55 protein-coding genes and 5 pseudogenes (1 of these 60 only partly in view) are annotated in these 57,671 nt (G+C 34.1%); 23 read left to right on the forward strand and 37 right to left on the reverse strand.

Annotated features, from left to right (window positions below):
- Positions 1-169 precede the first annotated feature (169 nt).
- Positions 170-823: a hypothetical protein gene (locus AMD00_RS05360; protein WP_053416025.1), complete on the reverse strand. Its 654-nt coding sequence runs from the start codon at positions 821-823 to the stop codon at positions 170-172.
- 305 nt (positions 824-1,128) lie between these two features.
- Between AMD00_RS05360 and AMD00_RS05365 the strand changes: the two genes are divergently transcribed.
- A complete protein-coding gene (locus tag AMD00_RS05365; RefSeq protein WP_053416026.1) occupies positions 1,129-1,749 on the forward strand; it encodes an RraA family protein in 621 nt (206 codons plus the stop codon).
- A gap of 169 nt (positions 1,750-1,918) precedes the next feature.
- Here the strand turns inward: AMD00_RS05365 and AMD00_RS05370 are convergent, their stop codons facing one another.
- The 9 genes from AMD00_RS05370 to AMD00_RS05410 all read right to left on the reverse strand — a co-directional run bounded on the left by AMD00_RS05370 (position 1,919) and on the right by AMD00_RS05410 (position 11,084).
- Positions 1,919-2,542, reverse strand: coding sequence for a hypothetical protein (locus AMD00_RS05370; RefSeq protein ID WP_053416027.1), 624 nt, complete (start codon positions 2,540-2,542; stop codon positions 1,919-1,921).
- Between the two features lie 193 nt (positions 2,543-2,735).
- Complete coding sequence (locus AMD00_RS05375; protein WP_053416028.1) at positions 2,736-3,485, reverse strand: aminoglycoside phosphotransferase family protein; 750 nt, start codon at positions 3,483-3,485, stop codon at positions 2,736-2,738.
- A 123-nt stretch (positions 3,486-3,608) separates the two neighbouring features.
- Positions 3,609-4,073, reverse strand: a complete 465-nt coding sequence (locus tag AMD00_RS05380) for a hypothetical protein (RefSeq protein WP_053416029.1) — start codon at positions 4,071-4,073, stop codon at positions 3,609-3,611.
- 82 nt (positions 4,074-4,155) lie between these two features.
- Entirely contained in the window at positions 4,156-5,013 is an 858-nt protein-coding gene (locus AMD00_RS05385) for a hypothetical protein (RefSeq protein ID WP_053416030.1), read from the reverse strand.
- A 47-nt stretch (positions 5,014-5,060) separates the two neighbouring features.
- Complete coding sequence (locus AMD00_RS05390; RefSeq protein ID WP_053416031.1) at positions 5,061-5,537, reverse strand: DinB family protein; 477 nt, start codon at positions 5,535-5,537, stop codon at positions 5,061-5,063.
- Positions 5,538-5,611: 74 nt separating this feature from the next.
- Positions 5,612-7,804, reverse strand: coding sequence for a peptidoglycan D,D-transpeptidase FtsI family protein (locus AMD00_RS05395; RefSeq protein ID WP_053416032.1), 2,193 nt, complete (start codon positions 7,802-7,804; stop codon positions 5,612-5,614).
- Positions 7,805-7,967: 163 nt separating this feature from the next.
- A complete protein-coding gene (locus AMD00_RS05400; RefSeq protein WP_053416033.1) occupies positions 7,968-9,434 on the reverse strand; it encodes an amidase family protein in 1,467 nt (488 codons plus the stop codon).
- 258 nt (positions 9,435-9,692) lie between these two features.
- Positions 9,693-10,598 (reverse strand): NAD(P)/FAD-dependent oxidoreductase, encoded by a 906-nt coding sequence (locus AMD00_RS05405; protein WP_053416034.1) that lies wholly within the window; start codon positions 10,596-10,598, stop codon positions 9,693-9,695.
- Between the two features lie 84 nt (positions 10,599-10,682).
- Entirely contained in the window at positions 10,683-11,084 is a 402-nt protein-coding gene (locus AMD00_RS05410) for an Rrf2 family transcriptional regulator (protein ID WP_053416035.1), read from the reverse strand.
- 241 nt (positions 11,085-11,325) lie between these two features.
- On the opposite strand from AMD00_RS05410, the gene AMD00_RS05415 reads away from it, so the two are divergent.
- Entirely contained in the window at positions 11,326-11,535 is a 210-nt protein-coding gene (locus AMD00_RS05415) for a DUF6366 family protein (RefSeq protein ID WP_053416036.1), read from the forward strand.
- Positions 11,536-11,610: 75 nt separating this feature from the next.
- Here the strand turns inward: AMD00_RS05415 and AMD00_RS05420 are convergent, their stop codons facing one another.
- The 5 genes from AMD00_RS05420 to AMD00_RS05440 form a co-directional block, all read right to left on the reverse strand.
- Entirely contained in the window at positions 11,611-12,897 is a 1,287-nt protein-coding gene (locus tag AMD00_RS05420; RefSeq protein WP_053416037.1) for a histidine--tRNA ligase, read from the reverse strand.
- Positions 12,898-13,194: 297 nt separating this feature from the next.
- A complete protein-coding gene (locus AMD00_RS05425) occupies positions 13,195-13,767 on the reverse strand; it encodes a GNAT family N-acetyltransferase (RefSeq protein ID WP_053416038.1) in 573 nt (190 codons plus the stop codon).
- Between the two features lie 88 nt (positions 13,768-13,855).
- Positions 13,856-14,392 carry a peroxiredoxin family protein gene (locus AMD00_RS05430; protein ID WP_053416039.1) on the reverse strand — a complete coding sequence of 179 codons (537 nt, stop codon included), beginning with the start codon at positions 14,390-14,392 and terminating at the stop codon, positions 13,856-13,858.
- A 370-nt stretch (positions 14,393-14,762) separates the two neighbouring features.
- Positions 14,763-15,293, reverse strand: a complete 531-nt coding sequence (locus AMD00_RS05435) for a GrpB family protein (RefSeq protein WP_053416040.1) — start codon at positions 15,291-15,293, stop codon at positions 14,763-14,765.
- 178 nt (positions 15,294-15,471) lie between these two features.
- Positions 15,472-16,614 carry a phosphotransferase gene (locus AMD00_RS05440; protein ID WP_053416041.1) on the reverse strand — a complete coding sequence of 381 codons (1,143 nt, stop codon included), beginning with the start codon at positions 16,612-16,614 and terminating at the stop codon, positions 15,472-15,474.
- Positions 16,615-16,813: 199 nt separating this feature from the next.
- Between AMD00_RS05440 and AMD00_RS23470 the strand changes: the two genes are divergently transcribed.
- The 3 genes from AMD00_RS23470 to AMD00_RS05450 all read left to right on the forward strand — a co-directional run bounded on the left by AMD00_RS23470 (position 16,814) and on the right by AMD00_RS05450 (position 18,794).
- Positions 16,814-16,990, forward strand: coding sequence for a hypothetical protein (locus AMD00_RS23470; protein ID WP_169786319.1), 177 nt, complete (start codon positions 16,814-16,816; stop codon positions 16,988-16,990).
- A 426-nt stretch (positions 16,991-17,416) separates the two neighbouring features.
- Positions 17,417-17,905, forward strand: coding sequence for an RNA polymerase sigma factor (locus AMD00_RS05445; RefSeq protein WP_053416042.1), 489 nt, complete (start codon positions 17,417-17,419; stop codon positions 17,903-17,905).
- A gap of 19 nt (positions 17,906-17,924) precedes the next feature.
- Positions 17,925-18,794: a DUF3298 and DUF4163 domain-containing protein gene (locus tag AMD00_RS05450; protein ID WP_053416043.1), complete on the forward strand. Its 870-nt coding sequence runs from the start codon at positions 17,925-17,927 to the stop codon at positions 18,792-18,794.
- A 195-nt stretch (positions 18,795-18,989) separates the two neighbouring features.
- Here AMD00_RS05450 and AMD00_RS05455 read toward each other — a convergent pair whose 3' ends face one another.
- Positions 18,990-19,535 carry a helix-turn-helix domain-containing protein gene (locus AMD00_RS05455; protein ID WP_053416044.1) on the reverse strand — a complete coding sequence of 182 codons (546 nt, stop codon included), beginning with the start codon at positions 19,533-19,535 and terminating at the stop codon, positions 18,990-18,992.
- Positions 19,536-19,685: 150 nt separating this feature from the next.
- Between AMD00_RS05455 and AMD00_RS05460 the strand changes: the two genes are divergently transcribed.
- Positions 19,686-21,047: a D-serine ammonia-lyase gene (locus AMD00_RS05460; protein ID WP_053416045.1), complete on the forward strand. Its 1,362-nt coding sequence runs from the start codon at positions 19,686-19,688 to the stop codon at positions 21,045-21,047.
- Between the two features lie 317 nt (positions 21,048-21,364).
- Here the strand turns inward: AMD00_RS05460 and AMD00_RS05465 are convergent, their stop codons facing one another.
- The 5 genes from AMD00_RS05465 to AMD00_RS05485 all read right to left on the reverse strand — a co-directional run bounded on the left by AMD00_RS05465 (position 21,365) and on the right by AMD00_RS05485 (position 27,985).
- Entirely contained in the window at positions 21,365-22,651 is a 1,287-nt protein-coding gene (locus AMD00_RS05465; protein ID WP_053416046.1) for an MFS transporter, read from the reverse strand.
- A gap of 207 nt (positions 22,652-22,858) precedes the next feature.
- Entirely contained in the window at positions 22,859-24,439 is a 1,581-nt protein-coding gene (locus AMD00_RS05470; protein ID WP_053416047.1) for a class I adenylate-forming enzyme family protein, read from the reverse strand.
- Between the two features lie 23 nt (positions 24,440-24,462).
- Positions 24,463-25,647 (reverse strand): CaiB/BaiF CoA transferase family protein, encoded by a 1,185-nt coding sequence (locus AMD00_RS05475; RefSeq protein WP_053416048.1) that lies wholly within the window; start codon positions 25,645-25,647, stop codon positions 24,463-24,465.
- A gap of 48 nt (positions 25,648-25,695) precedes the next feature.
- Entirely contained in the window at positions 25,696-26,865 is a 1,170-nt protein-coding gene (locus AMD00_RS05480; protein WP_053416049.1) for an acyl-CoA dehydrogenase family protein, read from the reverse strand.
- A gap of 211 nt (positions 26,866-27,076) precedes the next feature.
- A complete protein-coding gene (locus tag AMD00_RS05485; RefSeq protein WP_053416050.1) occupies positions 27,077-27,985 on the reverse strand; it encodes a LysR family transcriptional regulator in 909 nt (302 codons plus the stop codon).
- 312 nt (positions 27,986-28,297) lie between these two features.
- On the opposite strand from AMD00_RS05485, the gene AMD00_RS05490 reads away from it, so the two are divergent.
- The 3 genes from AMD00_RS05490 to AMD00_RS05500 all read left to right on the forward strand — a co-directional run bounded on the left by AMD00_RS05490 (position 28,298) and on the right by AMD00_RS05500 (position 30,882).
- Positions 28,298-29,203, forward strand: a complete 906-nt coding sequence (locus tag AMD00_RS05490; protein ID WP_053416051.1) for a cation diffusion facilitator family transporter — start codon at positions 28,298-28,300, stop codon at positions 29,201-29,203.
- A 317-nt stretch (positions 29,204-29,520) separates the two neighbouring features.
- Positions 29,521-30,303, forward strand: a complete 783-nt coding sequence (locus tag AMD00_RS05495) for a class I SAM-dependent methyltransferase (protein WP_053416052.1) — start codon at positions 29,521-29,523, stop codon at positions 30,301-30,303.
- A gap of 105 nt (positions 30,304-30,408) precedes the next feature.
- Positions 30,409-30,882, forward strand: coding sequence for a hypothetical protein (locus AMD00_RS05500; protein ID WP_053416053.1), 474 nt, complete (start codon positions 30,409-30,411; stop codon positions 30,880-30,882).
- A 51-nt stretch (positions 30,883-30,933) separates the two neighbouring features.
- Here the strand turns inward: AMD00_RS05500 and AMD00_RS05505 are convergent, their stop codons facing one another.
- Positions 30,934-31,506 carry a protein kinase family protein gene (locus AMD00_RS05505; protein ID WP_245639444.1) on the reverse strand — a complete coding sequence of 191 codons (573 nt, stop codon included), beginning with the start codon at positions 31,504-31,506 and terminating at the stop codon, positions 30,934-30,936.
- A 463-nt stretch (positions 31,507-31,969) separates the two neighbouring features.
- On the opposite strand from AMD00_RS05505, the pseudogene AMD00_RS05510 reads away from it, so the two are divergent.
- Positions 31,970-32,422 (forward strand): annotated as a pseudogene (locus tag AMD00_RS05510) (hypothetical protein); the annotation flags it as partial.
- Between the two features lie 229 nt (positions 32,423-32,651).
- Positions 32,652-33,584 (forward strand): annotated as a pseudogene (locus AMD00_RS05515) (beta-propeller fold lactonase family protein); the annotation flags it as partial.
- 337 nt (positions 33,585-33,921) lie between these two features.
- On the opposite strand, the pseudogene AMD00_RS23905 reads toward AMD00_RS05515, so the two are convergent.
- The 5 genes and pseudogenes from AMD00_RS23905 to AMD00_RS05535 form a co-directional block, all read right to left on the reverse strand.
- A pseudogene (locus tag AMD00_RS23905) lies at positions 33,922-34,053 on the reverse strand (MFS transporter); the annotation flags it as partial.
- A 147-nt stretch (positions 34,054-34,200) separates the two neighbouring features.
- Positions 34,201-35,004 carry a hypothetical protein gene (locus AMD00_RS05520; RefSeq protein WP_053416056.1) on the reverse strand — a complete coding sequence of 268 codons (804 nt, stop codon included), beginning with the start codon at positions 35,002-35,004 and terminating at the stop codon, positions 34,201-34,203.
- Between the two features lie 14 nt (positions 35,005-35,018).
- On the reverse strand, positions 35,019-35,315 hold the full coding sequence (locus AMD00_RS05525; protein WP_053416057.1) for a hypothetical protein: 297 nt from the start codon (positions 35,313-35,315) through the stop codon (positions 35,019-35,021).
- Positions 35,308-35,883, reverse strand: a complete 576-nt coding sequence (locus tag AMD00_RS05530) for a hypothetical protein (protein ID WP_053416058.1) — start codon at positions 35,881-35,883, stop codon at positions 35,308-35,310. Before AMD00_RS05530 ends, AMD00_RS05525 begins: the two co-directional genes overlap by 8 nt.
- Before the next feature lie 143 nt (positions 35,884-36,026).
- Positions 36,027-36,671, reverse strand: a complete 645-nt coding sequence (locus AMD00_RS05535) for a BMQ_0737 family morphogenetic spore coat protein (protein WP_053416059.1) — start codon at positions 36,669-36,671, stop codon at positions 36,027-36,029.
- Positions 36,672-36,914: 243 nt separating this feature from the next.
- Between AMD00_RS05535 and AMD00_RS05540 the strand changes: the two genes are divergently transcribed.
- The 4 genes from AMD00_RS05540 to AMD00_RS24110 all read left to right on the forward strand — a co-directional run bounded on the left by AMD00_RS05540 (position 36,915) and on the right by AMD00_RS24110 (position 39,940).
- The gene (locus AMD00_RS05540) at positions 36,915-38,078 is read left to right on the forward strand and encodes a hypothetical protein (protein ID WP_053416060.1); all 1,164 of its coding nucleotides are present in this window, start codon (positions 36,915-36,917) and stop codon (positions 38,076-38,078) included.
- A gap of 82 nt (positions 38,079-38,160) precedes the next feature.
- Positions 38,161-38,772, forward strand: a complete 612-nt coding sequence (locus tag AMD00_RS05545; protein ID WP_053416061.1) for an exosporium glycoprotein BclB-related protein — start codon at positions 38,161-38,163, stop codon at positions 38,770-38,772.
- A 591-nt stretch (positions 38,773-39,363) separates the two neighbouring features.
- The gene (locus tag AMD00_RS05550; RefSeq protein ID WP_053416062.1) at positions 39,364-39,774 is read left to right on the forward strand and encodes a DUF4183 domain-containing protein; all 411 of its coding nucleotides are present in this window, start codon (positions 39,364-39,366) and stop codon (positions 39,772-39,774) included.
- Positions 39,775-39,817: 43 nt separating this feature from the next.
- Positions 39,818-39,940, forward strand: a complete 123-nt coding sequence (locus tag AMD00_RS24110; RefSeq protein WP_281173035.1) for a hypothetical protein — start codon at positions 39,818-39,820, stop codon at positions 39,938-39,940.
- Between the two features lie 569 nt (positions 39,941-40,509).
- Here AMD00_RS24110 and AMD00_RS23150 read toward each other — a convergent pair.
- Positions 40,510-40,662, reverse strand: a complete 153-nt coding sequence (locus AMD00_RS23150) for a hypothetical protein (RefSeq protein ID WP_157059178.1) — start codon at positions 40,660-40,662, stop codon at positions 40,510-40,512.
- A gap of 78 nt (positions 40,663-40,740) precedes the next feature.
- Here AMD00_RS23150 and AMD00_RS05555 point away from each other — a divergent pair, with 78 nt between their 5' ends.
- Together AMD00_RS05555 and AMD00_RS05560 are read left to right on the forward strand one after the other, a co-directional pair.
- Entirely contained in the window at positions 40,741-42,189 is a 1,449-nt protein-coding gene (locus tag AMD00_RS05555) for a recombinase family protein (RefSeq protein WP_053416063.1), read from the forward strand.
- 46 nt (positions 42,190-42,235) lie between these two features.
- Positions 42,236-43,201: pseudogene (locus AMD00_RS05560) on the forward strand (hypothetical protein); the annotation flags it as partial.
- 67 nt (positions 43,202-43,268) lie between these two features.
- On the opposite strand, the gene AMD00_RS05565 reads toward AMD00_RS05560, so the two are convergent.
- The 4 genes from AMD00_RS05565 to nadB form a co-directional block, all read right to left on the reverse strand.
- On the reverse strand, positions 43,269-44,237 hold the full coding sequence (locus AMD00_RS05565) for a DUF4030 domain-containing protein (RefSeq protein ID WP_053416064.1): 969 nt from the start codon (positions 44,235-44,237) through the stop codon (positions 43,269-43,271).
- A 312-nt stretch (positions 44,238-44,549) separates the two neighbouring features.
- Complete coding sequence (gene nadA, locus AMD00_RS05570) at positions 44,550-45,650, reverse strand: quinolinate synthase NadA (RefSeq protein ID WP_053416796.1); 1,101 nt, start codon at positions 45,648-45,650, stop codon at positions 44,550-44,552.
- Positions 45,651-45,672: 22 nt separating this feature from the next.
- Positions 45,673-46,515, reverse strand: a complete 843-nt coding sequence (gene nadC, locus AMD00_RS05575) for a carboxylating nicotinate-nucleotide diphosphorylase (protein ID WP_053416065.1) — start codon at positions 46,513-46,515, stop codon at positions 45,673-45,675.
- A complete protein-coding gene (gene nadB / locus AMD00_RS05580) occupies positions 46,484-48,070 on the reverse strand; it encodes an L-aspartate oxidase (RefSeq protein WP_053416066.1) in 1,587 nt (528 codons plus the stop codon). The genes nadC and nadB overlap by 32 nt, the downstream gene beginning before the upstream one ends.
- A gap of 118 nt (positions 48,071-48,188) precedes the next feature.
- Here nadB and AMD00_RS05585 point away from each other — a divergent pair, with 118 nt between their 5' ends.
- A complete protein-coding gene (locus AMD00_RS05585) occupies positions 48,189-49,331 on the forward strand; it encodes an IscS subfamily cysteine desulfurase (RefSeq protein WP_083446125.1) in 1,143 nt (380 codons plus the stop codon).
- 20 nt (positions 49,332-49,351) lie between these two features.
- Positions 49,352-49,540, forward strand: a pseudogene (locus tag AMD00_RS05590) (HTH domain-containing protein); the annotation flags it as partial.
- Between the two features lie 240 nt (positions 49,541-49,780).
- Here AMD00_RS05590 and AMD00_RS05595 read toward each other — a convergent pair.
- Together AMD00_RS05595 and AMD00_RS05600 are read right to left on the reverse strand one after the other, a co-directional pair.
- Positions 49,781-51,442 carry a sensor histidine kinase gene (locus AMD00_RS05595; RefSeq protein WP_053416069.1) on the reverse strand — a complete coding sequence of 554 codons (1,662 nt, stop codon included), beginning with the start codon at positions 51,440-51,442 and terminating at the stop codon, positions 49,781-49,783.
- A gap of 3 nt (positions 51,443-51,445) precedes the next feature.
- Entirely contained in the window at positions 51,446-52,144 is a 699-nt protein-coding gene (locus AMD00_RS05600) for a response regulator transcription factor (RefSeq protein WP_053416070.1), read from the reverse strand.
- 107 nt (positions 52,145-52,251) lie between these two features.
- Here AMD00_RS05600 and AMD00_RS05605 point away from each other — a divergent pair, with 107 nt between their 5' ends.
- A complete protein-coding gene (locus AMD00_RS05605) occupies positions 52,252-53,424 on the forward strand; it encodes a DUF418 domain-containing protein (RefSeq protein ID WP_053416071.1) in 1,173 nt (390 codons plus the stop codon).
- 58 nt (positions 53,425-53,482) lie between these two features.
- On the opposite strand, the gene AMD00_RS23685 is transcribed toward AMD00_RS05605, so the two are convergent.
- Positions 53,483-53,644, reverse strand: a complete 162-nt coding sequence (locus tag AMD00_RS23685; RefSeq protein WP_211258615.1) for a hypothetical protein — start codon at positions 53,642-53,644, stop codon at positions 53,483-53,485.
- Between the two features lie 521 nt (positions 53,645-54,165).
- On the opposite strand from AMD00_RS23685, the gene AMD00_RS05610 reads away from it, so the two are divergent.
- Positions 54,166-54,600 carry a hypothetical protein gene (locus AMD00_RS05610; protein ID WP_053416072.1) on the forward strand — a complete coding sequence of 145 codons (435 nt, stop codon included), beginning with the start codon at positions 54,166-54,168 and terminating at the stop codon, positions 54,598-54,600.
- Between the two features lie 100 nt (positions 54,601-54,700).
- Here the strand turns inward: AMD00_RS05610 and AMD00_RS05615 are convergent, their stop codons facing one another.
- On the reverse strand, positions 54,701-55,339 hold the full coding sequence (locus tag AMD00_RS05615) for a LysE family transporter (protein ID WP_245639445.1): 639 nt from the start codon (positions 55,337-55,339) through the stop codon (positions 54,701-54,703).
- A 184-nt stretch (positions 55,340-55,523) separates the two neighbouring features.
- The gene (locus AMD00_RS05620; protein ID WP_053416074.1) at positions 55,524-56,030 is read right to left on the reverse strand and encodes a GNAT family N-acetyltransferase; all 507 of its coding nucleotides are present in this window, start codon (positions 56,028-56,030) and stop codon (positions 55,524-55,526) included.
- 400 nt (positions 56,031-56,430) lie between these two features.
- On the opposite strand from AMD00_RS05620, the gene AMD00_RS05625 reads away from it, so the two are divergent.
- Positions 56,431-56,949, forward strand: coding sequence for a YdcF family protein (locus AMD00_RS05625; RefSeq protein WP_245639446.1), 519 nt, complete (start codon positions 56,431-56,433; stop codon positions 56,947-56,949).
- A 262-nt stretch (positions 56,950-57,211) separates the two neighbouring features.
- Positions 57,212-57,671, forward strand: the beginning of a protein-coding gene (locus AMD00_RS05630; RefSeq protein ID WP_169786320.1) for an MFS transporter. Its footprint extends 782 nt past the window's final position; only the first 460 of its 1,242 coding nucleotides appear in the window; its start codon is at positions 57,212-57,214; its stop codon lies off the right edge, out of view.

Consider the following 57,671-nt stretch of genomic DNA (forward strand, 5'->3'; position numbering starts at 1 on the left):
TTGAATTTTAGGTATCTAAACCCGAATTCAATCGAAGATGCTTTTTTTATTTGTCTATACATTTGGGGTCAGTCCCTCCATTACTTTCCTGCTTCTTTAAATACTTTCTTTCAAACTCTTTATTAATTAATTTTCTGAAAAACGGTTTTCATCAACGCTTAATTAAAACTTAGTTTACATCAATCTGTATTTTATTTGTTACAAGGTCTAATTTTTCTTTCAAATCATCAGTAATATTTAAGGATACACGTTCTCCTGCTTTCATATTTGTAGTTTTATAACCTTGTGCTGTAGCAACTGTGCCATCAGTTCCCAATGGTGTCCAATTTGTAGTATCAAAATTTAATATATGATCAATATAGTCCCCACTCAATCTCCCTTTCTCTAACCATTTTGGTGGTAAAAAGTCGTACCCCATACCTTTTTCCAATAATAAAATTTCCACATCCCCTTGTGGGATTGCTAATCGTTCGTTTCTTGGAATAGATTCTCCATTAACTTGTAGCTCATATACAAACTGTTTCTTAGAAAATTCTAACATTTCTTCATTAGAAAAGTTCTTCATCATTTGTTTAATAACACTCACTAAATATTGATTTTGCATATTCATATATTCTGTTTGCATTTGTAACGATTCTAATTCACTTGTGTATTCTGAAATATTATCCTGCTCTTTGTTTGTATCCATTTCAACTTCTGTTTTCGTACTTTGAGTTTGTTGTAAATCATTATTATTTTCGCATCCGATTAATATGGCACTAATTAATAGACTCAATAATACTATGGTGCTAGCTTTCCAATTTTGAATATTATTCGCTTTCACAATATCCCTCCCTCTTAAAATTATGTAAATAATTTACTTCAATATGCTAAACAATAATTCCTTTTTAATAGCCTAGCATTATCAGCTTATTCTGAAGTAATTTTAACTTGTTCAATTAACTCACGAACTAATACTTCAATCATAAATTATTTGATCACATACGTTCCTCAAAAAACATTTTATTACTCAACCATCCATATCCCCTTTTCATAGCCAATATTCCCCCTCTGTCTAGAATCTATTGTCATATTATCTACTCGCCTATAATATGAATAACAATATTCTAATATAGGGAGGCCTTTATCATGATTGATACCGAAACATTGTTACGGACTTCACCAACAACAGCGGTTTCTGATGCACTTGCAGGAACAACGAATTTAAATGCGGCAATTAAACCTTTAAAAGATCAGTATCATATAGCTGGACGTGCATTTACAGTACGGTTACCGATTGGTGAAAATGGTGCTTTACTAGAAGCTATTCGTATTGCACAGCCAGGTGATATTTTGGTGGTTGATGCTAAAGGGGATACAAATCGTGCTGTTGCTGGAGATTTCATCGTTTCTATGATGAAAGGGGTCGGGATTCAAGGTCTAGTAGTTGATGGCGTAATTCGAGATATCCAAGCAGTACGCGACTTGGACTTTCCTGTTTTTAGTCTAGGAACAACCGTTGCTGCAGGCAATAAATTTGGAGGAGGTGTAATTCAAGTTCCTATCGCAATAGGTGGTTTTAGTGTACAACCGGGTGATTTCATTATTGGAGATGCAGACGGTGTTGTCGTCATTCCACAAGGCCAAGAAATAGAAGTCGCTCAAAAAGCACAAGAGAAATTGGAAAAAGATGAAGTCCGAGCTTTATCTATTAAAGGTGGAAAAGAAGAGATCGTTGCATATTTAGATAAGGTATTAGAAGTTAAGTAGGATAAGAGTTTATTTCAAAGTGTAAACTTTTATATGTTTATATGGCAAAGGGATTCATATTAAATTGCTATAAGAATCCCTTACTTTACTTTCAATGTTATATTCTTTTGTATCCAACTCATATTTCAAGAATCCTATTTATCCCAACAAAAAATCCAGATTCAATAAACTAAATTGCCCATTCTGCCTTCTCTGTTCTAATAAATAGGTCAACCTCATTGGCTTTGCTTTGACATTCTTTTATATATGATTCTTCAAAACAGTATAATGGGAGACTTAATTCGTAGTTTCCGATTAATACTGATTCTTCAAAAAAGAAGTTAGAAAAGTGAAGTTCTCTTAACGATAGTTTTGCGAAAATTTCCAAGTGCTCCAAAGACTTTATTTCAAATAAACCATTATGAGTGACAAGGTTATTTTTTACTTTTTTAAAAAGTGACCATTCCTGCTTGTTTAACCTCGGCTTAAGAAATCTAAATATCGCCTTTCGTTTACTTGCTAATTCTGGACAATATGCGTAAACAGGTACATCCTCATTTTTCTTAAATAAATACCTAAAAAATTTTAGATACTTTTCTTCTTGTTGAAAATAATACGCCTGAGTTTTGCTATCATTTATCAAGCTAAACAGAACCATTAAATCATCAAATTCTCCTACAGTTAACGCTCGATCAAATTGATCAAGATGTCCTGTACTAAATTTTTCATAGGCTTTTTCTACATTTTCAATGTCTAATCTTCCGAATTTTTCTATCAATACTTTTTCAACTTTTGATAACTCTTCTGTAAACAAAAATACTTCATCTCTTTCTTTTTCGTGTTTAATGACGAGACATTTATCGAAGGGTACATTTTCTTTTGTGCAATATTAGTTTTGATATTATTGGCATTATTCTATGTAAAGTAACTGTTTCTATATAGGATTTGCTGGTTTTGATTTTCTAACATATCACTATGCTTTACACAATTCCCTACTCAAATTATAGCTATCTAGGACAGTAATGATTTATTATCTCCAAAAGACGTTCAGTTTTTTCCGATGATACATTTTCAGATAATCTTGCTCCTGCAATGATTGGAGCCCATTGAAAAATACTGTCTTTTGATAATCCACTTTTCTCACAATAAAGTCGCAAATACATATCAGCTAATTCCGATGAAAATTGTGAATACAAAAGAAATGTCCGATATATGTCGGCACGTATATCTCCTGCACTGGCATCAACCCAATCAATAATTGTAACTTTATTATCTGACATGATTAAGTTATATAGATGATAATCCCCATGACATAACCTATTCTCAAATGTTATCGAATCCAATTTTCGTATTAAATCAGCCTTATGTCTTTTATCCAAATTGTGGGCAGCTTCAATTTGACGTCGTAGTTTCTCAGACATTGGTTCAAGTGAATTCGTAGTAATCATATGAATTTTTTGTTGTATATCAATGGAAATATTCATGTAATATTCTGCTTGATCCATATTTTCAGATATAAGCTCTCCTAATGTTCTTCCCTTAATATAGTCCATTATTATTGCTTGTTTCCCATCTATTTTTGTAACATCCAATACTTTAGGAACAGACAACCCACACGAATAGGCATATTTTTGCTTATTTGCTTCATATGATGATTCCGTATCCGGCAAATAGTCATTAAATATTTTAACGATCTTGTTTTCGTAAAGATAGATTTTCGCTGTGTTTCCTGATGCTATCGGATGCCCTAAATTCATTTTTTTCTCTCCTTAAAAATTTTCTAAAAAAGGCGTAAGTAAAGATGCCATATATGATAAAACCGAAAAATCCCACTATGCGCTTTATTTTTCACATCTAAACTGAAATGAATTTTTTATAGGCTAATTTATTTCCCTTGTTTTAGTTCTTTTCAGCCCATATCTAACACCAAGGATCAAAATAAGTATAGCGATGATTGATGCGTTTACTATACCTTTTTGCAACATACTCATTGGTTGCTCTGTTGCTTTTTGTGCATAATCAGCTTGTATGAATTGGCCATTTTCATTTTCTACTGCAATAGCATCAGACATTGAAATTTCGCTTATCTCATAATACTTCGTGCCAATTGCAAACGTATTTGATGCATTACCATAATAATTTCCTGATGCGTCATTTGGTTTTGCATTGACTTTTCCTATGAAATTGCCGATTTTTTCATCTAGCAAAACTACTTCGGACACTTCATATACTTTTCCATCCCAAACGAGAAATGGGTAAGTCAAGTTTTGTGCATAAACAGTGGAAGAACTGAGAAGGGCAAAGAATAAGAGTATAGTAAATATAAAACATCTATTACCTTTCATTTTGTATCTCCTTCTTTCTTTTAGAGGATTAAGATACATTTTATGCAATAGGTTCATGGAACAGTCAGTAATTACTATGGCTCTATTTTTTCAACACTTCATCTTGTACTAATAAGCGCTCACTCATAAAAACGTTCCTAATAGGAATGCCTGCTTCTGCATCTATTTTTGTTGGAATCATAAGAAATATAAAGCGGATACTCTTTTTTAATGAATCTCTATGAAACTTTACAGGAACTATAACTTTGGTCTTTAGAGGCACTATTAATTTCTGTGCACTCTCTAAACGGTAATCTGACATAATACACAATTGACCTTTAATCTCATAATCTTTATCGTTGTTAATTGCCAGATAATAACTGCCATCTTTAATTTGTTCAGCCACTATAGAAAGTTTCTTATCTTCAAATAGTTTTAAAGATATTCTGTTTTGGAAATCTGATTCTCTCTGATCATGCATAATTTCATATTTTTTATGCTCTAATGGCATCTTTCCATTTGTTACTTCAAGAGAAAAATGAATTCGAGAGTAAATATATTTAATACTTGGGTTACACCCTTGCACTCGCTCAACATATTCGAAACATTGCTCATTAATTAAGTGAATAATATGCTTACCTATTGGTAAATTAGAAAGTTCAAAATCGAATGTAACTTCTCCTAATTTCGGAACATGTATTATGTGATATTCACTCTCTTCCCCATTTACAATGAAGCTGACTGGAGAGTCTATATTTTCCACTAATATATAGAAAACGAGTTTATCATCTGTTTGAGTTTGATGATTTAAGATATACGCCCCTTTAAAACAACCATCCGCATCTGTTTTAAAATCTAATTTATCCTTATTATTTGTAAACTCAGGTGTAGTCTCCATACTGGTTGTTCGGCTATTACTATAGTGTGATACTTTTTCTAGGTTATCGCTTTCTTTATCCATAAGTGGAAGACCCCTTTATTTTCATAATAAGTATCGGATTAATAATTTTAATGAGTGCCGAGTCCCCTGCCAATAAAGTTTGCTGATACAGGCTTCTTCCCAATTTCCCTAGCCCAAACGGACAATTGGCCGATGTGATGAATTTCATGAGCAATAATATGTCGCATCACTTCACCCCAAGTGTCTATTGAATGACTGCCATCTGATTGTAGATCGTAAAATTTATTACTTTCCATGTTCTCATCCCAGTTGTTTACAAACTCTTCTACTTCCTTATGAAATCTAGCGTCTAATTCTCGAACCTTGCTTATACTCCTATAATCATCAAAATCTTCTTGAAAATCCTCTTTACCTTGTATTAGACGTATCCAACTCCACTCCACATCAACTATATGAAAGAGTGTTTGTAATATACTGCCTACCCCTCCAGTACGATTCTTTAAAAGTTCTTCTTCTGTTAAATCCTCACACCAGCTGTACCATTCTTCTCTTACTAACCAGTTATAATGGAATAATAATTGCATTGAAATCTCCCCCTCTTTTAACATAGCCATATATGTTTACAATTTCCCAACACATTCTTTTTCAGTAGTTCCTATCAAATATCCCCAGTCTCCTCTTCATCGATCTTTTCATCAGAGATTGGCTTTCTAATTTTCCCCTCTACTAATTGTCCAGTCTTTTTCGTATTTTTCTTTTGGATCTCAAAGTATTTATCTACAGCTTGACGTGCGATGATATTGTTTATGGACTTGTCTATAGATGAGTTTGTTGTCACCCATGGTACAACTACTGCATAGGAAATTTCAGGGTTATCATATGGCGCAAAACCAATATGAGTTAATGTTAAAGTATCTGTCTTTTTTCCATCTCTATAATAAACCACTTGTGCTGTACCTGTTTTACCTGCTGCATCGAAGTCCGCATCACGGAAGCTACTAGCTGCTGAACCTTGGCTTCCAAAGTAAACGCGATGCATACCATTCTTCACGTGATCAATTTCTTCTTGCGTATTATCTATTGTGTTTAATACAGTTGGTTGAATATCATTTACAATAGGTCCTAATATTTTTCCATCTTCAGATACTTCACGTATTTCCTTTAAGACATGGGGTTTTATACGCTTTCCATCATTTGCAATTGTCGACACAAATTGCGCTAACTGTAGAGGCGTAAAAGTATCATACTGACCTATTACTAAATCAAGTAGTTTACCAGATAACGTTTCAGTTCCTTTCACCCCTTCAAATTCACCAGGTAAATCAATTCCGGTTTGAACACCTAAACCAAATTGAGCAAATGAGTTACGAATCTTTGTAAAATCCTTTTGTTGTACTGCTAATCCTGCCCCAGGCACATAATTTACACCAGCAATTTTCATCGCCACTCTAAACATATAAACGTTAGACGAGCGTTCAAGTGCTGTTAAATCATCGAGCACAATTGAACCTGACGGATTAAAGATAGATTGCTTGATTGTATCTCCTATCTTAATAGGTGTATCGATTAATTTTTCACCTATATTAATTGCATCTAATGAATAACCGGTCAAAATTGTAGCCGGTTTAACAACTGATCCTACTTCATATGCAGAGGTAAATGTCCCAATGGCATAATCATTTACTACGGTTTTACCTTCTTCATCTGTCTCTATTTTTTTACCAACCATTGATAATACTTCACCTGTATTTGGATTCATCATGACGAGAAAGGCACGATCGAGCAATGAAGATCCGCTTTGTGCTTTAGCAGCTAGTAATTGTTTTTCAACAATCTTATCCAAACTAGCATGTAATTCACTATCAATTGTTAATATTAATTCATCACCTGGAGAGCCCTCTGATGTTGTCTTGGTCTCTACAACTTGCCCTTTTCCGTTTGTATCATTTTTTACAACGGCTTTCTTGCCCTGTAATTGCTCTTCATATTGAGCTTCAATATAACTTTTCCCAACACGGTCATTACGTGAATAATCACGAGCTATATAATATTTCAGCTTATCCTTTGGAATACCCTCTGCTGGTGTAGTTGTGGATCCTAAAATACTTAATGTTGAGTTTTTCACACGTGACCAATCCGTTGTTGTGTTAACGCCTGGTAAGTCTGTCAAATGTTCAGATACGACAGCAAATTCTTTATCTGATACATCATCACTTTTAATAATTTGTGGAGACAAGTAGTAGCCCGAAGCCATCAATCTGAAAATCGCCAATACTTGTAAATCTGATTTAGAAAATGATTCTAACTCTTTATTCTTTATGCGCTTACGTATTAAAATATCTATTTTAGCTTGTTGTTCTGCAGTTGAAAGTTCTGTATCCGTATGTATTTCAAGCTTTTCCTTTTTACTTACTTTGGCATTCGCCTCTTCATTATGAAGTATGATCCAATAATCCTTCTTATCCCGCTCAGTTATTGATTTTGTATCCATTTTTATTAGTCTAGTCAGTTTTTTGGCTGTTTTTAACATTTCCTTAGTTGTCGTCGTTTGCATTTTCGTATAAGTAATCGCATTCTTTGGTTCGTTATCAACTAAAACCCGACCAAGCCTATCGTAAATACGACCTCTAGGAACACTAGTATTAACCGTTACTTCTTCAGTTTCTGCCAAGATTCCAACATAATCTTCTCCTTTTACAATTTGCATATAACCCAAGCGTAAAATAAGTGAAGAAAATAAAACAAAGATAGAGAAGAATAGTATATTCATACGAAATGAAAGATTGGCACGCTGTTTTGGTTTGACATTATTTACTCTTTTCTTATTAGATGGTTTATTTGACGGTTGCATAGTTTCCCTCTTTCTGCTTTATCTATAATTAGGAGTATATTCTTTTGAGTGACTGGAAGAGATTTTTTCCACATTTCTAATTCCCCTTTTTTATTAACTATTTTTATATAAATGATAATTATTATAAAGTAATGAATTTCTATACTTCTCCAATTAGACCTTACTAAATATTCGGTACTTTCCTATGTTTAGTCGCTTGTTCAAAGCCATAAGCCAGTTTGATCAATGTACCTTCGTTAAATGATGTGCTAGCAAAAGTAATACCGAATGGTCTTCCTGATTCCATATAACCCGCTGGTACTGCAATCGTTGGATAACCTGCTTTTGCTGATACAGTTGAACCTAAATAGGATGGAAATAGAACGGCATCTAAATTGTATTTCTTTAATGCAAAGCCAATTCCTTGTTGTTCAGAAAAATAGATATCCTCTAAGCGCGCCGATAAATATTCTGGATTACTTAAAGTATTTGGTAGATGTTCACGTTGCTCTAATCTGTCTTGCCCATTCTTTAACGCTCTATCTGCATGATCTTTATTAAACTGAATTAGTTCACTAAAAGAATGTACAGGTTGTTGTGTTGGAAGTTTCGATAAATAGTTGTCGAGGCTGTGCTTTAGTTCATATAAAAGAACAGCACCATTACGTTCTCTATGAAACGCGGGAATTTCAATATCTTTCACTACTGTTGCACCTTGATCATGTAATGTTTGAACTGCATTTTCAAATAACCCTCCATCATATTCATCTGAGTTATAAAATCCGTCGGAACCATGTGTAAAGACTCCAATCCTAGCTCCTTTTAGACCATCAATATGTAAATAACTCGTATAATTCTCGATATCCCTTTCTTTCAATTTATGTGTAGATGGATCTTGCTCATCAATACCTACCATTGCTTCAAGCAAAATCGCTGCATCTTTTACAGTTCTTGCAAAGGGGCCTGCTGTATCCAGCGAATATGTAAATGGAATAATTCCTTTTCGACTGATTAGTCCAACGGTAGGTTTAATACCTACGACTGAATTCAAGGTAGCTGGACTAAGAATAGATGCATCTGTTTCAGTTCCGATCGCTAAAACCGCAAAGTTTGCTGCTACGGCTACTGCAGATCCTGAGCTTGAACCACCTACAAATAGATTGGGGTCACCGTAAGGATTCAACACTTGCCCGCCTCTAGCACTATAGCCAGCCCACATTGTCGTCGACATGGCATTTGCTAGTTCTGTCATATTAGCCTTGCCTAAAATAACAGCTCCAGCTTGTCGTAATTTATGTACTAGAAAAGCATCTGTTGAACTACAGTAATTTTCGAGTGCTAGTGTCCCTGCACTCGAATGCATATAATCATTCGTTTCAATATTGTCTTTTAAGACAACTGGAATTCCGTGCAAAGGTCCTCTTGGCCCTTTGATCGTTCTTTCGTGATCTAAGGCTTCTGCTATGAAGATTGCTTCAGGATTTATTTCAAGCATCGAATTAATCTTAGGCCCACCTTGATCATATTTTGCTATTCGATCAAGATAGTACATGGTTAACTCTTTTGAAGTTACTTCCCCCTCTGCCATTGCATCTTGTATATCGTCTATTGTCAATTCTTCACGGTAGAAATCCTCAAACTTAATACTCATCTATACACCCCTCTAATTTATTTTCCAAACTTAATTTAATTTTACTATATATGTTAATGGCAAACTATTAATAAAACCCCAATCATTAAAAGAAATAAATAAGATTAACTTATTCATTCTTTGAAAGATTGAGGTTACTTTTGTAAAAGAAATATATATAAGTATTTTTATATCCCTGCTTCTTTTATTCAGCCTGTAGTCGATTACATTGTTGTAAAACCCTTTACAAACAGTCCAAATTTTTCACTGTATATTTAATCAAAAACGTTCCGTAGTAAGATCAATATTTACAGAGAATGCAGCTTTACTGCCATCAGCAGCAGCAAACATTAAAGAAGTAGGTCCTGATTTTTCGGTTTCACCAGCAATATACACATTTTTTTGAGATGTGCGGCCAGAACCATCTGTCTCTACTACTCCATTTTCATGCACTCTACATCCTAATTGCTCTACAAATTTATTTGGTCGATAAAACGAAGGTACAACAAACCCACCGGACCTTGATATCATTTCTCCTGATACAAATTCAATTTTTTGAAGGTAACCGTCATCGCCTATTAATTTTTTAATTGGCTCCGTATTTACTTTAATATTGTGCTTTTGTAATATACTAGCCCCATCTTTAGATAGTTCTACTCCGTTAGTTAAGACTATTAAATCTTTCGACCAGTTATAGACTAGTTTAGCCAAATGCATTATATGTGCTTCATTATCTGCCATGACAACTAATGGTTTATCTCGTAGCTCCCATCCATCGCAGTATGGACAACTAAAGAGACTTTTCCCATAATACTCGCGTACATTCTGGAAAGAAAATACTTCTTGAATACCTGCTGCTAAAATCACTTTTTCTGCAACAAATTCTTGGCCATCTTCTGTTTTTACGATAAATCTTTCACTACTAGAATCTTTGATAATTTCAGTAATTGTTTTTTGGAAATACGATACCGATGGATAATTTTTCAATTCATTTAAACCTATTTCTTTAAACTCTTGTGGCTTAATGCCATCTCGAGTGATAAATCCATGTGACTCCTGTGTTACTCTGTTTCTATTTGTACCGTTATCAAATATTGCGATGTTCCTTCTAGCTCGTCCTAATGTTAAACTGGCACTTAATCCAGCAGGACCTGCTCCAATAATAATACAATCAAAAATAGTCATTTTCTTCATCCTTTTCTTTTTTGTATTTTTAATTATAGATATTAATACTCTCTAATAGCTATGATTAGTGTAAAAAAACAGGGCTTATTGAGCCCCTGCCATTTGTTTAGCTATGTCTACAATTTTTTGATTTCTTAATTCATCTAGCATCTTTTCTTCTGCTGAAACAATAACTTTTTGAATCAAGCAATTTGGATCATGATGTAAACAATAGTCAAATAAGGATGTAGGACCTTCAATAGCTTGAATAATATCTAAAAAAGATATGTCTTCCCAATTAGGTTTTAATTTATATCCACCATTGGCACCAGAAACTGATTCAACCATCCCCGCCTTAGCAAGTTTAGTCAGTATTTTTGACAAATACGTAGTTGAAACATCTTGATGTGTTGCAAGTTGCTGAACACCTACATGCTTCTCAGGAGTAACATTGACTAAATATAACATGGTATGAAGAGCGTAATTCGTTGCTTTTGAATATTTCACCTTAATAATTCACTCCTAATCATAGATATCATTTGTCTACCATATCTATTTTCTGTTTTTTAGTCAAGTTAGATGTCTTTTGCTACTAGCAATTCTCCTGTTGCTTTAGAAAAAACGCTACCTTTACAATAAAAGAAATGATCGCATAACAAGGCTTATCGGAATATTTGTAGAATATAATCTTTAATGCATTAAAAACAAATAGCCACTGTTAAGCAATGGGCAGAAATGTGAGTGGAATATGAGTCTAAAAGAAACACCCGAAGAAAAAAGAGAACGCTTAAGACAAAGTGAATTGAAAAATAATCCCTCTGGTTCGATTCACGATGCATTAAATAGAGGTAGTAGTGGGAATTTAACTGATTTAACAGGCGGTATGGGATGGAAAGGTACAGGCATATTAATTTTAGTATTAATTTTTGGTTACATTCTATACAACCTTATATTCTAGGGGTGTATAGAATGTTCGCCCTACAAAACAATAACCAACAATCAAGTAAAACAGAGTCATTTGTAGAAAGTCTTCTTAGCTTAAAAATTGAAATGGCTCTATTCTCGTTTCACCTGTCTCCATATTTTTCACCGTTATTTGATTAAGCTCTACTTCATTCTCACCTACAATAATGACATTTCGAATGCCTTCACTATTTGCACGGTCTAACGCTTTGCTAATTTTCTTGTTACTCATATCTAGTTCTACATTGTATCCCTTCTGTCTTAATTGTGTTGCAACTAATAAGGATTCCTTTAATGTGTTCATTGGTATGATGTAATAATCGAGTATTGAAGCCACTAATGCATTTGAATCTTTTAATGAAATAGCCGTATAAATGACATCTAATCCAAAAGATATTCCGACAGTTGAAAAAGACTGCTCCGAACCGAGTAAACCTCCAATAGCATTATCATATCTCCCACCACTACCAATGCTCGATTTAATTGTTTTGTCGACTAAAAATAGTTCATAAATTGTACCCGTATAGATTTCCAAACCTCTTGCTAAAAACGGGTTAAAAATACATTTCTCCGAAATCTTCAAATACTTTAAAAATGATTCTAATGCTTTTAATTCATTTACGCCCTGCTTAATATTGTTATTAACTTTAGAAAATGGCACAAAATAATTGATCGTCTTATTCTTCTCATCAGTTAAAAAACGCTCGATGGAATCTACTACTGTTAATTGTAAACCTATTTCACTTAGTTCCTTCTTTACCGCTGGTACCCCCTCTTTCTCTAATTTATCTAACACTAATATTACTGGACTCATTTGTTCAGTAGTAACTTCAAACATTTCTAACATTCCAGATAATAACTTTCGGTTGTTATATTGTATGGCGATTTTCAAATCTAACTTGTTAAAGGCTGAAATGGCCATTTCCATCAGTTCTGCTTCAGCAATTTGAGATTCTACTCCTACGATATCTACATCACATTGTGTAAATTCACGGAATCGTCCTGTCTTTATTGGCCCATCTCTAAAAACTTTACCAATTTCATAGCGCTTAAAAGGCATTCTAATCGCGGGATTCATCGCGACAACTTTTGCAAAAGGAATCGTTAAGTCATAGCGAAGTGCTAAATCTCTCTCTCCTCTATCAGTTAATCTGTACATTTCTTCTAATATTTCTGCACCACCACCGTACTTTGAAGCCATCAGCTCCGTATAATTCAATATTGGTGTTTCAAGTGGTTTACAGCCGTATTGTATAAATGTGTCCTCAAGCGTTCTTCTAACTTTCCGTCTAATCACTTCAGCTTCAGGTAAATAATCTTGTGTACCTTTAACATTTTGATAATCCATTTTTCTCATTTGATATTCCCCCTAATTTTGTGAAAATAAAAAAACTGCACCGGATAAAAGTGATTCCCTTTATCGATGCAGTTCAATATAAATAGTCTTCCTATGCGCGATTTTAAAAATCGGATAGCAAGACTAGATGTGATGATGGAATTGTAAAGTGTTACTTAAAATTTTTCTTTGTAACATATAATTCACCTCATATTTGTTTATTAACTTACCACAATAATTAGAATATTTCAATGATTTCTATTGTGCAAATTGAATTGAGACTTCTAATGAACCGGATAAGCCTCTTCTGTTTTTAAATTAACTCTGTGACTCACTTAAATCAAAATCTTGCTTTAGCAGTGAATACATATATAAGTCATCAAATTTACCACAAGTAAATTCATAATTTCTTAGCAATCCTTCTCTTATAAAGCCTTGCTTTTCAGCTAATTTTTGTGATGCGGTATTTTCAGGTTCGATTAATGCTTCAATCCTTTGAAGTTTAAAGTTTTCAAACCCGTATCTAATTACAGCTTCAAATGCCTCGCTAGCAATACCTTGTCCCCAGTATTCTTTGCTTAATTCAGTACCGATTTCTGTACGAAAATGCTTAGGGACCATGTTAAGAAAACCACAGCTGCCAATTACTTCATTATTTTCTTTCAAAGTAATTCCCCATCTAATTCCTGTTCCCTGTTCAAATATTGTTTGATACCAGGTGATCTCATCCATTGCATCCACAACTGTGTTAAAAGGTTCTAATCCAATATGCTTTACTACTTCATTATCAGACATATATTTTAAAACACTACTTGCATCAACTTCTGTAACTTTTCTTAATATTAATCTATCAGTTTCTAGTATTGGAAAAGTGCTGTTTTCTATTTGCATAATAAATACCTCCAATTCAAATACAATCTACTATCTATTGTTAATAATATTGATTGCAAATCTGTTTACTTTAACAGATTTAATTACTCTAATTAATAATTTCTTCGATTTTCTTATCGTCTAAAGACATTCTAACTTTTTGAGTAATTACCCCCTCACTATTTATTATATATGTTGTTGGAAAAGAACGAACATCATATAATTTCATAACTTTCCCATCATTATCATCAACTAAAACTGGAAATGTTATTTCATATTTCTCAACAAATTCCGCTATTTTTTCTTTACCGCCTTTTTCTACTCTAGTCATATTTACTGCAAGTATTACCGTACCAGATTTTTCTCCATACTCTTCATAGTACTTTTGCATATACGGAATTTCTTCTTTACAAGGTGGACACCATGAAGCCCAAAAATTGAGTAGTACTTTTTGTCCTCTATAATCTGATAATTTCACTTGTTCACCGGCTAAATTTTTCAATTGAAAATCAGGTGCAACATCGTTTATTTTAAGTCCTGATTCAGCAGATTCATCTTTATCTACAAAATTTGTTTTAATCATAAAAATAATCATGAAGATAACTATAAAAGCTGAAGTAATCTTTGCCAAAGCTCTAAAATTCATTTTTTTCTCCCCCAAAACACCATTTCTCAAACTAGTTGCTAGTAAAAAATACAAAAATTAACACTTTACTTATTTTACATTAAATTATTTTATTTCCCATTTATATTTTAATTAATACTATTGTTATGTAAAACAGAAACTAGTGAAATTCATTTGAATATAAAAAAAGACTTGTTCTATTTGTTTATTTTCTATTCTCAAGTGTACATAAAAGATGAATAGTATTTTAAAAGGAGTGTTTACATGAATAATGCTTCATAATTGCTACATTTTTACGAAAGTATGGTTTTCATCAAAGTAAATGAAATCATTAAGCTTTACTAAACTTGATTTTAGGATAGAAATATCCATTAGATAATACCTCCAAAAGCTATTCTACATTCATCGTAATGACTCTATCCACAAACTCCAACTTCGCATTAGCATAAGCATTTTCATTGTTTGAATGTTCTTTAGATAGCTTTATTTTTAACTGTTCATATTCCTTGGCTAATTCAGGGTGCGCTGTTAAGCGATCACGGAATAGTATATGCTTTTGCCACCAATCCCCTTCATACTCTACAACGTGAGCAACATGCGTTTTGATTAGAGGCTCCAAACTTTCAAACTTTGCAATAACTTCCTTGCCTTCAATGTTTACTTTCGCTAAATGATAATAACCGTTCTTTTTGAGCTCCTGAAAATCAAACATTTTAAAATCTTCTATTTTTCTTAGACCAATAAGTATATCTACTAATGGCTTAGCTTTAATTCCTGGAATAGCTGTGCTGCCAATATGCTGAATATCTAATATTATGTCCCCTAAAACTCTTTGCAAAATATCCTTCTCATTTATGAAAGATTGCACCCAGTTATCATCAGGTTCCACTAAATATACTTCACCTTTTTGTAATCCAGACATTTCCATTCCCCCTTGTTCTTTAAGACTACCGTATATTACTTCCCAAAAACAGGATAAAATTTTATGTAAATTTTTGTTAAAATAGATGTAACAAATGAATATCGTTCAATGTTTAATATTCATTCACAAAAAAACTGATTAGAATTTCTAACCAGTTTAATCGTCTATATTTAGTTAATTATTTTATATATTCTTGCTCCCACAGATTAACATCCCTCATTAACCTATCCGCTTCTACACCCAAATCCATTTGGATACTTACAATTCGAGTGAGATTTTCGATTACATTCAAATCAATTTCTGAACTTGCCGCTAACTTGATTAATTTGGGCACTTCCCAAGCACTTCTTAAAGCGACAGAAACACAAAATCCGTATCTTGGTAATGTTATGTCCCCATTCCATCCAGCATCCTTAAGTCCTTCAATATAGTTTTTGAATAATAATTTTTGATAGTAGTCACCTTGATCACTTTGAATATTCCCTTGACTCATCGCAACACCATATAATTTACCTAAATCTTCTCCTAACCCGGAGATGCTTAAAAACTGCCAATCAATTAATGTCAACACTTTCTCTGCATCTTGATATGTATTTATGAACATGTTTTGCCTGCTTAGATCTTGATGAGCAAGAACACGCGGTAGTTTACTCAAAGCTTGGAGATGATTATTAATATTATTATTTAAATAGGTATAGGAATTCCAAATATTTTCGAGATCAAGTCTACGCTGAATTTGAGGATAATAAATGGTTGGGTCACTAGCATATCTTTTACATCCACTAATCCATGACTCAAGCCAATTGCAACAAATCCAGGTCTGTTCTGGAAGTGTATGACCTGTTACATAAGCTCCATTGAAAATCCCCAATTGACGAGCCACAAATGCATAATCATTTTCAGACCAAATCTTAATACTATCTTCTATTATTTCTTCCATCCATATCCACACTGAACCATCTGTTTTTTCCTCAACGTTATAGCATTTTGAGGTATTAATAACATGAGGGAGATTATCCAAAATATCTGACTGGTTGACCAATGCTTCACGTCTCCAATAGTTGTGATACCATGGATCATTCATTTCTACTTGTCCAGGCTTTATGATCTTTACCACAAGAGACCACGGTACTTCTTTTCCCATGATATCTACAATTCCGTGAATACGGTAAATTCCTTCTGTCGTAAAATTAAGGGATTTACAAACAATTGGATCCAATCCCCAGTTTTCCACACAATTAACTCGTACATTTAATATCTTTGAAACACATTGATGTAATATTTCCATGTCTACTCTTTTACTTAATGATAATTGGTTCATATTAGTCACCTCGTTAGTTGAAGCAATAATAACTATGCTCTTATTATTGATACTAACATTTATTTCTGGATAAAAATGACAAAATTTAGGTGGATTTAATTAATCTTCAATCTCCCTGTTATGTTTTAAATGAAGAAATTTTCATTAAGAATAAAACATTCTAATATTGTGCACCTTACACTCTAGGAGGTGAAAATCCATGTCTAAAAACAACAACAAAACAAAAAACGAAAGAAATCATAACAAGAATATCGACAACAGTAATAGTAGCTACAACAGTAATAATAATGACCCTAATAACAAAGAAGAATTTGCTGCTGAATTTAATCCTAAATCAAATAACAAAAGTAAAAAATCGAATAAAAGTAAAAAATAGTTTTACATGAAAGATTAAACTGAACCCCGAATAGGGTCACTTTTTAAGTGTCTACTACCGGGATTCAGTTCAAACTTAATCTGTTTTCAAAATTACATTCTTAGCTTTAATGTGGTGTTTGAGATGTAGTTTATATTTATTTTCCCAATTGCTTTAGGATAACCGCCTTCTATTATTATATCCTCTCTCTTCATCTTCCATTTTTATACTTGTTTCATAGTTAATATAACTTTTAATGTGGTGAATTGATTCTATAAGAAAAGCTATTCCTTTTTCTAATTACACAAGATATATCTCCCTTAATTGATTGTTACTTCACAAAAACAAAAATAGTTATGAAAAAATTTTAATTACATAAAACTTTTTGCAAGAAACCGACGTCTTAGCACCGTATACAAATTTGATACGTATCAAGGGAGTAATATTATGTTCAAAAAAAGAAAATTAGAGAAAGCTTACATACGGTTTGTAACTGAAAATCATACAAACCTATATCGCTTTTCTTATAGTTATATGAAAAATCAACAAGATGCTTTAGATGTTGTCCAGGAATCTATTCGGAAAGGATTAAGTTCGCTTCATATGCTTGAAGATGAGTCCGTAATGAAAAGTTGGATGTATCGAATAGTAATTAATACTTCTATTGATAGCATTAGAAAGCGAAAAAAAGTAATTATGATGGAAGCAGAAGACATTGAATTCCATTTACCTAATACCACGGATGAATATACCAATATAGATTTGAAAAAAGCAATTGAAGCGTTACCCCATTCATATCGCTCCATTATTATGCTTCGCTTTTTTGAAGATATGAAGATTGAAGAAATAGCCAATGTATTAGAAGAAAATGTTAATACTATTAAAACAAGATTATATAAAGCATTGAAGCTATTGAAAATAGAACTAGAAGAGTGAATCCAGGAGGTTCAAAAGAATGAAGAGAATGAAACAACTGATAAAAGAATATCAAGAAATTGAAATACCGGAACATATACAAACCGTCGTTAATGATGCATTACATCAAAAGAAGAAAAGCAAACTAAAAAAAATGTATATAGGAGTTGCAGTTGCAGCATCTTTGTTTATTACGAGTGTCAATACAAGTTCAACTATTGCGTATGCTTTTACTGATATTCCGATTTTAGATAAAGTTGTGAACATAATTACGTTTAGAGAGTTTAAAGTTGATGAAGGTACTAACAAAGCCGACTACAAAGTTCCAGCACTAACTAACTTAGAAAACAAAGAATTAGAAAACAGTCTAAATGAAAAATATTTAAAAGAGAGTGAGCAATTATATCAAGCATTTTTAGCTGATATGAAAGAGCTGAAGAAAAATGGCGGCGGACATTTAGGTGAAAATAGTGGTTATGAAATTAAAACAGACACCAAACAACTTCTTTCAATCGCTAGGTATTATGTGAATACTGTTGGTTCCTCATCAACGACAATGAAATTTAATACGATTGACAAAGAGAAGGAAATTTTCATAACACTACCTAGCTTATTTAAGAACGAAAATTATATAGAAGTTATTAGTGAAAATATTCAAGAGCAAATGAGATCACAAATGAAAGAAGATCCTGAATTGACTTATTGGGTAAGTGGAACCGGTGAAGAGTTAGTATTTGATCCATTTGAAAAGATAGGTAAGAATCAAAATTTCTATATAAATAACAAAGGCAAATTAGTAATTTCATTTGATAAATATGAAGTTTCTCCTGGTTATATGGGTGTAGTCGAGTTTATTATTCCAACTGACATCATCAAAAATGAACTAGTAAGTAATGTATATATAAAATAGCAATTTCTTTATTATTTGATTGCTCTTGATAACATAAAATTTTTCAACAAACCAATAAAATTGTTTAACTTTAATAAACTAAACACACATAGCACCTTTCAGAAATGGAATAGTTTTATGTGTGTTTTTTTCATACAATATTCATTTTTCTCGAAACAAACATTTCATTAAAAGAAGAGATTAGATTTATCTACATTAAAACGCAGGAGGTGTAACTGAAAATAATACAACTGCATTTTCAACAAAAATATTTTCCCATTTATGTTTCAAATTCGCTGGTATCTTTACACTATCACCAGCCTCTAATACATATTCATCTTCATCCAAATATAACTTAATTTTCCCTTCTAAAATATATGCCACTTCCTCTCCCCTATGTTCTAAAGGATTCTCTGATGAGGATGTATTCGAAGGTACTTTCATAATCGCTGTTGCCAAATTACCTGTAAAATCAGGTGACAATAACTCATAGGTTAAATTATCAATGATTATTTGCTTACGTTTGTTGGACCTTACGATTAAATCCTCCGTAACTATTTCTTCAAGTAGAAAACTAAAAGTTGGAACATTTAGAACTTTAGCTAAGACTTTTAGGGTTTGAATAGACGGATTCGCTAAACCTCGTTCAATCTGACTTAACATTGAAGGTGTAATTTCCGCTAATTTTGCCAATTCCCTGCTACTTAATCCTTGAGCTTTTCTAAATTTCTCTACTTTTTTACCAATATCTATATTCTCCATAATCAATACTCCTTAAAATACATTAAATTTAATTTAAATTAAGTAAATTTAAATTAACATGATTGTAACTGTGTGTTAAACTGTATTTAAATTTATTTAATTATAATTTATATATTGACTTGCTACAAGAAAATTAGGAGGATCAGACAAATGAAAAAAATTGAAAGCAAAGAGAGACAAAAATTGAAAGAACAATATCCTTTACTAAATAAGCTCATTTCTTTGGAAGAAGTATTTTGGATGAATCCAAATATCGAAAAATTTCAAACGGGAATAAAAAAATCCCCACTTACTAATGATGCTGTAAGAGATGCAGAGGAAAGATTAAAACGTTTCGCTCCATATATTGCTAAGGTTTTCCCTGAAACAAAAGAAACAAATGGTATTATAGAATCTCCTTTAGTCAAAATTCCTGACATGAAACGCTCTTTAGAACAAGGATATCAACAAGCTATACTAGGTGAATTATTACTAAAATGTGATAATCAGCTTCCCATCTCAGGATCTATTAAAGCTCGTGGTGGTATTTATGAAATTCTCAAACATGCAGAAAACTTAGCATTTCAGCATAAAATGTTAACACTTCAAGATGATTATTCGATTTTAGATAGTGATAAATTCCGAAATTTCTTTTCACAATATTCAATTGCTGTAGGTTCGACTGGAAATTTAGGACTAAGTATTGGCATCATCAGTGCAAAATTAGGGTTTAATGTTACTGTTCATATGTCAGCTGATGCAAAACAGTGGAAAAAAGACTTGCTTAGAAGTAAAAATGTCAAAGTTATTGAATATGAAGCTGATTATAGTAAAGCAGTAGAGGAAGGCCGAATCCAAGCAGATAGTGACCCAACATGTTATTTTGTGGATGACGAAAATTCTCACGACCTATTTTTAGGATATGCAGTGGCTGCTAGTCGATTAAAAAAACAATTAGAAGAACTAGAAGTAACAATAGACGAAAATCATCCTTTATTTGTTTATCTTCCATGTGGAGTAGGTGGTGGTCCTGGAGGCGTAGCTTTTGGTTTAAAATTATTGTATCAAGATCATGTTCACTGTTTCTTTGCAGAACCTACCCACTCACCATGTATGTTACTTGGTTTAATGACAGGCCTTCATGATAAAGTTTCTGTACAAGATTTTGGTATAGATAATGTCACAGATGCAGATGGACTTGCTGTAGGAAAGCCATCTGGGTTTGTCGGTAAAACTATGGAGCCTTTTTTAAGCGGTAATTATACGGTTAGCGATGAACAGTTATATATGTTGCTAAAAGAACTAGTCGATACTGAGGGGATTCATTTAGAACCTTCTGCATTAGCAGGCATGATTGGACCAACTAAATTATGTAATGAAGGCACCGATTATTTACAGAAGCATAACTTAAAAGAAAAGATGAGTAATGGTACACATATTATTTGGGGAACTGGCGGAAGCATGGTTCCTGAAGAAATGATGACTCAATACTATCAAACAGGGTTAAAATTATCGTTAGAAAAACAGAAGTAAATTAAACCTATTATGATTGCTTCACCTAATACTCTTGGTAGATAAAATGACTAATAACAGTGATTAATAAATATGATTCAAACTACAATTACACGAAAACTATATATTTCAACAACAAAAATCCTCGACTAAACCTGTCGGGGGTTTTTGTTGTTCTTGGGTAAGAATTTTATTGCTACTAGCAATTTAAAATGCCTTTGAATTTTTTTAGCATTCCTTCATGAACCTGAATATGCAATACATGTTCACTGCTCTCAAAAACAGGTACCTTTTTTGTTTTTAATAAATACCCCTGTGTCATACATAAATCACTTGCACTAAGACTTTACAGCTCCTCTATTATTATTAATAGTAAGCCCGATAATCATCCCACATAATGCCGAAATGGATAAAAACCAAAACGCCGCATCAAAAGAACCATTGAAAAGACTAATAATCAAGCCAATCACAATCGGAGAAACCGCTCCAGCAACTTGAGTAGTCAAAGTTACTAGCCCTGTAACTGAACCAGTGACCTCCTTAGGTGCATATTTTATAATAATCGTAAAGAGCGTTGTTCCTATAAAAGAGATTCCAATAGTAGTTAAGGTAAGAAACGTTATTAAAAGAATGATGGACGTGGTTTGTGACATACAATAGAGAAATATAGCAGCTACTAAAGCACCCATTGCAGCTAAGTACTTTTCACGTCCAATCATATATTTATCTAGAATCCAGCCACTCAGATTATACATCAGAAAACCGGTTATATAAGGAATAGCTATTAACCCACCGGTTGCTAGGAGATTAATTCCCTTTTCTTTTACTAGATACAACGGCATCCAAGACATAAGTCCCCAGTTGACCACACTTGCTAAAAATTTAAACGACATTATTTTCCAGATGCTTTCCGCTTTAATTACTAATCTTAAAGGAACCTTAACCAATTTGTTACCGCTTACATTTCTTTTAGGTGTTTCTCGTGGTTGCAGAACCAACCAAAAAGCTAAGGCTAATAATATCCCAAAGATTCCAGCGCTCATAAACGTCCAGCGCCAACCTAATTTCACCACCATTACGGTAGCAACTAAACTAGCTACCACGCCTCCTAACGGTTGCGCTGAAAGGAAAAATGCATTTATCCTCCCCCTTTTCCCTTCAGGAAAGTTCTCTCGAATCACCACTAATCCTGCTGGATGATAAGGCCCTTCTCCCAAACCGAATAAGAATCGAATAATTAATAAGGAAACAAAAGACCATGCCAAACCTGTCATAACTGTAAATACTGACCAACTCAACATGGAAATGATGATAAGAGTTCTTGCACCAAATTTATCGGATAGCCATCCTCCAAGTGGTTGCATAATGGACATACTAATAAAAAAAACACTCAGCAGCAACCCCGTTTGTGATGGATTAAGAAGTAATTCTTTCTCTATAGGAACCATTGCGATATTAATAGCTAAGCGGTCATAATAGCTTAAAATCATTCCTATAAATAAAAGAAATGCAAGAATACTCCCCCTCTTATTACTCGACCTAATGTCAGTGTCTACTTCCCTCGCCATTTTGCTGCTTGAGTGAACTATCTTTTCGGTCCGCTTACTACTAGCGGTACTTTCCATATCCATTTCCCCTTTGAATAAAAATACTTGCAATGCAGGAAACTCTTATTAAAGATTGAAATTATCATCAGTAATTTCAAGGTTGTAACTATAGATTCGGCAAAGTATTTCGATTTATATGAAACTAGTAATCTATATTGAACTTAAGTATATTATGCTTACAATTCAAATTGCTTTAACATGTAAGCTTCAAGCTAAACTTTCATTTTAGTTTACTTGTTCCGTTTTCTCTTCTTGAACATATCTCTTCTTCAATTCTTTTTTATCAATCTTACCTATCGGTGTGAGCGGAAACTTATCTAGAAAATGAACTTCTTTAGGTATCATATAATTCGATGTGATTTCCTTACAAAAACTGATAATTTCTTCTGCCGAACAGTCGTAACCTTCTTTTAATAAGACTACGGCACAAACCGTTTCTCCCCAGTCATTATGCGGTACTCCGATGCAAGCACTTAAAGAAACTGCTGGATGCTGATTCACAACACGTTCAACTTCAGCGGAATAGACGTTCATCCCACCTGAAATAATCATATCTTTCTTCCGATCTACGATGTACAGATACCCATTCTCATCCCACATGCCAATATCACCGGAGTAAAACCAACCATCACGCAGTACTTCTTGCGTGGCTTCAGGTCTTTGATAATAACCAACCATCATCGATGGTGATTTAATAACAATCTCCCCAAGTTCATGTTGTGAAGCATCTTTTCCTTGCTCGTTCACAACACGTACTTCCGTCATCAAGCAAGGTTTTCCACAGCTTTTCAATACATTTGAGTTGTTTTCATAAGCCTGTAAATGGGCACTCTTTGACAGTCTCGTAATGACGATATTACATTCTGTCATCCCATATTGCTGACGAATAATTGGACCAAACACTTCGAAAGCTTCTTTTAGTCTTTCATGTGAAATGGGTGAAGCACCATAGTAAATATTTCTCATGGAGCTCACGTCATATTCTATACTCTTTGTCAGATCCAGTATTCTGTATAACATGGTCGGTACCATGAATGTAGTCGTAATCTCATATTTTTTAATTACATTAAGCACATATTCAGCATCAAATGAACGCATTATATAGGCATGTACTCCCGAGACAAGAGATCTCCAAAGAAGGGAACCAACTGAATGAACGAGCGGAGAACTTATCAACAAACGATCTCGATCATCAAGTGGATCTTCCATACAAGAAGCAAATAAGGCTGCTCCTAATCCTGCCTGCGAATGCATTACTCCTTTAGGTGTCCCTGTTGTTCCGCCTGTATACGTCAAAAGTGCAATATCCTTTGGTGAAGCCTTTGGTATTTCTAGCATCACTTTCTTCTCTGGCCAATTGAACAATGTAAACTTCTCCGGATAGTTTACATTAAACCCTGAAAGGCCAATTACATGAATTGTAGAATTTTCCGACTTCTTCAAGTAGTCATGAATTGGCTCAACGTGTGTCTGTGTTGCTACAATTATCACTTTCGGCTTTGAATCTTCCAAAATTATACCGACCTCACGCAGCCCTAATTTCTCATTTAACGGAATCAATGTAGCACCGCATTGTTGTATAGCTAAGTTAAACAGCACATTCTCTAAGCTATTTGGAATGAGCATAGCAACATGAGTATCCTTTGCTACACCTAATTGGAGTAAATAGCCTACAATCTGCTCTGTTTTGTCCACCAGCTCTTTGTAAGTTAACGTCTCTTCTGATGGCAATAAAGTGATAGCAGGCTCGTCACTAAATCGTTTAATTCCTTTAAAAAGGATGGATTGTAATGTATTGAATTCCATAAATATTCGATACCTCCATTAGCCTATTCGGCCTTTCTAATCGCCTTTAATTGTAGTAAGTTTTCGATATCGTGAGGATGGTACTCCAGTTGTCGTAATATCTCCTCCGTATCCTGTCCTAGGACCGGCGCCCCACTTTCATAACTAGTCGATGTTATTGAAAAAAGTGAAGGAAATCTGACCTGTAGTTCCATTTCCCCTGTATCCGGATTAACCCAGTCGTTGAATATCTGTCTCGCTTTCAAATGCGGATCTTTTAATACATCAGCTGCCCCATTGACAGGAAACCAAGGGATATCAATAGTTTCAAAAACCTGCTCCCAGTGACTAATTGGCTGCGATAAAATAATACCTTTTATCAAATGATGTAACTCTACTTTTCTACTCATTCTCTCTAATGGATTTCTCCATTGCTTTATACCTAATACGGGAAATTCTTGTTGTAAACACTGAATAAAATTGACCCAAAATTTATCTTCATTTAAACCAAGAGTTAGCCATTTCCCATCTTTAGTCTCATACATATCATTCCCAGGCATAACTAATGGGGATTCCGTCGAAGAAAGCGCTTTCTCATTGTGCAAAAATGCTGGTAAAAAAACACCCACCCAGGCAGCCATCAAATCCGTTATGGCTACATCTATATACTGTCCTTGTTTGGATTGTTTAGCTTCCAAAAGTCCAACAAGGATTGAAAATGCCGCCATTAGACCCCCACCTAAATCTGATACACGTGTAGCCGGTCTAGTTGTAGGCATATCCATTTGAGACGGAATGCCAACCATGCCTGCCAGTGCCAAATAATTTAGATCGTGACCGGCACGATCCTTATATGGCCCGGTTTGCCCAAAACCAGAAATTGAACAATAGACGATCTGCGGATTTATTTCTTTCACCTGTTCATATCCAAATCCCAAACGCTCCATAACCCCTGGTCGGAACCCTTCCAAAATGACATCTGCGTCTCTTATTAACTTCTTGAGAATTTCTTTGCCTTCTTTCTGCTTCAAATCAAGCGCAATCGATTTTTTATTGCGATGCAGCATATTAAATATCGGCTTCGACGCCCTCGTGTCATCTCCACGCCCAACATTCTCAACCTTAATGATTTCCATTCCTAAATCACCGAGTAGCATGGTGCAATAAGGTCCAGGAAGTAATAAGGATAAATCAATGACTTTTACTTCTTTAAAATTACTAGACACCATCCTTTTATCATTCCTCACATTGTTATTTATGAACCATTTAATAGTCTTCTATTTTAATAATTCTTTGGCAATTGTATTTCGTTGAATTTCTGAAGTCCCGGTTAAGATTCGATACATCCTTGCACTTCTGTACATTTTTTCTACAGGGTGCCCTTGTACTAACCCCTGTCCTCCAAAGATTTGGACAGCTTTATCTGCTACACGGTTAACTACTTCTGCAGAATACAATTTTGCCATAGCTGCGCCTGCTCGTTCTTCCTTCCCTGCATCAATCTTTTCGATAACATCATAGACCATACATCTAGCTGCGTATATCTCTGTAGCCATGTCAGCTAGCATATGTTGGATTGCCTGAAATTCACCAATGGTACGACCGAACTGTACTCTTGATTTAGATCGCTCAATCGATAATTCCAGGAGACATTGGGCCATCCCTACAAATCCACTCGCGTGAGAAGCCCGATTCGTATTAATTCTTTTCAATCCAAGTAGCAACCCTTCTCCTGGATTTCCAATAATATTAGCTGCTGGAACGCGACATTGAGTAAATAGCAACTCGGCGTGAATACGTTCACCAGACATCGGAACTTGTATTTCACCTAGTTCAAAACCGGAATTAGTAGGTGTCTTTTTCTCTACGATAAATGCAGTGATTCTCTCTTTCTTATCGTCTAGCAATTCCTTAGCGATCACAATAGCGAAATCCGCATATGGAGCCGCACTGATAAAATGCTTCTTACCGTTTAATATATATTCATCGCCATCTTTAACGGCAGTCGTCTCTATTGCAAATGAGTCTGAACCTGCATTAGGTTCAGTAAGGGCAAAACAACAACTCATTTCGCCTGTAACGATTGGAAGGACATATTTTTGAGTTTGCTCTGGTGTAAAACTTCCTAACATTTGCCCAATTCGTAGGGGCCCACCTATTTCACCAATCACCTGCCCCCACAAAATTGCTCCCGATCGACACAACTCTTCTTTTAACATGCAAAGTCCTTCTAAACTAAGGTCCTGACCGCCTAGTTCTTTCGGTAAATTAATTCCATAAAACCCCAATTCCCTTGAACGCGTTCTTACCCATTTAATTGCTTCCATAGGGATATCCTCTTCTGAATTCAATTGTTTCTCTGCTTCATAAGGGAGCAATTCATTGTCGATAAATTTACGTAGCTTTTCACGAAGTGCTTTTAGATTTTCTTTAAGTACCAATACCATTCGTTTCACTTCTTTCCTATAACTTTATTGAGATTAAATTACAAATCGTGAGTTGTCGGCATTCTAATTGTCTAGAATATACAATTTCATAGAATATTCGTAATTTTAAATCTATTTTAATTTTAGCTATAGATTTCATTGAAGTAAAATAAGTATTTACGATAAAAACTTAAGTAAAATTGATATATGGGTTATACATAGTAGCAAAGGACTAATGGCTGGGATTAGCAATTTCTGATTCTAAACATTTGATAAATTCTATAGCAGTGTTTGATAATGGATATTTCTTCGATCGAAGCCAACCTAGAAATAGAGAATCATGTTTTACGTTAATCAACGGAATAGCAATAACTTCTCCGTTTAAGAAATACGGATCATTATTGACCCCCACTTCATAATAAAATGAAATAGCTAAACCTTCAGAAACTGTTTTTTTAATAACCTCCATATTATTAGTGGAAAACAAAATATTTATTGGACCAAAATGTTTAAAAAGATTTTGAATAAATAGTTGCATTTTCGGACCGTTATAGACGACTAAGCTCTGACCGAGCAAATCTTGAGGGGTTATGCTTTTTCGATGAGCCAATGGTGAATGCTTACTAACAACAACAGTTAACTTCCCTTCTATAATAGGGTTAAATTCCAATTCATCTTCATATAATACTCTACTTGGTATGCTCATTAATCCGATGTTTATCTTGTTATCTTTCACATCATCAATCACATCATGGTTTGCCTTTTCTTCAATAATAATATTTACTTGCGGATACTTTTCTTTAAAGATAGCTAATGACTTAGGCAAAATAGTGAGAAACATACTTTGGGTAGATGCCAATCTTAATTCATTTTCCATCGTATCTGTATAACTTTGAGCTTTGTCCTTTATTTCTTTCAAAATCCCCATAGCTTCATAGGCTTTTTTTATGATCTCAAATCCGGCTTCCGTAGGTATCGTTCCTGCACGCGAACGATTGAAGATTTTCACACCTAGTTCCTTCTCCAAACTCGAGATAGCCATACTAATGCCTGATTGGGAAACATGAAGGTTTTTCGATGCAATAGAAATAGAACGCAATTCAGAGACTTTGATAATATACTGCAGTTGCTCAATGTTCATAATAGACCTCCATTGACGTTCGAATTATAAGAAGCATTTTTTTATTTTATCACATACTGATTATTCTGACTTTAAAACGAACTGCTGTACTAGCAATATGCTAGAACAAAAGGAGAAATAAAAAATAAATCATATTGCTCCACCAAAAACTTCATGGTAAAATTATAAGATGTCTAAAAATAGTGAGTGATAATTATGATACAAACTACAAATTCACAATACTATATATTTCAAAAAACAAAAACCCTCGACTAAAACCAGTCGGGGGTTTTTGTTGCTCTTGGGAAAGAATTTTATAGGAGGTGCAAACTTATGAATCAAGGCACAAATTCAAATGGTTCATTACTTGCCGGGTGGATTAGTTTAATAAGTAACATCATTTTAACAATCCTTAAAATTGTTGTAGGTACTCTCTTCAATAGCCCTGTTCTTCTTGCAGATGGTTACCATAACGCTGGTGATGTTATTGCAAGTGGTGCTGCTTTAACTTCAATGCGTATTTCAAAACGTCCAGCGGATGAAGACCATCCTTATGGCCACGGTAAAGCTGAAGTGATCAGCTCTGCCATTGTCGGTATAATTTTATTACTAGCAGCAATTTATATTGCCTTTGAATCTTTTTCAGCATTCTTTCATGAACCTGAAAAAGCAAGTGTAATAGCTTTTATTACTGCAATTATTTCACTCGTATGGAAGCAAGTTTTATACGTCTATACGATTAGAATTGGCAAAAGAACGAATAGTAAAGGCTTAATTGCAACTGCCTATGATCATCTGGCAGATGTGTATGCTTCATTAGCAGCCGTATTGGGAATTGGCCTTGCACTTGTTGGAGAGATTTATCATATTCAACTACTTACTTACGGAGATCCAATTGCCGGTATCATTGTAACCATCTTAGTTTTCAAACTTGCATATGGAATGATAATAGAAGCAATAGACACACTCATGGAAAAAAGTGTTAGTAAGGAAAGATTGGATAACTTTACGACTTTAATACTTACTATTCCAGAAGTAAAACGCATTGATCGACTACGCGCAAGAGAACACGGTCATTATGTATTGATAGACCTTCGAGTGGGTGTAGCTGGTGAATTAACAATTCAAGAAGGTCATGATATTATTCGCAAAATCAAGAAAACGATAATGGAAAATCAACCTGATGTCGACGAAGTGCTTATTCACCTAAATCCTTGGTACGAAATTGATAAAGCTTAAAGACTTCTACTTTCTTATTTGAATAATCAATTCACATTTATTTTGCCCTACGAAATATTTTTTCGAAAAGCGATGTTAAATGATAGACTTTTCTGTTAATTAAGTATATAGTTAAGGAGAAATCTTCCTTTTATAGCCCTTATTTTTAGTTTCGCTCACTCCTATTGAGTGGGCGTTTTTTTATGGGGTTTATTAATTAATGCTTGAAACTTACATATAAGAAATATTGATCGATTATTATAATATAAATAACATTTACTTACATCTACTTTAGATCGATAATTATCTTAACGTTAATAAGAATTGGAGGTCATTTTATGACGATTGATTTTCATAGTCAGGATAACCGTTCTACTTATGCCAAACGACAAGCAGATGATACTTGGGTGAATATGATCCAGTCAATTTGTGAGATTGAAGGTAAAAACGTTTTAGATATTGGATGTGGTGGAGGTATTTACACAAAAGCTTTTGCAGAAATGGGCGCTTCTTTTGTTACGGGATTAGATTTTTCTAAGGAAATTTTATCTTCTGCCAAAGAGAACTGTAAAAGTTATGCCAACATAAATTTCCATTTAGGTAATGCCTTAAATACTCAACTAAAAAAAGAACAATATGACATTATTTTAGAAAGAGCAATCATCCATCATATTAATGATTTGGAGAGTTGTTTTAAAGAAGCTTTTCAATTGTTAAAACCAGGTGGTATTTTCATCATTCAAGATAGAACACCTGAAGATTGCATCCTTGAAGGAAGTCCTACTCACATTAGAGGTTATTTTTTCTCTAAATATCCATACTTAGTGAATAAAGAAACTGAAAGAAGACATTCAAGTGAAAAAGTCATTCAAACATTACTAGCAGAAGGATTCAAAGATACACAGAATTTTTCGTTTTGGGAAACGAGAAAGACATATAAAGCTCTATCTGATTTAGAAACTGACTTATTAAATAGAACAGGTCGCTCCATTCTATATGACTTGAGTGACAAACAACTTGAAGAACTCGTTTTGTATATTAAAGAAAAGTTGGCTTTAAATGATAATAAGATCATTATCGAAAAAGATAGATGGACTATTTGGAAAGCTATAAAAGATTAATAAGTGCCAGCCACTTAGGTTATTAAAAACTTTTTTGGGTATAATATTTTTGAATTCAAAGTATTCACTTAAAAAGTCATACTCACACAAGGAGTTGGTATTGAAATGAAAGTTGTCAAAACACTCGTTACTGGACTATTAGCAAGTGGTATTGTTCTAACAGGCGTTTCAGGACCTAATGGCGAAATTGACATAGTTCATGCAGAGACATCAATCATTCCGCTATCACCTAATCCACCTATAACGACTTATGACTATTACACTGCAGAAGGTCAAGCCAAAGTGTACAAAATCGTCACGGAGAAAACGAAAATAGATGGTAAAGTTAAAATAACAACGAAACTTGTTGCGTTTAAAGTTGATGAATTTGGCTCAGCTTTCAAAGTATCCCAAACAACTGGCTTACCATCAACAGTGCAAGCTTATATTGGGAAAAGAATAGAATACAAAAAAATAGTTGCCTACAAAGATTTAACCGATGCTGAAATAGGAACAACTTATTATCTTAAAACAAAACAAGATGGTGTTTACGAAACCACAAAAGATAAATGGAACAGTTGGTTTTCGTCAGTTAAATAGACACGTGATAGGGCTATCAGTTATTGGATAGCCCTTTATTCTTTGTATCAATTATTTAAAAATATTCTTTTTATAAATCATAGCAATACCATTTAACATGAATTCTGGAATCTTCTTTGGAAAATAGCGTTTTTCATAATAACAGTAAAACGCCTTTTTCAAATCGAGCCATTGGCTGCAGTCTTTCGTTTGTCTAAATCTAGCCACGTCTATAATCTTTACTTGCTGATCTGATGTAATTAAGATGTTTCTTAAATGAACGTCAGATGGATTTAATCCCTCTTGTTTTGCCAATTGCAAAGCGATATCAATATTTTGGATGACCTCTTGAGAAATTGGAATACCATTTGTGAGACAGTCAAAAAGCGTAGTTCCTTCTATATAATCAATAACTAAATAATTTGATCCTGCATCATAAAGCGTTGGATAATAATTGATTTCCTGAATTACTTTATAGATTTCTGCTTCTTCCTCAGCAATATACATATATTCCGGAAAAAATACTTTCAAAGCTTTTTCCGTTTGTTTAATTCTAAATACATAGGCACTTCTCCCCTGACCAATCAATGATAATGATTGGTCATAGTCCAGTAGCGTATGCTGATTGTCAGGTCCAATTTTCACACTTGCGGCAAGCTCGTGGAATATAAGAATAATAGCAACTCCATTCTGTAGTATTCATTATTTTAAACAAGAAAAGGCGTTATAACCGATTTGTCGGTTATAACGCCTTTACATAAAAAAGACCTTACCAAAAAATCGGTAAGGTCTCGCAAACAACTATTAAAAGTTGCCAATAAAACCGAGGATATTTATCCTGTATTGACGATTTTATTGTATAGCTACTCCCCTTAAACGGAGGATTGTTATATTCAATTATCTTATTATTTTCATTATAGATGTTCGTTAAAGAAACGTCAATTATTGCACTTTTTAGGACTTCACATTGAAGATATCCCTAAAATTTATTTTTTAAAAACATACAAAACATCCATTTAGCCCATACAAAAAATTTAGATTTGGGCAGTAGGCAACATATTCATACCCCTTCATATTCTATAATCAGACCTATTAGAGGGGGAAAAGTATGGGCATAGAATTTACAGCTCTCCATTGGATTTATGTTGTTTTCATTGTTTTGATTATTGGGTTTATGGTGAAGCGTCGAGATACTACCCTCATTTGTATTATTGGCATTTTCATGCTAGCAATTTTCGCAACAGGGAGTTTAACTGCCTCCATAAGTGGCGTTTTTAATAGTTTTATCTATGCCATTACTGAATTAATGTCGACCATTTTAATCATATCGATTATTGTCGCAATGAGCTCTGTGTTATCAAAGTCTGGCATTAATGATGTCATGATTGCACCTTTTACAAAGTTTTTCAAAAACCCGACTCTTGCCTTCTGGATTATTGGTATTTTAATGATGATTATTTCATGGTTCTTCTGGCCATCTCCAGCGGTTGCATTACTTGGTGCAGTACTACTGCCAGCCGCATTACGAGCTGGGTTGCCCGCTCTCGGTGTACCGAACGCTAACAAAGGAATCTTTTTAAACAGGTATTCATTACCACGACACTTTTCAGAAGTATTTGAATATTTGATGTAGGTAAACGTACAAGAAACATAATTCTGTTTGCATATAGTATCAATATATGAGAGTAAGGGTGAGCAATGTGGAAAATTTTAAAAAGTTCAAGTTTAAATCAAATCCAAGTTGTCGTTGTCATTGTTGTGGCTTTTGTTGTCCTTGTCGTTGTAACCAACCATTTATACCTGAACCACCAATTTGTAACTTTCTCGTATATGTTACAGACGCTGGTACGCTAGCTAATCCTGATAATAGTGTATCCGTGATTGATACAGGGACAAATACTATAGTCGCTACTATTCCAGTAGGAACTGGTCCACTAGAAGTAGCGATTTCACCAAATGGAACACTTGGTTATGTTCCAGCTTTCTTATCGAATAATGTAACGGTTTTTGATACTGCAACAAACACTCCAATCGCTACCATTCCGGTAGGAGTTAATCCTCTTGGTGTAGCAATTTCACCAAATGGAGCACTTGCTTATGTAGCAAATCATGGAGATAACACTGTATCTGTCATAAATACAGCAACAAATACCGTAACCGCTACTATTCCTGTAGGGCTCCAACCTCAAGGCATAGCTTTTACTCCGAATGGTGCCTTTGCTTACGTAGCAAATGAAAACTCAAATAATGTATCCGTCATAAATACAGCAACAAGTTCGGTGGTTGATACAATAACTGTGGGAACTCGCCCTAGATCAATCGTTTTCACACCGAACGGACAATTTGCTTACGTTACAAATGAAAATAGTAACACAGTCTCTGTAATTGATGCAGTAACAAATACGGTAGTTGCTACCATCCCTGTGGGAACAGGACCTGTTGGAACAGCAATTACACCGGATGGAACACTTGTTTATATCGTAAATAAAGGTAGTAATACTGTATCCGTCATAAATACAGCAACGAATACGGTGATTGCTACAATCCCTGTAGGACTATCTCCTGACCAAGTAACCATCTTGCCGGATGGAACACTTGCTTATGTCACAAATCAACTTGACAATACTGTGTCTGTCATAGATATAGCAACAAATTCAGTAATCGATACAATTCCAGGGTTTAACGGTCCTACTGGTATAAAAACCGGGACAATCTGCCAATAAAAGATCAAATTTTTATATAAACGAGTTGATTTCATAATCCAGAGTCCTTAGAGCTCAAGGGCTTCAAACAAATAAAAAACAGACACCTCTCCAGATTCGGTATAATGGTAGAGAACAAACAAAACCAAACTGAGTGAATGCCCCATGACTAATGTAAAACAAACAAAGAATTTAAAGAAAAAGATCTTCCTTATCTTTAAACTGTACCCTATAAGATAGACACTTTTGAAAAAACTCTATCCTAAAGGGTACTTTTGTTTATAATGAGAAAGCAATCACTTATACAGACTAATTTAAGCGTCAGAGTGCAAATCCCCCCATACTTTCTACTAAATTCATTCGGACCTAAAACAGCGCCAAAAGTCGTCATAAGATTGTAGTGCTGATAGCAAGCACGCTGTTTTTCATTAGCTAAGTCTGTTCCAGCATATCGAGCCTGTAAATTTGTTGCAGTCCCTTTATGTGTAATATATTAAACAAGTATAGGTGAAATCGATTACCTTGTGCCATTACTTGTCCTTAATGTTACAGATTAGCCGAAATCTCTTATGTTTATTTCGCATTAACTGCAAATGTATCTTGTCTTACTTTTGAAACTGCCTTTTTCAACATACTTTTATACAGTTTTATCAGTAGTTATTTCTATAGTAAGCTCGTTCAATTTGTGATCCAAGTCATTAAGCAAGCGAAATTTATGATTCAACTGCTTTTCAAAATCCATTGATTGAGCCAATACCTTATTTACTTGAGAATCTAAGTGTGTAAGGACCTCTGGATTCATCATTGTTTTTCCACTTAGAGAAAAGCTATGTTTTTTTACATCCGCTAATTCTTTCGATAATTTTTCTATCTCAGTGTTTTTCCCATCTATTTCTAAGGATAAATGCTCATTAAGATTGTCTGAATTAGTTTGTTCTATACGAGATCTTTCAAGGGCTACAATTATAGTCTTCATTTGTTGGCTTATATCCCTTGTAAAAACATTCAACTTATTTTCAAGGCCATCCACTAAAGTCATATAATTAGCATCTGAATTCACAGAAAGAAATTCAGCTTTAGTGGATTTTAACGTTTCCTTTATTAGCTTATTTTCTGCACGCAGTTCTTCTACTACTTTTAATAAACCCTCTATCGAAGAAAGTTGTTTTTTCTGCTGGATTTCTCTTACTTGTATATCATCATAGTAAGTTTTTATTTTTTTTTCATGGTCTCTCTTCTGCTTTAAGAGCTCCATCGAAAGCTCCTTTTTCTGTTTTGTTAATTGAACATTTTCTCGCTCTACTCTCAGTACTAGTGAATAATAATCACTATTTCTGAGCCTTTTGACTTCATTTTTATATTTTTCTAATTCAGCTCTTAATAAAATGATCATTTTCTGAAGCTGAACGGGATCATTACTTTTAACAATATCATTATCCACACTTGCACCTCCTATCACGACAATTTTTCAAGTAAACTAATCACTTCTTCAAATTGCTCCTTACTTTTCTCTAACATCTCGTCAAGCTGCTTAATAAGCTTAATTTCTAATTCTTCATCGCCCATTTCTTCAGCTTTTATCTTTTCTCCTGATATTAAATAATTAATAAGTAGATTCAATGTGCTTTTTTCGAGATAAGCAAAGCTATTATTTTCTTCATTACTATAGCTAGGTAAATTCGTAAGCTGTTCCTTCATAAGTTGATGGATAACACTATCTATTTTTTGATTCATATTTTCATACTCACTCATTTTCATCCCCCTGTGTATAACTAATTCCATTGAGATTAATTGGATTTAAGACAACGACACCATCTTCTAGCTGATCACAATATGTAAAACCTATGATACTTCCTGAATAAGATAAATTATGACCCCATTTGATCTGAAAATTAGGAAATGATAGTGTTTCGTTTGGCTCTAACGTTGTTTTTCCTATAGGTCTAAGCCAGAACTCCACCTTGCTCGATTGATCATTGATTCGCTCCCAGCTACTGTTTCCTTTTAATTTCGGTGCAAAATGTTCATAGACATACTTTCCAGAGAAAGAGAATGGAGAGTCTTCAGGCAGTTTTATACATAGATACGGATTTGTTATAGGCTGATTACCAATATTGCGAATATGATAAGAGCCCAAGCATAAGTTCTCTTCATCCGGATTATTAGAAATATTGAACGAGGATGTGAAATAACTAATGACGTTGACACTATCCGGGATAATGAGTTTACCAACCCTTTGTTTAATTTCATGAACATAAAAATCCGTTTGTTTTTTTAGTTCATTTATCTTTTCTTCCACATGAACAATACGAGCAGTCATAATTAGTCCCCCTTACCAATAGTATTAAATCAACTAAAGAATTCACATTTTTCAGGAGATGGCTATATTTGAATTCTTTCATAAAAAAAAAGAGAGGATTACCCTCTCTTTACGATATGATTTCCTCCTAGGTGTTAGTACCACTAGCCAAGAGTTGGGAAAATAGCGGGACACTGCTGAGGACGAACTACACCCGGACATGTGAATGGTAATTCAGCTCTTGGTTCACAGAATGTTGCTAAGAATTCCACAGTAACTGGGAATGTAGATTGAATACTTTGACAAACTGATACAGTAATTGTTAGTGCAGAAAACGTAATTGTGCCCTCTCTAGCTGTTAATGTACCTGTTGTACACACGAAACAATCTAAATCTGTGAATAAAATTTCTACATCTGTCCCTTTCGGCGCACATAATGTAACTTGTTCACAACGCGAAACTGGAATATTATTGCTTGTGTACATAGTTCCATTCGGTAAAGTAACAACTATCGTAAGAATAAAATTCTTTTGAATAGTTAGATTTTGAAGACATACCGTTGAACCATCAATGGAGAATTGGCGATTCTCACGGCTCAAAATTACAATTGGATTACTTGTAGCTGGAACTACTTTACATGTAACTACTGCACCCGTTAAGTCAGTATTTTGGTATACTCCTGGAAAATCAATTGGTCCAGTAGGAGAAATATCAAACGACATTTCTTTTACAATCCAGTCAAATACCTTATCAACGTTTATACAAATTAATTCTGGGTCCTGCGCCTGGGATGGCATATTCTCTTGCATCCTTTCGACACCTCCATAAAATTTTAGCTTTCGTTGTATCATATGTTTTATACCTATAAGTGCATGGGCTATCAAATAATTCGTTCTGATTTTTATTAAAATGCTTAAGTATCAGTATGTATCGTGTTTACTTACATCTCCTCTTCTTATATAGAAACTAAAATATTTGAAAGGACCGGGATATTTGTAACAGAAAGTAAATATTTAAATAAAATATTAATAGACTGAAAGGGGTGAAATGCAATGGAAGATTCAAAATTGTACTCCACTCAAGACATTGAAATATGGAAGAAAAAAATAGATGCCTACAAGGAAACGTTAACTTCATTAAAAATGGGGACTTCAAATGATGATTATCTATTTATGAAAAAGGATTTTAATGGGATTAAAACGCAGATGGCACTTATAGAAGGGCAAACTGAAACAATAGAAGATATGCAGAATTCGCAAATCAGAGGCTATGAGGAGCAGATAAAACTTCTATCGACACAAATGGAGTCTCTGAATCAAATGAATGAAAAAATGAATCAAGAAATACTAAGGGTTCTAAACAAATTAGGCACGATTGAAAATACTGAAACTCCAACCACTACACCTAAAACTGAAAACACATCTAAATTTATTGCTAACGGTGCACAGAGAGATCCAATAATTACACTGACAACAAACCAATCGGTGATTACATCAAAACAGCCATCTTATAAAATGTTACAAAGTCTGGCAGGTAAAGCAACAAATGGGCAATTAGATGCAAACAATGGTATACCTTCCGCTCGCAATGAAAATCAAAGAAATGTTCCCGAAGAACGCCATTTTAATCAACAATACTTTCAATCAACAAATACTCATCCAAGCCAAATATATAATGGTTTATATAGAAATACCACCACCGAATCCACCTTTCATTTTAAAAACGCTATGAATGCACAGGAAGCTCCAATCAGAGTTTATGAATCTAATACTTTACCGCATGCTGAAATCCATAATCCCATTGATAATGAACTTAAAACGGAAGATTTAGTTAATTACGGAGACTCCGAAAAAATTAATAACACTGTCATCACTATAGATAAAACGAGCTCTGTAATAACAAAAGAACCTGTCTTTCCTGAAACTTCTGAAATAATTAATGAAACTGCCATTTCTGAAAATTCTATAGTAGTTAAAGAGCCCACCTTTCCTGAAGATTCTGAAGTGGTTAATGAGCAAGACAACACAAATACATCCCCTACTTTAAAAAGTGACGAATTTGAAATCTTTGAAGTTACGCCAAAGAATAAATTTGAAACCCATATACAAATTGAAGAGTTAAACAAGCAACCTGAGGTAAAAGAAGAATCAACTGAAGAAGGGCAAAAAAAAGAAAAGAACTCTTTGTTTTTCAATTTCTTTCGAAAATGGAGTTAGTTTAATATTTTGCACCATTTAGGTCACTGCCCTTTCCCCCTATTCTTAACTGAATAGAATAATGGAGAAAGGGGGTGTAAAAATGTGTATGAATAATTCAAATTGCGGCTGCGCAAATAATACTAATTGTACTTCACTTGGTCCTTTTACAGCTGTAGACGCTGCATGTATTACTACACCAGCACTAACAGGCACTATCGTCCCATTCGCTTCAGGTACAATTCCTGTTGTTTTAGTAACACTTGCTGGTGGCTTAGTCGGTACTTCAAGTCTTGTAGGATTTGGTACGGCTATTCCAGGGGTATCTCTTGTTGGTAATAATATAGACTTGTCAGCTGCTACTGGAACGGAAGCCTTTTCAGTTCCACGTGCTGGTAGTATTACATCTATATCTGCATCCTTGTCTGCAACAGTTGCTTTAACCCTTGTAGGAGGAACAGCAACAGTCAGAGCACAAGTTTACCGCGCGGTTGCGGGAAGTAATGTTTTCAGCCCTACAACAGCATTTGTTGATTTATCACCAGCTCTTTCAACAATCGCAGTAGGCACTATTACATCTGGTACTGCAAACGTTGCACCAGTGTCAGTAGCTGCAGGTGATCGTTTATTAATGGTGTACTCTGTTACTACCACAGGGATTGCACTAGCTACTACTATTACTGGTAATGCAAGTGCAGGAATTAATATTGCATAAAAGATTATGATCGTAAGTTAGATTAAAGCTACCATACAGTATCATTATCTTTGTAAAATAAGATAATTACTTGAAAACAAAAGTAATAAGTAAAGTAGGCGATTTTCCCAAAATCGGGAAATCGCCTGCTTTTCTCTCTAAAAATATAGTTATAATTTCGCCAAAGCAATTTAAATATGAGCGAGATGATACTTTCCGTGCCAAGTATATAGGGCTACCGAAAGGAATATACATAAAAACCAATGCTATATTCTCTTGTTAGTGGCCTTCTTACCATAATTTTATCTTTAATCCTATTGGTTATAATTTGTTTCACATTGTTAATACAGTAGTGTCATAAACAAAATGCAAATTTATTATTTTTACAACTCAAATTATAAATTATATAATTTGTCACTTCCTATATAGGGAGTGGCTTTTTAATATCTTTTTTTCTCAAAATGTTCAGCACTATCTCCTATGTACTTCCCAATCACCTTCCGACATTAATTCATAGAATATTAATGAATGAACAGCTTTCTCAATTATAAGTAACACACGCCTATAACTTACCGTGTTACTAACATATTACGGAATGGAGGTGACAAAAAAATGAACCGACAAAAATTGATTTGTGACAGTTACTGTGAAAAGAACCAAGTTCTTTGGCCCCGTATTAAAGCTATTGATATAGGTTCTATTCAACCTCCTCCAGTTGTTATGCCTGAAGGAACTATTATTCCAATAATAAATAGATATTTATTTATTGCTACAGCAGATATTAGTTTAACAAACGGTGCAACCATTCCTGCAAATTTATTTACAGATGATAATGACAATCAATTAACAGAATTCAAACTTTTTAATCCCAATGGATATGTCAATCTTTACATCAACGCTTTGATGCAAGTGGGCGGTACGTATAATGTAACCCCAGATTCACTAATCATTAACCCATTTAATGAAACAATTTATGCTGGAACTCCCATCATAATAGAATCATTGGGATTCCAACAAATGTGATATAAAATCTTCTAAACTTTTTATCTTAAAAGGAGGTTAGAAAATGGCGGCAGGCGATTCGTATACTGTTTCTGCAACAGAGTTAACTTTTAACGGTGTTACTGGCACAATTACAGCAGGAACTCCATTGGTAGTAGAAGCTGTAGAATTAGTTACACAAACTTAATGATTAATAATTAACAACCAAATCATAAGTTTTAATTGTGTAAGCTTTCTAGCCTTTCTTCTATTTTGGTGCTTAGGGTCACTTTTATACCAAGTGATCCTCCAAGCCTATATATATTTATATAGAAAGCAATAAATATAGTAATCCCACTTTTCTAGATCTCTGCATTACCACTTTAGTCATTTCCTGCTTCGAATCGTTGACGTACGTGTTATAAAGAGCATCTCTTTATAAGCTTTTAGCTGTGCATTTTGCTCAATAACAACATACTTTCGATGTGTTCTAGGATCATCCCAAGCTAAATAACAAATCTGCTGAAAGTCTATTTTCAATAATAATAATTTAGCTTTTTAATTTATAAACCCTAATAACAAGATACATAAAAAAACAGACTTTAATCACTTCAAATCAAGTCTGTTTTAATTGTATTTAATTGGATTTCATACATCATTTCACTTACATTTTACTTTTATTACCGTGCCACGATTTTGTTATATTAAACTCTGATAATAATCCAAAAGAGCATGCATTTTAATCATTATATAATCGTATTATAAAACATTCTGATTTTAACACTCTTGTGTTTGTGTAAACTCGGTTTTCTTAGATATTGTAACTTCTTCGGATTCTTCTTGTTCTTTTGCTAAATATCTAATTGTTGCTGGTAAGAGGTATTTATTCACCGCAGCAGCAAGCTTTTCTGCTGGAACTACTATCTCCATTTTTCTACCCCCCGCTTTTCGAGATGTACCATTATATTTTATGTAGTGGGCTGAAAAAGGTGCGAGGTGAATTTTTTTATGGAAAATAATTTAAGAACGGTAGAATATGAACGAGTTTCTACTGATGAACAAGCGGTAGAAGGATACAGTTTAACCTCTCAGCAAGAAAAAGTAAGAAAATTTATAGAATCCCAAGGAAACTGGGATTTAGTTGACACATATATCGATGATGGATATAGTGCCAAAGATTTAAATCGTCCTGCTATGAAAAAATTAATCGAAGATGCTAAAATGGGGAAATTTGATGTAGTAGTCTTCTATAAACTCGATCGCCTAGTTAGATCAGTTAGTAGTCTTCATACACTTCTCAAAACATTTGAAGAAAATGGAGTTATGATAAAGAGTGTTACTGAAGTATTTGATACCACTTCGGCTTTAGGAAGATTCTTCTTGACTCTTGTGGCTGCAATGGCTGAATGGGAACGCGAAACAATTTCTGAACGTGTATTATTAAATATGGGAAAAAAAGCGGAAGTTGGAGAAAGAAATGGTGCAAAAGCTCCTTTTGGGTATAAGAGTATAAATTCAAAATTGGAAATACACGAGGAAGAAGCCCTTTTAGTAAAAGAAATATTCCGACTTTATAATGACGGTAAGGGCTTACGCTCAATCGCAAAATATTTACAACAACTTAATATCGATAAGGATATTCGAACGATTTCTAGAATGCTTGAAAACCCCGTATATTGTGGAAAAGTAAGATGGGGACATAATTCGAATAGAATCGAAACAATTATTATTAAAAGTGAACACATACCAGCGATTATAAGGGAAGAAACCTATGTTGAAGCACAAAACCGAAGAATAGCTAATACAAAAGAAGGGAAAAAAGCAACCTCACCTTACCCATTTAGTGGTGTTTTACGATGTGCTAGATGTGGTTCCGCTTTGTCTGGACAATTTAAAAAAGAAAGAGGTACAAAACACTACATTTGTATCGGGAAAAAAAATAAAGGAACATGTGATTTGCCAATATTCACCGAAAAAACACTTATTAGTGAATTTCTTAAAGGATTATCTACTGATAATCTAGAAAGTTTCATTAATTCAATAGTACCTAATCTGGAAGGATCAGTCTCAGAACAAAATAATGATTTAATAATTGCTGAAATTGAAAAACAACTTAATATAATCAAAAAAAGAAAGAAAAATTGGATGCTAGCTCTTGGTGATGGGATAATGACCCATAAAGACTATTCTGAGATGATGTCTCAAGTACTTAAAGAAGAAAACCTATTAATAGAACAAGTGAATAATCTTTCGTCTAAAAAAAATGTAAAAGATACATCGCAAATAATCGAACATGCAAAAAACATTTCTGTAATTTGGGATAGAGCTAATGAAAACGATAAAAAGAACTTTATCAATCTACTTTTTGAGGAAATAGTAGTGGATGTTCCAAGTGATTATAGACGGGGCAGAGGAAATTCTCCTTCCGTGGATATTAAAGAAGTTAAATTACGATGATACATCAAGAACCTTTTATATACTACAATTCATTTAAAAGGTTCTTTTAGTCACACTAGGTGTAGCGATGGCGATGAACTTATTTGGTCATGGTATTGCTTTATCAAGTGATTTTGTCATTCAAGGTGCCCCTAAGCTTACTGCAGATGCAGCCGGGTTACCAGTCGGAGATGTTATTTCAGCTAGTATTCCACTCGTCATTGTAATGGGCCTTGTTACGACTATTACTGCGTTTATACTATTAAAACGTGATATGAAACGAGGTACAATCGCATTAACTGGAACAAACGTTTCAAATGAAGAGCAAGAAAAAGATGAAAAATTGCTCACTCTTAAACAAAAACAGTTCTTTGCAATTATCATTCCAATAGCTTTCTTAGCAGATGTCGTAGCAATGTCCATTTTAAAGTTGCAAGGTGGAGATGCGACAGCATTAATCGGCGGTACTGCCGTCTTCATTTTACTCATTCTCTCCGTTGTAGCCCACAAAAAACAAGGACTTGAAAAGACTACAAGTTATCTAATACACGGCTTCCAATTTGGTTTTAAAGTATTTGGCCCTGTTATTCCTATTGCTGCCTTCTTCTATTTGGGGGATTCTGGCTTCACCCAAATCATCGGTGACTTTTTACCGAAAGCCTCTCACGGTATTGTTAACGATTTAGGTGTTGGATTAGCTTCGGTAGTTCCATTAACAAAGGAAATTGCTGCGGTTACTTTATCAGTCGTTGGCGCAATTACTGGATTAGATGGTTCAGGATTCTCAGGCATTTCATTAGCTGGCTCTGTCGGAAGCTTGTTTGGCAATGCAATTGGAGGTGGCACCGATACTTTAACTGCGCTCGGACAGATTACAGCAATCTGGGTTGGGGGCGGAACTTTAATTCCTTGGGCACTTATCCCAGCTGCAGCTATTTGTAATGTCAGTCCATTCGAACTTGCTCGTAGAAATTTAGTGCCTGTTATTACTGGATTAGTCGTCACAACCATTGTGGCAATGTTCTTGATTTAACTCTGTTGAACCGATGCCAGCCATTCATATTTTTACGCGATCGTAAGTAATATAGATGGCTGGTATTTTAATTTTGAGTGGCTATATTAATTTCCTTATTATCACTGCCATAAATAACAATGTTGTATGGTTCTTGATTTATCGAGCTAGCATCTCCGTGAGTTGTTATAAACATTCTAATAGACTTCTCAATTTTTTGAGCTTCTTCTATAGCAGTCGCATCTGTAGGATTTATAGACGTATTTATAAGAAAAGATGATGGTGGTTCAAATAAAGAATAACGAATATCTTTTATTTTCATTTCGTCTTTTCCAATGAATTCAGTGTTTATTTTATTTATTATAGCTTGCCATTTCAGGGCTATTTCTTCTTCTTGAGCATCTATTGAATATGTTTTAATCAAGTAGGGCTCAAAATTATTTTCCTTTACAATACTTTGTACTATTTTTTGTATTACACCAGTTCTTGTTTCCTTATCTGATGCAACCAATATAATCATATTCTGAACATCATTATTATTAACAGATACCGATATTAGCTTATAATCTTGTAACCTTGTGTCGTTCTTTATATTATTTTGTAATTGTTTTGCCATCAAATTGGTTTCTTGATAAATCATTGTATTTAGAGATACATTTTGAAGATCTTGAACAATTTCTAATTTATAATCTGTAAGATCAAATGAGTTTAACAGTGAATTAACTTCCTTTTCTATCGCTTTTTCCACTTTTAAAGGATTTTGTTCTGATTTATCTATATTAATAACAATGTTTTTCTTAGGCGCAACTATCGAAACATTTTCAAACGGATAATTTTTAGAAATTAATCTTTCTGTTATTATTTTGACAATATCTTTATTTAAAAGGGTAGGTTCATATATTAAATTTAAGAAAGGTGTCTTGGCAAAAACATTATTTATAGTTGGTGAAATAGATGCTGAACCAAATAGCAATACACCTGCTAGAACTGTTCCGCTTATGTAAAATTTCATGGACTTTCTTTTTTTCTTTCCATTGGTTGTGAACTCAATTTTCAACTTATTTTCATTCTTACTTTGAATAAAAACGACCTCCTTCTTTAATAAAATATTGAAGTTAATAATGCAATTAAATGGAGTAACCTCAATTTTAATTAGCAAAAAATGAGTACGAGCTTTTGCAATATATAGTAGTTTATGTATGAGTGCTTGTCCTTATCATAGAAATACATAGCTAAATGACGATAATCGCCTTCAATTAAATTGTATACAGGAATTGATGGTGTAATGAGAACTATCTATACAAAACAAAAATACGGTGGCTCATTATATTTTCAATGAGCCACCGTATTTTTTAGTAATTATATTTTCTTACGCTCTTGCCAACATCCTTTCAAGCGCTTTGATTGCGTCTTTCGTCGTTTCTTCATCAACCTGAATAACATTAATATCTTCATTATTAACAATGCTATCCAAGCTCCAAAGCAAGTGTGGTAGATCAATACGATTCATAGTCAAACAAGGACACATGCTTGGATTAAGTGAAACGATTTGTTTGTTAGGATGGTTTTGGATTAAACGATTAACTAAGTTCATTTCCGTTCCGATTGCCCATTTACTACCTGGCGCTGCATTCTCGATCGCGTCGATAATATATTTCGTAGAACCGTTGTCATCCGCAAGTTCAACGACTTCTCTTGAACATTCGGGATGAACGATGATGCGTATTTCTGGATCGCTTTCACGAAGATCAGCAATATTTTGGACGGTGAATTTCTCATGAACGGAACAATGCCCTTTCCATAAAATCACTTTGATGTCCTCAATTTCTCCTTCGTACTCTAGCTTATCGTTTATCGGATTCCAAACAGCCATTTGCTCAAGTGGAATACCGATATCGTACGCTGTGTTTCTACCGAGATGTTGATCTGGTAAAAACAAAATACGTTCTTTTTGTGTAAATGCCCATTTCACCATTGAATGAGCATTTGATGATGTCACTGTTGCTCCACCATTTTTCCCAACAAATGCTTTAATAGCTGCAGTTGAGTTGACATATGTTAGTGGTGCGATTGTGTCACCGAACATCTCTGTAAGTGCGTCCCATGCACGATCCGTCTGGAAAATGTTCGCCATGTCGGCCATCGAACAGCCTGCACGCATGTCAGGTAAGTAAACTTTCTGATGGTCGTTCGTTAATATATCAGCCGTTTCTGCCATGAAATGCACACCACAAAAAACGATATGCTCCGCTTGTTTATTGGCTGCACAAAGTTGTGCAAGTTGCAGGGAGTCTCCCGTTACATTTGCAAACTGAATGACTTCGTCTTTTTGATAATGATGTCCTGGGATGAAAAGTTTCTCCCCGAGCTGTAGTTTGATTGCTATTATACGCGCTTCCATTTCCTCACTCGTTAAATTTCGGTATGTTTCCGGTAATGTTCCACTTTTTTTCTCTTCAAAATAGTGCATGATGGACACGTCGATTCCCCCATTATTTAGTGCTGTTCTTAATGTTTGCGCTAATATCTAGCGCCTTTACAGAATGTGTTAAATAACCTAATGAAATATAATCTACACCCGATTCCGCATATGCTCTGATAGTATCGTTTGTAATCATCCCAGATGCTTCTGTAATAATTGTGTCAGGTACAATTTGTCTCCATTCTGCAATGATTTCAGGTGTGCAATTGTCGAACATAATAATGTCTACCTTCGCCCCAACTGCTTCTTGTAATTGCTCGAACGTTTCAATTTCGACTTCAATTTTGACCGTATGTCCAAGTGAAGCTTTTACCGTTTCAACTGCTTTCGTAATTGAGCCGGCAAAGGCAATGTGATTATCTTTTAACATAACTGCATCATACAATCCATTACGATGATTAAAACCACCGCCTGTACGAACAGCGTATTTATCCAACATTCGTAAGCCCGGCATTGTTTTCCTCGTATCACAAATTTTCGTTCCTGTTCCTCTAACTTTCTCCACTACTCGATTTGTTTCAGTCGCAATGGCACTCATTCTCTGAATTAAATTTAAAATGACTCGTTCACTTTTAAGCAAGCTATGTATAGGACCTTTTGCTGTTGCAATGACAGTTCCTTTTTCAATTGAATGACCGTCTTCTACGTAACAATTTACTGTCGAGCTTTGGTCCACAACATGTAATCCCTCTTCAATCACCTTTTTCCCGCAAAAAATACCGTCCATTTTTGCAACGATATCCAATTCTCCAATCATCGTTTCAGGGAATAAGAATTCACTAGATAGATCACTATCCCCTATATCCTCTATATAAAATTGCTCAAGCATTGATTTCAACTTGATGGTATTCATGTTGTCGTTCCCTCATTTCGATTCCTTTTTTTGATTGGACAATATGGATTTGTCTCCATCGTTCATCCTCAGTAGGGTAATCTTCTCGATTGTGAGCTCCTCTACTTTCTTCCCTTAGCTGTGCAGAAGTTGTTATCAGTTTCGCAACTTGCAGCATAAACAATCGTTGTAAAGTTTCGGTACTATACTCATCCAATGACATGTCATTTAAAATCCATTCATCATATTCACTTAACCAATCCTGAAGGGTTTTAAGTTCTGAACTGGTCCGAATTATCCCTGCATATGCCATCATTTTTGCACGCAGTTCTTCTTTGTCGGGTAACGGTGGTAAATTAACCGTCATATCTTTCGTCAGGTCATTATATGGGATTACCACTTCTTCTTGAATCAACTGTTCATTTAAATGATTAGCTAATCTTTGGCCATAATGAAGTCCTTCTAACAAGGAATTACTTGCAAGTCGGTTGGCGCCATGGACACCTGTAGAAGCTGTTTCACCAATTGCATACAAACCATCAATAGACGTTTTCCCTACCGAATTAACAGCAATTCCTCCCATCAAAAAATGGCATCCCGGCGCAACCGGTATTTTCTTTTCTTTTAGTGACACTCCATTTGTCTGACACATTGCCGTAATTGTTGGAAATTGCTCTTCGAATCGGTCGATCATCGATATATCCAAATAAACTTCTTTTTTAGCCAATCGCTGTTGATATAGTTCTTTTGCAACGATATGTCTCGGAGCTAAGTCTTCCATTGGATGTTTACCGGACATTATCGACTTCCCTGATTCATCTATCAGATGGGCCCCCTCTCCCCTGACTGCTTCAGAAATCAAACCCGCTGTTTTCCCTTTTAAATAGAGAAGTGTCGGATGAAATTGAATGAATTCCATATCTACAATTTCTGCACCTGCTCGATAAGCTAAAGCAATTCCATCACCAGCTACTGAAGGATCGTTTGATGTAATAGAAAACAATCCGCCAATGCCTCCCATAGCTAAAATCACTTGATGACCAAAATAAGATTCATTTTGACCATTCTTGTCCTTCGCTTTAATACCGATACACTTTTTCGTAGTAGGATGAATAATCAGTTCATATACAAACCGATTTTCTAAAATATCAATATCGTGCCTTAGTGTTGAATTAAGATGTTCCATTATGTATTTCCCAGTTGCATCACCGCCACAGTGGACAATCCTTTTCTGTCCATGAGCGCCTTCCATTCCTAAATCTAATTGACCATCGTTATCTTTATCAAAATCAAGTCCACTTTTTTTCAATTGTTCTATAAGTTTTGGGCCGTTTTCAACTAGATTAAGTACTTCCTTTTCATTATGAAAGTCGCATCCAGCTTTAATCGTATCTTGATAGTGAAATGCTGGTTTATCCTCTTTGCCTACAGCCGATGCGATACCACCTTGTGCTCGATATGAATTATTGGCTCGTTTTGTGGATTTTGTTATAACGAGTATACAAAATTGATCGTTTAGATGATTGGCTAGTTGCATGGCAGCGATTCCGCTACCGACAATGATGCAGTTATACATCTTCACTAGTATCCTCTCCAAATCTTTTTGTATCTTGATAGGTGTCTTGTCACCTATCTTTACATAAAAGAGGAACTATGGCAAGATGAAATTATTATGTAACTGGAGGGAAAGAACTTTGCATTATTTTGATTATGCGGCAACAACGCCATTACATCCGAGCGCGGCACATGTATACAGTGAACTTTCGCAGTTATGCTATGGCAATACGAGTAGCTTACATGAAGTGGGAACTGAAGCAGTAAATACGCTGACTTTTTGTCGTGAGGAACTTGCAAAGATGCTTGACGTTGATACTGCAGGACTTTATTTCACCTCTGGGGGTACAGAAAGTAATTTACTTTCTATCATTTCACTAGCGAAAGCGAATCGGCATAAAGGGAATCATATCATTACAACTATGGGAGAACACCCATCTATCGATTCTGCCTTGGAGTATTTAAAAAAAGATGGATTCAACGTAACGACAATCCCCTTTACTGAGGAAGGTATTGTGAACCTAGAATTGTTTGAAAATGCTTTAACTAGCGAAACCGTTCTAGTAAGTATCCAACATGTTAATCCAGAGATTGGAACGATACAGCCGCTAAATAAGATTGCTGAAATTTTAAAAGAGCGCTCCATTCTACTACATAGTGATTGTGTTCAGTCATTCGGAAAAATAGATTTAAAATCGATTGCGTCTATTGTCGACAGCTTAACAATTTCAAGTCATAAAGTGTATGGCCCTAAAGGTGTTGGCGCGGCATATATTCAACCTCGTCATCGACTTGTTCCCGTTTTTCCTGGCCTCGTACATGAATCAGGCTTTAGAGGTGGTACAGTTAATGTCCCTGGCATCGCGGCATTTACCACTGCTGCTGACTGTGCAATCAAAATGGACCATCAAGGGAAATCATTTCGAGATGCATTTCTAAACAAAATACAAAAGCATCATGAACTATTTACTATTTATCAGTCACCTAATAGTAATTTACAATTTCAAAACATTATTGGGCTTGGAGTAAGAAATGTTGAGGGCCAACTAATCATGCTCGAATTGAATCGACTCGGTTTTGCCATTTCAACTGGTAGTGCGTGCCAAGTCGGTCAACAACATGCATCAAAAGCTATGATGGCTCTACAAGTACCTTCACAACAAGCGAGTGAATTTATCCGTATCTCTTTTGGACGAGATACAACTTTAGATAGCGTTAATGAATTAGCTGATCGGCTCATAGAAATTGCAAACAAAATACGGACACCCATTAAAGAAAACTAACTGCATTAGGAGGAATGAAGATGAAGGCAAGCGAAAAAATGCTCGGCAAGGAACGCCGTCAATTTATTGTTGACACATTACTCTCATCCACCGAACCATTGACGGGAAGAGCACTAGGAGAAATGACAAATGTAACTCGGCAAGTGATTGTCAGTGATATTACATTACTCAAGGCAAAAAATGAACCAATTATTGCGACCAGTCAAGGGTAAATCTATTTGGATGTGCAAATGATACGAACTGGAGAAGGATTAAAGTTATAAAACCATTCTAATGACGCATATGACAACCTTAATTAAAAGAAAAAATGATATAAATAATGCCACAAAGCATATTTATATCATTTGTAGTTTGTATGAAGCCACTATACATGTTATTTGTCATTGTACGGTGAGTTCGAATTAAATGAAGAAGGTTTCTTGAAATTTCAACTTAATCACTATAATCCCCTACTCCATTAACTTAGGAAAAACAACGATCACTACTGTACCAGATGAATTGGACTGTACACTAATTTCTCCGTCCATTGCTTCTACAAGTTGCTTTGTAATAGCAAGTCCAAGTCCTGTCCCTGAAGCCTCTGAAGTCGTATTTGTTCCTCGATAATAACGATTGAACAGATTATCTAATTCATCTTTAGGAATGCCTTGTCCTTCATCTCGAATTTGAAATTGTACCTTATTATCTAACTCAGTTATTTGCAAATAAATTGATGTACCTTCTGAAGTATGTTTTTCCGCATTTCCTACAATATTATCGAGAATACGCTTTAGTAAAATTGAATCAGCTAATATATGTATTTCGCTATTCATCTGCTCCATCTTAACATTTTCAGAAGTAGTGTTTTTTACATACTCATTTATAAATGCATTCAAATTTACTTCTTCCATAGAAATAACAATCGCATTGTTTCTTAGTTGATATGTATATGTTAAATCTTCAATTAGTGCATCCATATATTCAGCTTTTTCCTGCATCGTTACAGCAAATTTCCGTACATCTTCTTGTGACCATTCATGATCCATAGAAGATAACATTTTAGAATAGCCATAAATAGAGCTAAGTGGTGTTTTCAAATCATGAGAAAGACCTGTTATCCATTCTTCACGTAACTTTTCACTCTGCTGTATTTTGCATTCATTATCAGCTAATTTAGTAGACAATTGAGTTAGTGATTGATCTACTTCATCAAAAATACGGTATTTTCTCTTGAAGCGTCCGTTTCTTTTACGCCTTAGCTTATGATCGTTTACAAAGCCAAAGTCTTGTCCTGCTAATTTTTCAATTCTCTTTAGAAAATGTAAAACAGGTCTTCCAAAACGATTGCCTATAAAAGCTGAGAAAATAACGATAAGAATTAACAGATACACATGGAAAATCGCAATCACAATTAATGCCTTTTTTAAACCATTCATAAAAATAGGTTCACTTGGATTATAGTGAGGATTTTTCATACGGACGACAAGTAATGAGCCGTCCTTTAATATTTCTGAAGCAACAAGCTCTTTCGTCTCTGTTAAATTCCCACTCCCCATCAAAATCTTGATTGGTTCAAGTTCTTTTGTTTCTTTGCCAAATAGAATCTTCTGTCGTTGGCCATTTGCACTATATTGTTCTACTATCGCATCCGATTTACTGAGATGTTGCTTTATTGTACTAGATATATGTTGAATACCCTGTTCTGAAATAACCTCTAGTAAATTTTCGGCTGTATTATTCTGTATAAAAACAAGGTATTGATCATTTTTGATCCGCCAAATATGTCCTTCTTCATGCTTCTCTATTTTTGCCAATTCCTTCATGGTGTAGGATCTGGCTTGTTTTTCTGAACTGGCAAGTAATTGTCCATTCTCATCAAGCAAATGGATAACTCCTCCACTTTTTTCTGCTGAATTAATCAACTTCTGAGTTAGTTTGAAAGAGCCATTCTTCTCTTCTATATCCATTTCAACATCCATTTTATCCATCGTCATTAAGTTTACATAACTCGATGCCTTTTCATTTTCATACACTGCATAAAAGATTAAAGACATAACAGACAGGAGTAAAATAATATAAAATACCGCAAAGTAGCTAATAAATCTTAAAGTCATCTTACTCGATAAACGCATTTCTTACTCCCCCTTAACTAATTTGTAGCCAACTCCTCTTACTGTTGTTATAAGTGCAGGGCGACCTGGGTCTACTTCTATTTTTTCACGCAACTTTCGAATATGGACCATGATGGTATTATCATCAACATAATAATCATCACCCCATACTTGTTCGTAAATTTGTTCCTTTGACAGAACTTGTCCAGGATGCTCGCAAAATAATTGTAATAAATGAAAGAGCTTACCAGATAAAATTGTTTTTTCCCCGTCAATTATTAACTCGGCAGCTGAAATATTTAGCTGAAAGCGTCCATAATCAAATGTATCTTCTGGAATTGTTACTTTTCTTAATGCACTATATCGCTTACTATGTACTTTCACACGAGCTGCTAATTCTAATGGATTAAATGGTTTTGTAATATAATCATCTGCACCAGACATAAACCCCCGTAGTATATCAGCATCTGAAACTTTTGCCGTTAAAAAGAAAATTGGTGCATTATGAGTAGGACGTATTTTCTCAGCAAGTTCAAGCCCAGTACCATCTGGCAACATAATATCTAAAATAAAAAAATCGTATTTTACTTTTTCAATTTGTTTAGTGGCTTCATCCACACTTCCACAAATATCCACATATGAAAAACCTTCTTTTCGTAATATAATATCTACCATGTCTGCAATTGCTTGTTCATCATCTACGACCAATATTTTAGCATCCATTTTCAATGCACTCTCCAATTTAAGGTGATTTTAAGATTTATTTCAGTTCAGCATAAGAATCTCTATCTATACTAACAAATAGAGAGTATTTAAGGAGGAATTTTTTTTTGGAACGACAGCGTGTTCGATTAGTAGATAGTTTAAGAGGATTTAGTTTATTTGGTATTTTACTTGCCAATTTGCTTATTTTTCAATATGGCATGTTTGGAAAGGACCTTATTTCATTTTATAATTTATCCGATTTCAATTTCGGTTCTTATAAATTTATTCAAGTGTTTGTAGAAGGTACATTTATGCCCATCTTTACTTTTTTATTTGGCTATTCACTTATTAAATTAGTTGAATCTATAAGAGAAAAAGGAAGAAAGTCTCGTTGGTTTTTAGTTAGACGTTTTTTAATGCTATTAACTTTAGGTTTACTACATAGTACATATATTTGGGAAGGTGATATCCTCACTTTTTACGGTGGTATTGGCTTCTTTTTATTTTTCTTTATCAATCGTAAACCAAAAACACTCATTATTTGGGGTATTGTATTATTGTTATTAATCACTGTAACAGGCTACGGAAAATATGAAGAAACTGAAAAAGAAAAAACTATAACTGCAAGCTACGTAGAAAAGACTACTGACATATATAAAAATGGGACATATTCAGAAATCAAAGATCACCGTAATAACGGTGAAGATCCTTTGACTGCCATGTTTGATGAGGATACAATTCCTTCATTTTTCATCATACTTTTACTTCCATTTGTAATAGCTCCATTATTTTTGTTTGGTATGGCTGCAGCAAAATTAAACATTTTCGCAAAACCTAAGGAAGAACGAAATTCATACTTTAAATATATGTTAATTTTCATTCCACTCGGTCTTATTTTAAAGATCATCGGGCATTTAGCAGAGAAAAGTGATTGGGCTTCCATTGGAGTAATGAGCGGGGGACCAATTCTAGCATTAGGCTATATGGCAGCTTTTGCATATCTATTTTCTAGCCATTCACAAGCTTTACCATTCCGAGCATTTGAGAGCGTTGGAAAGCTATCTCTTACAAACTATATTATGCAATCTGTTATTTGTACGACTATTTTCTACGGCTACGGACTTGGTTTATTCGGTAACTTCGGTACATTTAATAGTATTTTAATTGGTGTCGTTATCTTTGCAATTCAATGCTTCATCAGTACTATGTATTTGAAAAAATTCAAACGTGGCCCATTAGAGTTATTACTTCGCATCGTGACAAATTTCTCTTGGAATGGTCGTGTAAAAACAAAGTAAAAGGATGTTTTTGGCCCCTTTTAATCTATATCCTTACACAGCAATTACCTTTTTCTATCTAAAAAGAATACCTCTCTTTACTTTTACGGATTACAGCCGTATTAATACTAGCAGATACAATGTTCAATTTAGAAGTACGCTCAGAACGAGAATCAGAATAATAAGTCGGAGGTAAAAGATGTTTAAAGTCCATCGTTATATAGCCTACTTGATATTTCATAAAACCAAAACATTATTTTAGACGTATGCTAATACTACATGTAACAAAGGAAGGGACCTCTCCAATTTAGAGAGATCCCTTCTTTTTTTGTTAACTTCTGCATAACACACATTATTTAAAAAGTTCTATTTTAGCACTACCGTCTAAATAATCAGGGTAAGCTTGCAGTGGAATGTCTCTTCTGAGATTCTAAAGGAGGAAGGCAGTTTTACACAAAACATCCCGGTGACCTTGCATTACTTGTAGAAAGGCTTCGTCATTCCCTTCAACTGCCTTTTTTATCATTTCATGATCCATCATTCACCCTCCCCTCTAAATGTTAGACTCACTACTATATAAATCCGTTTAATTAAAACTAAATATTTCTAATTCATTTAAAAGAATAAAAGATGAAAAACTCATCTAACATCAATCTTATTTACATTATTTTTTTAACTGTATGCATTAAAAACAATAATTTTACCTTAATTAGAAATTTAGTATTATAATGGATATACCATTTTAGAAAAAGGAGGGTTTTTTTGTTAGAGGAAAATATACCTAGGAAGAAACTTGGGCTTTTTTCTATTTTTATGGCCTTATTCTGTTTAATAACTGGAATTCTAGCTTACTCTTTTAATATTTATCCTGGGGGTTATTCAATAAAGGAGAATTCAGAAGAAGTAACAGTTATAAAAAAGAATTTTTCCAAAAAAGAGAAATATACTTTTGAGATTTCAGAAGAAAACCAAATAATAATTTTCTTAATAAAAAATGATGTCAAACAATTACTTACTATGTGGTTAGTAATCATTTTTAGTGGATCTTCATTGTTAATTAATTTAGTAAATCAACTACACTTAAAAGACAAAAACGCATTTTATATAACTTCCATACTCCTAATAATCCTATTACCATTAGTAATTTATGTTTATATCGGTAAGTTGGATCATATAGAACAATTATTAGAAATTTAAAAAATAATTAAAGAGACTTGACTGAAGTCAAGTCTCTTACAATTACCTTATAGACATATTAGTAAAAAGGTTCGGTCTATGTATAACTACTAGCCTTGTATTAACTTCTTAGTGTTCCTACACTCCTATAAAATTCCATAAAGAAATAGACACTAAAGCCAATTAGTATTACCCCTGCAAGAACAGAAGCCCATTGAATATACCTAGTGTTTAATACCTTCCTCGTACCAGCAATTATTGTCATTAAACCAATATCATGTATCAATATCCCGATTAATATGCCCGCTCCTATTACTAAAAAGTTAATCGTGTTTGATGCATCAAATGAATTAATCAAAATCGGCCCAAAAATACTAACCCAAAATACCAAGTTCCCTGGTGAAACCGCTACAAGTAAGCCATTAAAATACGATGATTTAAGAGATTTCGTCGATTTTTCTCCTGAAAGCGAAATACCATGACCTGCGTTTTTTATACTATCGTAGCCTACATACAATAAGAATAATGCACCGAGCAACCACAAGAAAGTTTGAATAATAGGTACAGCTAGTACTGAAGCTAATCCAAAATATAATAATAAAATAAGTACTAAATCTACTGTCATTCCACCTAGTCCAACAACCCAACCATGCATAAAGCCGTTTTTAAGTCCCTGCTTCGTCATCTCTATAGTAATTGTTCCAACTGGTAGTGCAATGGAAAGCCCTAGTAATATATTCGTTAAAAATAGCGTAACCAACTTATAACCCCCTTCATTATGCATTTATTTATATTTATATTAATATATAATGAATTATTATGCAATAATGTGAGTATTTAAAGAAATGGAAGTTAAATATTCTACACTCCTCTTAAAGCTGAAAAATTGCGGCTGTCCAAAATTACACATAAATATAATAACTTTCCTTCATTAGTTATTGTATTTAAACTTCTCTTTTACTATCCTTGCTTTTTTCCGTCCTTTTCAAATAACGTATTAACGTCATCTCGCTGTTGATTTCTACTTCTAATCCAGTCTTACTGTAACCTAGTTTTTCATAAAAATAGCAATTCCGCTTCTCTTGTTTTATCGTATCAAGTTCCCATTGTCGTGTTTTATTGTATTTATGTTCTATTTGTTTAAAAACTTCTTGAGCGATTCCTTTACCTTGAAAAACCGGATGAATATATATAGGACTTATTCTTGCTCGATTATTTTCTCTTGTAACAACCCTAATCCCTCCAGCCATATTTTGACCATAGCAAATTACATAATAATCTGAATACGTTTCAGCTATTCTATTTGCTAACTTTTCGATTGGTTCATTCGCCGGGTTTGTTTCTAAATCATTGTATTTTATTAATAGAGGCATAAAAGCGGCTACTTGGATTTTATGTAATGCTGCAAGATCTTTATTCGTCGCAATTCTTAATGTTATTGGCTTAGGCATTTACAACACCCCTTATTTTGGTAATAATGTTATATCTATTCTCCCATACATGGTTGAAAATTTAAATTAATTATAAGATTTTTATAAATTTTCAAATACATTATAATCAGTTACAAAAATTGTTAATACTAGTGAAATTATATGCAGATTAGCTATACTATATTTATAGCCACAGATAAAGTATAGCGTAATAGTTATTCATGTAGGTGTATTGTCGTTCAGTAAATTTAGCAAGTACAGGGCCAAACTAAATAGCAAAAATTGCTGTGGATTGGTTAATAAACGTTCGAGGTGATTTATGAAAATACATATTTCTCAGTTGCAACCTGATAAACTATCAGACTCTCAACTCACAGATTTTCTGTTCAAAAATCTAGAAGATGATAATGAGTAGGGAGATGTGATTTTTGTTCCGGGTAGTAGTAAAGCTGTAACATATCGCTTACCAAAAGCAATACAACTATATAACGAAGGTAGAGCAAAGAAAATATTATTTTCTGGTGGAGTTATTTGGGAAAACACAAACTTAAATGAGGCACAATTATTAAAACAAAGGGCTATCGAATTGGGCATCCCAGAAGAGGTTATTTTAACAGAAGACCTATCACTTCATACGAAAGAAAATGTCCTTGCTTCACTACTTATACTAGATCGGGCATTTGAATTACATAACATTAAGAGAATATTAGTTGTTACTACTAGATATCACATGAGACGAACACTTTTAAACCTTAAAACCTTCATGCCGGAATGGATACAATATTCAATGTGTTCGGTAGATGACAATACTACAAAGGCTAATAACTGGTTTGAAAACCCATATGGCAGAAAAAGAGTTGAAATGGAAGCAAATAAAATTATTAAATATGTTAAACAAGGAAGTATTATGGATGAAATTATAGACATATCCGAATGCTGATGATGGTTTTAAACACCAAGTTTATGTAATGACTGTAAATTTAGGCAGTCATTTTTTATTGAATATTTTCTAAAAAATTCAGCTTATCACCATTTCTTTATGTTATCATTTATTATAAATATTTCCATTATTAGCAAACACCCCTCTGCTAATTTGGATTCGATGATCGATTTCAACAAAAAATTCTAAAACCAGTTAAGGAGTGAACCCAATGTAGATAACAACTTTCTCTTGAACAATTAAATAAGAGGGGTTGTTTGTGTTGAAAAATAAATCATTCCGTGCATTGCTGGCAGGAGAGTCTTTAGCCAATGCAGGAGATACTTTTTACATTGTGGCTCTCATCACAACTGTTTTTAGTGTGACAGATTCTTTGTTTTATGTTTCTTTAGTTCCCGTCATTAATTTATCTGGCGGATTTTTGGGTGGATTAGTCGCTCCACTTTTAATTGATCGATATAAATTAAGGTCAATTTTATTAAATTCTCAATTATTGAAGACCTGTCTATTACTTTTATTATCACTGTATGTATCACTATTCCTATCAATTGATACGTTTGTGATCATTTATTTACTGATTTTTTGTACTAATTTTTTGGATGGCTTCGCCCATCCCACTAGTAGTGCGATTATTCCTGAGCTTATTGAAGAGACTTACTTGTTAAAAGCGAATAGCCTCATGTCGTCTGTTTATCAGTTCATTAATATGGGCGGATGGGCAG

The organism is Viridibacillus arvi, from assembly GCF_001274945.1.
Lineage (GTDB): Bacteria > Bacillota > Bacilli > Bacillales_A > Planococcaceae > Viridibacillus > Viridibacillus arvi.

Excerpts from the sequence above, each read along its gene's own strand:
- AMD00_RS05365 (WP_053416026.1), top strand. The coding sequence starts at position 1,129 with ATGATTGATACCGAAACATTGTTACGGACTTCACCAACAACAGCGGTT.
- AMD00_RS05375 (WP_053416028.1), bottom strand. The coding sequence starts at position 3,485 with ATGAATTTAGGGCATCCGATAGCATCAGGAAACACAGCGAAAATCTAT.
- AMD00_RS05380 (WP_053416029.1), bottom strand. The coding sequence starts at position 4,073 with ATGAAAGGTAATAGATGTTTTATATTTACTATACTCTTATTCTTTGCC.
- AMD00_RS05385 (WP_053416030.1), bottom strand. The coding sequence starts at position 5,013 with ATGGATAAAGAAAGCGATAACCTAGAAAAAGTATCACACTATAGTAAT.
- AMD00_RS05390 (WP_053416031.1), bottom strand. The coding sequence starts at position 5,537 with ATGCAATTATTATTCCATTATAACTGGTTAGTAAGAGAAGAATGGTAC.
- AMD00_RS05395 (WP_053416032.1), bottom strand. The coding sequence starts at position 7,804 with ATGCAACCGTCAAATAAACCATCTAATAAGAAAAGAGTAAATAATGTC.
- AMD00_RS05400 (WP_053416033.1), bottom strand. The coding sequence starts at position 9,434 with ATGAGTATTAAGTTTGAGGATTTCTACCGTGAAGAATTGACAATAGAC.
- AMD00_RS05405 (WP_053416034.1), bottom strand. The coding sequence starts at position 10,598 with ATGACTATTTTTGATTGTATTATTATTGGAGCAGGTCCTGCTGGATTA.
- AMD00_RS05415 (WP_053416036.1), top strand. The coding sequence starts at position 11,326 with ATGAGTCTAAAAGAAACACCCGAAGAAAAAAGAGAACGCTTAAGACAA.
- AMD00_RS05420 (WP_053416037.1), bottom strand. The coding sequence starts at position 12,897 with ATGAGAAAAATGGATTATCAAAATGTTAAAGGTACACAAGATTATTTA.
- AMD00_RS05425 (WP_053416038.1), bottom strand. The coding sequence starts at position 13,767 with ATGCAAATAGAAAACAGCACTTTTCCAATACTAGAAACTGATAGATTA.
- AMD00_RS05430 (WP_053416039.1), bottom strand. The coding sequence starts at position 14,392 with ATGAATTTTAGAGCTTTGGCAAAGATTACTTCAGCTTTTATAGTTATC.
- AMD00_RS05435 (WP_053416040.1), bottom strand. The coding sequence starts at position 15,293 with ATGTCTGGATTACAAAAAGGTGAAGTATATTTAGTGGAACCTGATGAT.
- AMD00_RS05440 (WP_053416041.1), bottom strand. The coding sequence starts at position 16,614 with ATGAACCAATTATCATTAAGTAAAAGAGTAGACATGGAAATATTACAT.
- AMD00_RS23470 (WP_169786319.1), top strand. The coding sequence starts at position 16,814 with ATGTCTAAAAACAACAACAAAACAAAAAACGAAAGAAATCATAACAAG.
- AMD00_RS05445 (WP_053416042.1), top strand. The coding sequence starts at position 17,417 with ATGTTCAAAAAAAGAAAATTAGAGAAAGCTTACATACGGTTTGTAACT.
- AMD00_RS05450 (WP_053416043.1), top strand. The coding sequence starts at position 17,925 with ATGAAGAGAATGAAACAACTGATAAAAGAATATCAAGAAATTGAAATA.
- AMD00_RS05455 (WP_053416044.1), bottom strand. The coding sequence starts at position 19,535 with ATGGAGAATATAGATATTGGTAAAAAAGTAGAGAAATTTAGAAAAGCT.
- AMD00_RS05460 (WP_053416045.1), top strand. The coding sequence starts at position 19,686 with ATGAAAAAAATTGAAAGCAAAGAGAGACAAAAATTGAAAGAACAATAT.
- AMD00_RS05465 (WP_053416046.1), bottom strand. The coding sequence starts at position 22,651 with ATGGAAAGTACCGCTAGTAGTAAGCGGACCGAAAAGATAGTTCACTCA.
- AMD00_RS05470 (WP_053416047.1), bottom strand. The coding sequence starts at position 24,439 with ATGGAATTCAATACATTACAATCCATCCTTTTTAAAGGAATTAAACGA.
- AMD00_RS05475 (WP_053416048.1), bottom strand. The coding sequence starts at position 25,647 with ATGGTGTCTAGTAATTTTAAAGAAGTAAAAGTCATTGATTTATCCTTA.
- AMD00_RS05480 (WP_053416049.1), bottom strand. The coding sequence starts at position 26,865 with ATGGTATTGGTACTTAAAGAAAATCTAAAAGCACTTCGTGAAAAGCTA.
- AMD00_RS05485 (WP_053416050.1), bottom strand. The coding sequence starts at position 27,985 with ATGAACATTGAGCAACTGCAGTATATTATCAAAGTCTCTGAATTGCGT.
- AMD00_RS05490 (WP_053416051.1), top strand. The coding sequence starts at position 28,298 with ATGAATCAAGGCACAAATTCAAATGGTTCATTACTTGCCGGGTGGATT.
- AMD00_RS05495 (WP_053416052.1), top strand. The coding sequence starts at position 29,521 with ATGACGATTGATTTTCATAGTCAGGATAACCGTTCTACTTATGCCAAA.
- AMD00_RS05500 (WP_053416053.1), top strand. The coding sequence starts at position 30,409 with ATGAAAGTTGTCAAAACACTCGTTACTGGACTATTAGCAAGTGGTATT.
- AMD00_RS05525 (WP_053416057.1), bottom strand. The coding sequence starts at position 35,315 with ATGAGTGAGTATGAAAATATGAATCAAAAAATAGATAGTGTTATCCAT.
- AMD00_RS05530 (WP_053416058.1), bottom strand. The coding sequence starts at position 35,883 with ATGACTGCTCGTATTGTTCATGTGGAAGAAAAGATAAATGAACTAAAA.
- AMD00_RS05535 (WP_053416059.1), bottom strand. The coding sequence starts at position 36,671 with ATGCAAGAGAATATGCCATCCCAGGCGCAGGACCCAGAATTAATTTGT.
- AMD00_RS05540 (WP_053416060.1), top strand. The coding sequence starts at position 36,915 with ATGGAAGATTCAAAATTGTACTCCACTCAAGACATTGAAATATGGAAG.
- AMD00_RS05545 (WP_053416061.1), top strand. The coding sequence starts at position 38,161 with ATGTGTATGAATAATTCAAATTGCGGCTGCGCAAATAATACTAATTGT.
- AMD00_RS05550 (WP_053416062.1), top strand. The coding sequence starts at position 39,364 with ATGAACCGACAAAAATTGATTTGTGACAGTTACTGTGAAAAGAACCAA.
- AMD00_RS24110 (WP_281173035.1), top strand. The coding sequence starts at position 39,818 with ATGGCGGCAGGCGATTCGTATACTGTTTCTGCAACAGAGTTAACTTTT.
- AMD00_RS23150 (WP_157059178.1), bottom strand. The coding sequence starts at position 40,662 with ATGGAGATAGTAGTTCCAGCAGAAAAGCTTGCTGCTGCGGTGAATAAA.
- AMD00_RS05555 (WP_053416063.1), top strand. The coding sequence starts at position 40,741 with ATGGAAAATAATTTAAGAACGGTAGAATATGAACGAGTTTCTACTGAT.
- nadA (WP_053416796.1), bottom strand. The coding sequence starts at position 45,650 with ATGCACTATTTTGAAGAGAAAAAAAGTGGAACATTACCGGAAACATAC.
- nadC (WP_053416065.1), bottom strand. The coding sequence starts at position 46,515 with ATGAATACCATCAAGTTGAAATCAATGCTTGAGCAATTTTATATAGAG.
- nadB (WP_053416066.1), bottom strand. The coding sequence starts at position 48,070 with ATGTATAACTGCATCATTGTCGGTAGCGGAATCGCTGCCATGCAACTA.
- AMD00_RS05595 (WP_053416069.1), bottom strand. The coding sequence starts at position 51,442 with ATGCGTTTATCGAGTAAGATGACTTTAAGATTTATTAGCTACTTTGCG.
- AMD00_RS05600 (WP_053416070.1), bottom strand. The coding sequence starts at position 52,144 with ATGGATGCTAAAATATTGGTCGTAGATGATGAACAAGCAATTGCAGAC.
- AMD00_RS23685 (WP_211258615.1), bottom strand. The coding sequence starts at position 53,644 with ATGAAATATCAAGTAGGCTATATAACGATGGACTTTAAACATCTTTTA.
- AMD00_RS05620 (WP_053416074.1), bottom strand. The coding sequence starts at position 56,030 with ATGCCTAAGCCAATAACATTAAGAATTGCGACGAATAAAGATCTTGCA.